Annotated in this window: 54 protein-coding genes and 2 pseudogenes (2 of these 56 only partly in view); 30 read left to right on the top strand and 26 right to left on the bottom strand. The window is 67.4% G+C overall.

Going from position 1 to position 55,907, the window contains the following annotated elements; all coding sequences use genetic code 11:
• Positions 1–379, top strand: partial view of a LuxR C-terminal-related transcriptional regulator gene (locus GON01_RS10935; RefSeq protein ID WP_157027391.1) — the 3' portion only. Its footprint begins 251 nt before the window's first position; 379 of the gene's 630 nt are visible here — the last part of the coding sequence; its start codon lies off the left edge, out of view; it ends in the stop codon at positions 377–379.
• On the opposite strand, the gene GON01_RS10930 is transcribed toward GON01_RS10935, so the two are convergent.
• The 3 genes from GON01_RS10930 to GON01_RS10920 all read right to left on the bottom strand — a co-directional run bounded on the left by GON01_RS10930 (position 360) and on the right by GON01_RS10920 (position 3,560).
• Positions 360–1,568 carry an HD-GYP domain-containing protein gene (locus GON01_RS10930; protein WP_309503528.1) on the bottom strand — a complete coding sequence of 403 codons (1,209 nt, stop codon included), beginning with the start codon at positions 1,566–1,568 and terminating at the stop codon, positions 360–362. The two genes, GON01_RS10935 and GON01_RS10930, sit on opposite strands and share 20 nt — an antisense overlap.
• A gap of 81 nt (positions 1,569–1,649) precedes the next feature.
• A complete protein-coding gene (locus GON01_RS10925; RefSeq protein ID WP_157027542.1) occupies positions 1,650–1,967 on the bottom strand; it encodes a PilZ domain-containing protein in 318 nt (105 codons plus the stop codon).
• 72 nt (positions 1,968–2,039) lie between these two features.
• Positions 2,040–3,560 (bottom strand): M20/M25/M40 family metallo-hydrolase, encoded by a 1,521-nt coding sequence (locus GON01_RS10920; protein WP_157027389.1) that lies wholly within the window; start codon positions 3,558–3,560, stop codon positions 2,040–2,042.
• A 458-nt stretch (positions 3,561–4,018) separates the two neighbouring features.
• Here GON01_RS10920 and GON01_RS10915 point away from each other — a divergent pair, with 458 nt between their 5' ends.
• Both GON01_RS10915 and GON01_RS10910 read left to right on the top strand, forming a co-directional pair.
• The gene (locus GON01_RS10915) at positions 4,019–5,020 is read left to right on the top strand and encodes a trypsin-like serine peptidase (RefSeq protein ID WP_198159840.1); all 1,002 of its coding nucleotides are present in this window, start codon (positions 4,019–4,021) and stop codon (positions 5,018–5,020) included.
• 22 nt (positions 5,021–5,042) lie between these two features.
• Entirely contained in the window at positions 5,043–5,294 is a 252-nt protein-coding gene (locus GON01_RS10910) for a hypothetical protein (protein WP_157027388.1), read from the top strand.
• Between the two features lie 20 nt (positions 5,295–5,314).
• On the opposite strand, the gene GON01_RS10905 is transcribed toward GON01_RS10910, so the two are convergent.
• Complete coding sequence (locus GON01_RS10905; protein ID WP_157027387.1) at positions 5,315–5,491, bottom strand: hypothetical protein; 177 nt, start codon at positions 5,489–5,491, stop codon at positions 5,315–5,317.
• A 61-nt stretch (positions 5,492–5,552) separates the two neighbouring features.
• Here GON01_RS10905 and pgi point away from each other — a divergent pair, with 61 nt between their 5' ends.
• From pgi to GON01_RS17000, 5 genes and pseudogenes are all read left to right on the top strand, one after another.
• The gene (pgi, locus tag GON01_RS10900; protein ID WP_157027386.1) at positions 5,553–7,034 is read left to right on the top strand and encodes a glucose-6-phosphate isomerase; all 1,482 of its coding nucleotides are present in this window, start codon (positions 5,553–5,555) and stop codon (positions 7,032–7,034) included.
• 2 nt (positions 7,035–7,036) lie between these two features.
• Positions 7,037–7,831 carry an aspartyl protease family protein gene (locus GON01_RS10895; protein WP_198159839.1) on the top strand — a complete coding sequence of 265 codons (795 nt, stop codon included), beginning with the start codon at positions 7,037–7,039 and terminating at the stop codon, positions 7,829–7,831.
• A 10-nt stretch (positions 7,832–7,841) separates the two neighbouring features.
• Positions 7,842–9,185, top strand: coding sequence for a glutathione-disulfide reductase (gene gorA / locus GON01_RS10890; protein WP_157027384.1), 1,344 nt, complete (start codon positions 7,842–7,844; stop codon positions 9,183–9,185).
• 35 nt (positions 9,186–9,220) lie between these two features.
• Positions 9,221–9,430 (top strand): type II toxin-antitoxin system ParD family antitoxin, encoded by a 210-nt coding sequence (locus GON01_RS10885; protein ID WP_198159838.1) that lies wholly within the window; start codon positions 9,221–9,223, stop codon positions 9,428–9,430.
• Between the two features lie 27 nt (positions 9,431–9,457).
• Positions 9,458–9,748 (top strand): annotated as a pseudogene (locus GON01_RS17000) (type II toxin-antitoxin system RelE/ParE family toxin).
• A 5-nt stretch (positions 9,749–9,753) separates the two neighbouring features.
• Here GON01_RS17000 and GON01_RS10870 read toward each other — a convergent pair.
• The gene (locus tag GON01_RS10870) at positions 9,754–10,722 is read right to left on the bottom strand and encodes a 2OG-Fe(II) oxygenase (RefSeq protein WP_157027381.1); all 969 of its coding nucleotides are present in this window, start codon (positions 10,720–10,722) and stop codon (positions 9,754–9,756) included.
• Positions 10,723–10,938: 216 nt separating this feature from the next.
• Here GON01_RS10870 and GON01_RS10865 point away from each other — a divergent pair, with 216 nt between their 5' ends.
• Together GON01_RS10865 and GON01_RS10860 are read left to right on the top strand one after the other, a co-directional pair.
• On the top strand, positions 10,939–11,205 hold the full coding sequence (locus GON01_RS10865; RefSeq protein WP_157027380.1) for a hypothetical protein: 267 nt from the start codon (positions 10,939–10,941) through the stop codon (positions 11,203–11,205).
• 76 nt (positions 11,206–11,281) lie between these two features.
• Positions 11,282–12,805, top strand: a complete 1,524-nt coding sequence (locus GON01_RS10860) for a L,D-transpeptidase family protein (RefSeq protein WP_232328780.1) — start codon at positions 11,282–11,284, stop codon at positions 12,803–12,805.
• Positions 12,806–12,841: 36 nt separating this feature from the next.
• On the opposite strand, the gene GON01_RS10855 is transcribed toward GON01_RS10860, so the two are convergent.
• From GON01_RS10855 to acs, 3 genes are all read right to left on the bottom strand, one after another.
• On the bottom strand, positions 12,842–13,498 hold the full coding sequence (locus tag GON01_RS10855) for a PEPxxWA-CTERM sorting domain-containing protein (protein ID WP_157027379.1): 657 nt from the start codon (positions 13,496–13,498) through the stop codon (positions 12,842–12,844).
• Positions 13,499–13,568: 70 nt separating this feature from the next.
• A complete protein-coding gene (locus GON01_RS10850; RefSeq protein WP_309503478.1) occupies positions 13,569–14,663 on the bottom strand; it encodes an AI-2E family transporter in 1,095 nt (364 codons plus the stop codon).
• A complete protein-coding gene (acs, locus tag GON01_RS10845) occupies positions 14,660–16,600 on the bottom strand; it encodes an acetate--CoA ligase (protein WP_157027378.1) in 1,941 nt (646 codons plus the stop codon). Before acs ends, GON01_RS10850 begins: the two co-directional genes overlap by 4 nt.
• A 122-nt stretch (positions 16,601–16,722) precedes the next feature.
• On the opposite strand from acs, the gene GON01_RS10840 reads away from it, so the two are divergent.
• The 10 genes from GON01_RS10840 (at position 16,723) to GON01_RS10795 (ending at position 27,358) form a co-directional block, all read left to right on the top strand.
• Complete coding sequence (locus GON01_RS10840; protein WP_157027377.1) at positions 16,723–17,739, top strand: NAD-dependent epimerase/dehydratase family protein; 1,017 nt, start codon at positions 16,723–16,725, stop codon at positions 17,737–17,739.
• 58 nt (positions 17,740–17,797) lie between these two features.
• On the top strand, positions 17,798–19,324 hold the full coding sequence (locus GON01_RS10835; protein ID WP_157027376.1) for an acyl-CoA carboxylase subunit beta: 1,527 nt from the start codon (positions 17,798–17,800) through the stop codon (positions 19,322–19,324).
• Positions 19,325–19,337: 13 nt separating this feature from the next.
• Positions 19,338–19,649, top strand: coding sequence for a hypothetical protein (locus GON01_RS10830; protein WP_157027375.1), 312 nt, complete (start codon positions 19,338–19,340; stop codon positions 19,647–19,649).
• A gap of 1 nt (position 19,650) precedes the next feature.
• Positions 19,651–20,073, top strand: coding sequence for a methylmalonyl-CoA epimerase (mce, locus tag GON01_RS10825; RefSeq protein ID WP_157027374.1), 423 nt, complete (start codon positions 19,651–19,653; stop codon positions 20,071–20,073).
• Between the two features lie 155 nt (positions 20,074–20,228).
• Positions 20,229–21,017, top strand: a complete 789-nt coding sequence (locus tag GON01_RS10820) for an enoyl-CoA hydratase-related protein (protein ID WP_157027373.1) — start codon at positions 20,229–20,231, stop codon at positions 21,015–21,017.
• 113 nt (positions 21,018–21,130) lie between these two features.
• Positions 21,131–23,473, top strand: a complete 2,343-nt coding sequence (scpA, locus tag GON01_RS10815) for a methylmalonyl-CoA mutase (RefSeq protein ID WP_157027372.1) — start codon at positions 21,131–21,133, stop codon at positions 23,471–23,473.
• Positions 23,470–23,907, top strand: coding sequence for a hypothetical protein (locus GON01_RS10810; RefSeq protein ID WP_157027371.1), 438 nt, complete (start codon positions 23,470–23,472; stop codon positions 23,905–23,907). Before scpA ends, GON01_RS10810 begins: the two co-directional genes overlap by 4 nt.
• An 8-nt stretch (positions 23,908–23,915) precedes the next feature.
• Complete coding sequence (gene bioB, locus GON01_RS10805) at positions 23,916–24,977, top strand: biotin synthase BioB (protein ID WP_157027538.1); 1,062 nt, start codon at positions 23,916–23,918, stop codon at positions 24,975–24,977.
• The gene (locus tag GON01_RS10800) at positions 24,974–25,261 is read left to right on the top strand and encodes a hypothetical protein (protein WP_198159837.1); all 288 of its coding nucleotides are present in this window, start codon (positions 24,974–24,976) and stop codon (positions 25,259–25,261) included. The genes bioB and GON01_RS10800 overlap by 4 nt, the downstream gene beginning before the upstream one ends.
• 15 nt (positions 25,262–25,276) lie before the next feature.
• Positions 25,277–27,358 carry an acetyl-CoA carboxylase biotin carboxylase subunit gene (locus GON01_RS10795; protein WP_157027369.1) on the top strand — a complete coding sequence of 694 codons (2,082 nt, stop codon included), beginning with the start codon at positions 25,277–25,279 and terminating at the stop codon, positions 27,356–27,358.
• On the opposite strand, the gene GON01_RS10790 is transcribed toward GON01_RS10795, so the two are convergent.
• Positions 27,359–28,891, bottom strand: coding sequence for a S41 family peptidase (locus tag GON01_RS10790; RefSeq protein ID WP_181600048.1), 1,533 nt, complete (start codon positions 28,889–28,891; stop codon positions 27,359–27,361).
• Between the two features lie 56 nt (positions 28,892–28,947).
• Positions 28,948–29,961: a UDP-glucose 4-epimerase GalE gene (galE, locus tag GON01_RS10785; protein WP_157027367.1), complete on the bottom strand. Its 1,014-nt coding sequence runs from the start codon at positions 29,959–29,961 to the stop codon at positions 28,948–28,950.
• Between the two features lie 74 nt (positions 29,962–30,035).
• Between galE and GON01_RS10780 the strand changes: the two genes are divergently transcribed.
• Positions 30,036–30,857, top strand: a complete 822-nt coding sequence (locus tag GON01_RS10780; RefSeq protein WP_157027366.1) for a metallophosphoesterase family protein — start codon at positions 30,036–30,038, stop codon at positions 30,855–30,857.
• 31 nt (positions 30,858–30,888) lie between these two features.
• Here the strand turns inward: GON01_RS10780 and GON01_RS10775 are convergent, their stop codons facing one another.
• From GON01_RS10775 to rplU, 3 genes and pseudogenes are all read right to left on the bottom strand, one after another.
• Positions 30,889–31,443, bottom strand: coding sequence for a GNAT family N-acetyltransferase (locus tag GON01_RS10775; protein WP_157027365.1), 555 nt, complete (start codon positions 31,441–31,443; stop codon positions 30,889–30,891).
• A gap of 166 nt (positions 31,444–31,609) precedes the next feature.
• Complete coding sequence (gene rpmA / locus GON01_RS10770; RefSeq protein WP_157027364.1) at positions 31,610–31,882, bottom strand: 50S ribosomal protein L27; 273 nt, start codon at positions 31,880–31,882, stop codon at positions 31,610–31,612.
• A 110-nt stretch (positions 31,883–31,992) separates the two neighbouring features.
• A pseudogene (gene rplU / locus GON01_RS10765) lies at positions 31,993–32,346 on the bottom strand (50S ribosomal protein L21); the annotation flags it as partial.
• A gap of 216 nt (positions 32,347–32,562) precedes the next feature.
• On the opposite strand from rplU, the gene GON01_RS10760 reads away from it, so the two are divergent.
• On the top strand, positions 32,563–35,217 hold the full coding sequence (locus GON01_RS10760) for a TonB-dependent receptor plug domain-containing protein (RefSeq protein ID WP_157027362.1): 2,655 nt from the start codon (positions 32,563–32,565) through the stop codon (positions 35,215–35,217).
• Here GON01_RS10760 and GON01_RS10755 read toward each other — a convergent pair.
• Together GON01_RS10755 and GON01_RS10750 are read right to left on the bottom strand one after the other, a co-directional pair.
• Positions 35,214–35,675, bottom strand: a complete 462-nt coding sequence (locus GON01_RS10755) for a hypothetical protein (protein ID WP_157027361.1) — start codon at positions 35,673–35,675, stop codon at positions 35,214–35,216. The genes GON01_RS10760 and GON01_RS10755 overlap by 4 nt on opposite strands.
• Positions 35,676–35,694: 19 nt before the next feature.
• Positions 35,695–36,759: a class I SAM-dependent methyltransferase gene (locus GON01_RS10750; RefSeq protein ID WP_157027360.1), complete on the bottom strand. Its 1,065-nt coding sequence runs from the start codon at positions 36,757–36,759 to the stop codon at positions 35,695–35,697.
• A 132-nt stretch (positions 36,760–36,891) separates the two neighbouring features.
• On the opposite strand from GON01_RS10750, the gene GON01_RS10745 reads away from it, so the two are divergent.
• Positions 36,892–38,712: a DUF885 domain-containing protein gene (locus tag GON01_RS10745; RefSeq protein ID WP_157027359.1), complete on the top strand. Its 1,821-nt coding sequence runs from the start codon at positions 36,892–36,894 to the stop codon at positions 38,710–38,712.
• A gap of 34 nt (positions 38,713–38,746) precedes the next feature.
• On the opposite strand, the gene GON01_RS10740 is transcribed toward GON01_RS10745, so the two are convergent.
• The 4 genes from GON01_RS10740 to GON01_RS10725 all read right to left on the bottom strand — a co-directional run bounded on the left by GON01_RS10740 (position 38,747) and on the right by GON01_RS10725 (position 44,056).
• On the bottom strand, positions 38,747–40,348 hold the full coding sequence (locus GON01_RS10740) for an amidohydrolase family protein (RefSeq protein ID WP_157027358.1): 1,602 nt from the start codon (positions 40,346–40,348) through the stop codon (positions 38,747–38,749).
• A 1-nt stretch (position 40,349) separates the two neighbouring features.
• Entirely contained in the window at positions 40,350–40,775 is a 426-nt protein-coding gene (locus GON01_RS10735; RefSeq protein ID WP_157027357.1) for a c-type cytochrome, read from the bottom strand.
• 13 nt (positions 40,776–40,788) lie between these two features.
• Positions 40,789–42,450 (bottom strand): thiamine pyrophosphate-binding protein, encoded by a 1,662-nt coding sequence (locus GON01_RS10730; protein ID WP_157027356.1) that lies wholly within the window; start codon positions 42,448–42,450, stop codon positions 40,789–40,791.
• Between the two features lie 175 nt (positions 42,451–42,625).
• Positions 42,626–44,056, bottom strand: coding sequence for an NAD-dependent succinate-semialdehyde dehydrogenase (locus GON01_RS10725; protein WP_157027355.1), 1,431 nt, complete (start codon positions 44,054–44,056; stop codon positions 42,626–42,628).
• Positions 44,057–44,105: 49 nt separating this feature from the next.
• Between GON01_RS10725 and GON01_RS10720 the strand changes: the two genes are divergently transcribed.
• A complete protein-coding gene (locus GON01_RS10720) occupies positions 44,106–45,029 on the top strand; it encodes an SMP-30/gluconolactonase/LRE family protein (protein ID WP_309503472.1) in 924 nt (307 codons plus the stop codon).
• A gap of 76 nt (positions 45,030–45,105) precedes the next feature.
• Positions 45,106–45,879, top strand: coding sequence for an energy transducer TonB (locus GON01_RS10715; protein ID WP_157027354.1), 774 nt, complete (start codon positions 45,106–45,108; stop codon positions 45,877–45,879).
• 144 nt (positions 45,880–46,023) lie between these two features.
• Here the strand turns inward: GON01_RS10715 and GON01_RS10710 are convergent, their stop codons facing one another.
• The 4 genes from GON01_RS10710 to GON01_RS10695 form a co-directional block, all read right to left on the bottom strand.
• The gene (locus GON01_RS10710; protein WP_181600047.1) at positions 46,024–46,359 is read right to left on the bottom strand and encodes a TfoX/Sxy family protein; all 336 of its coding nucleotides are present in this window, start codon (positions 46,357–46,359) and stop codon (positions 46,024–46,026) included.
• Position 46,360: 1 nt separating this feature from the next.
• Positions 46,361–47,134 (bottom strand): exodeoxyribonuclease III, encoded by a 774-nt coding sequence (gene xth / locus GON01_RS10705; RefSeq protein WP_181600046.1) that lies wholly within the window; start codon positions 47,132–47,134, stop codon positions 46,361–46,363.
• A gap of 153 nt (positions 47,135–47,287) precedes the next feature.
• Positions 47,288–48,466 carry an acyl-CoA dehydrogenase family protein gene (locus GON01_RS10700; RefSeq protein ID WP_232328779.1) on the bottom strand — a complete coding sequence of 393 codons (1,179 nt, stop codon included), beginning with the start codon at positions 48,464–48,466 and terminating at the stop codon, positions 47,288–47,290.
• A complete protein-coding gene (locus GON01_RS10695) occupies positions 48,459–49,913 on the bottom strand; it encodes an OB-fold domain-containing protein (protein WP_157027351.1) in 1,455 nt (484 codons plus the stop codon). Before GON01_RS10695 ends, GON01_RS10700 begins: the two co-directional genes overlap by 8 nt.
• A 65-nt stretch (positions 49,914–49,978) precedes the next feature.
• Here GON01_RS10695 and rnc point away from each other — a divergent pair, with 65 nt between their 5' ends.
• Entirely contained in the window at positions 49,979–50,641 is a 663-nt protein-coding gene (gene rnc, locus GON01_RS10690) for a ribonuclease III (RefSeq protein ID WP_181600045.1), read from the top strand.
• A complete protein-coding gene (gene era, locus GON01_RS10685) occupies positions 50,638–51,531 on the top strand; it encodes a GTPase Era (protein WP_157027350.1) in 894 nt (297 codons plus the stop codon). Before rnc ends, era begins: the two co-directional genes overlap by 4 nt.
• A gap of 112 nt (positions 51,532–51,643) precedes the next feature.
• Here the strand turns inward: era and GON01_RS10680 are convergent, their stop codons facing one another.
• From GON01_RS10680 to GON01_RS10670, 3 genes are read right to left on the bottom strand one after another with little or no spacing between them, the layout of a single operon-like run.
• Positions 51,644–52,387 carry an NAD-dependent deacylase gene (locus GON01_RS10680; protein ID WP_181600044.1) on the bottom strand — a complete coding sequence of 248 codons (744 nt, stop codon included), beginning with the start codon at positions 52,385–52,387 and terminating at the stop codon, positions 51,644–51,646.
• Positions 52,384–52,905, bottom strand: a complete 522-nt coding sequence (locus tag GON01_RS10675; RefSeq protein WP_157027349.1) for a hypothetical protein — start codon at positions 52,903–52,905, stop codon at positions 52,384–52,386. The genes GON01_RS10680 and GON01_RS10675 overlap by 4 nt, the downstream gene beginning before the upstream one ends.
• A 36-nt stretch (positions 52,906–52,941) precedes the next feature.
• Positions 52,942–53,337: a cupredoxin domain-containing protein gene (locus GON01_RS10670; protein WP_157027348.1), complete on the bottom strand. Its 396-nt coding sequence runs from the start codon at positions 53,335–53,337 to the stop codon at positions 52,942–52,944.
• Between the two features lie 83 nt (positions 53,338–53,420).
• Between GON01_RS10670 and dapB the strand changes: the two genes are divergently transcribed.
• The 3 genes in view from dapB to GON01_RS10655 are tightly spaced (at most 5 nt apart) and all read left to right on the top strand, a layout consistent with a single transcriptional unit that may run on beyond the window.
• Complete coding sequence (gene dapB, locus GON01_RS10665) at positions 53,421–54,170, top strand: 4-hydroxy-tetrahydrodipicolinate reductase (RefSeq protein ID WP_157027347.1); 750 nt, start codon at positions 53,421–53,423, stop codon at positions 54,168–54,170.
• The gene (locus GON01_RS10660) at positions 54,167–55,492 is read left to right on the top strand and encodes an APC family permease (RefSeq protein WP_198159836.1); all 1,326 of its coding nucleotides are present in this window, start codon (positions 54,167–54,169) and stop codon (positions 55,490–55,492) included. Before dapB ends, GON01_RS10660 begins: the two co-directional genes overlap by 4 nt.
• Before the next feature lie 5 nt (positions 55,493–55,497).
• Positions 55,498–55,907, top strand: the 5' end (the start) of a protein-coding gene (locus tag GON01_RS10655) for a pyridoxal phosphate-dependent aminotransferase (RefSeq protein ID WP_181600043.1). Its footprint extends 652 nt past the window's final position; the window shows 410 of its 1,062 coding nt (coding positions 1–410); it begins with the start codon at positions 55,498–55,500; its stop codon lies off the right edge, out of view.

Genomic DNA, 55,907 nt, shown 5'->3' with positions numbered 1-55,907 from the left:
GGAGGTCAGGATGGGACCGATCGGACAGATTTCCCGCCAGGTGCGCGACATCGCCGCCGCGCGCCGATGGTATGGTGAGGTGCTGGGGCTGCCGCACCTCTATTCGTTCGGCGACCTCGCCTTCTTCGACTGTGGCGGCGTGCGCCTGTTCCTGTCGCAGTCGGAGCAGGCGGGCGACGGGGAGTCGATCCTCTATTTCCGCGTCGACGATATCCGCCAAAGCCACGCCGTGCTCGCCGGCGCCGGGGCCGAGTTCCTGAACGCGCCGCACATGGTGCACCGGCACGAGGACGGGACCGAGGAGTGGATGGCCTTTTTCAAGGACAATGAAGGACGGCCGCTGGCGCTGATGGCTCAGGTCAGGAGCGGACCCGCCTGATCAGCTTCGTCCGCTGCGCCTCCCAATTCTCGACGCTCAGCGACTCCGAGCTTTCCATGCCGACGATTTCGTCCCCGTCCCACTCGAGCCGCCGCGCTTCCGGGTTGTTTTCGTCGGGCATAGAATAGAGCGGCGGCCGCGTCGGGTCCTCGGGGTTCTCGCCGATCACGACCGCGGCGCGGCCGGATTTCAGCCGCACCAGGGCGCCGACCGGGTAGATGCCGACGCTACGGACGAAGATTTCGAACATCTCCGGGTCGAAATGCCCCGTCCATTCGCGCATCCGCGCGACCGTCTCGGTCGGCGTCCAGGGCCGCTTATAGGCCCGCTCTGACGTGACCGCGTCATAGACGTCGCACAGCGCCGACATGCGCGCGAACAGGCTGAGCCGGTCGCCTTCCAGCCCGTCCGGATAGCCCTGGCCGTCGAAGCGCTCGTGATGGCGCAGGCACACCTCCAGCGCGTTGTGCGACACGCCGCTGCTTTTCGCCAGCAGCTCGTGCCCGCGCAGCGGGTGGGTTTTGATGACGTCGAATTCCTCCTCGCTGAGCTCGCCGGGCTTGTCGAGGATCTCGAGCGGCATCAGCGCCTTGCCGATATCGTGCAGCAGCCCGGCCATTCCCGCGTCGCGCACCGCAGCCTCGCTGAAGCGCAGCTCGCGCGCCAGGTTGATCATCAGCGCGCACACAGCGATCGAGTGAAGATAGGTATATTCGTGGCGGGTCTTCAGCTGCGCGATGCTGATGAAGGCGCGGGGATTCTCGTCGATCGAGCTGGTGATCTCGTCGACCATCGGCACCAGCTTTTCGGCCTTGATCGCCTTGCCGAGCCGGACATCCGCATACATGGCGCTGACGGCGCGCTTCGACTTGCCGAATACGCGAGCCGCGCGGCCGTAGCTGCTGCCGAAGTTTTGCGCGGGCGCGGCGACGACGGGCTGCGGGCGCCACACCGCCGCGGCGGGACGCGCCGGCGGCTGCCAGTCAGCTGCTTTGCGCGGGGCGGGCGGCTGGTCCGGCGCCACGCCCAGCGTGTCGTCGATCAGCACCGCGTCAACGGCGCTCTCGCGGACCCGGATCAGGTCCTTCTCTTTCTCGATGACGAAGCGAGTGCGCCAGAAGGGATGATCCAGCCACGATCCGTCAAAGCCCTGGATGTACATCCCGAGCTGGACTTGTTCAGGCGCGATGCGTCTCAGTCCGATGACGTGCCTCCCCTATTCGACCCGGAATGTCGCAATAGCGGGTTAGCAACCCGTAAACGCCACCGGTCAGCGCGCTTCCTTCATCAGCGTGGCGAGCAGCTCCAGATAGGAAGCGAGGTCGATCATGCGCGCGAACTGGCAGCCGATGCGGCCGCCCAGCGACCAGCGCACTTCCGCCTTCACTTCGCCGACGACCGGCAGCCGGATCGACAGCGTCTGGCCGATCGCGACCTCCGTCTCCGCGCGGGCCATGAAGCCGTTCGCGGAGATGTTGACGACCTGCGCCGGAAAGCTGCCGAGCCCGGCGACGGTCGCGCGGGTGCGGTAGAAGACTTCGTCACGCTCGCTCTGGCGTCTTTCGGGCTGAACTCGGGCGGCCAACATGGACAAGGCTTGTATCGGCCAAGCGTTAACCGGCCGCCCAGAAACAGGCTTAACGAAACCCTGCCTTCCTTCCTAAGCCTTTGAAGATGCGAGGGAGTAGAGAAAATCGACATAGCTCATCGTCGCCGCGTCGAATCCGGCGATCTTCGGATTCGTCGGCTCGATCAGGTAATATTCGTCGGGTGCATGGGCGCCGCTGCCATGCCCCAGGCCGAAATGCCCGGCGGGCAGGCCGATCGGCGCGCTGGTGAAGACATAGCCGGGCCAGGAGCCCGCGAGCCGCGGATTGAGCGTCGGCGTGATCCCGAGCTTCTGGTAGGTCGCGAGCTCGGTGCGGATCAGCATGCTGTCCTCGGCCGTCTCGGTCGGGTCGTAGCCGCCGGAGACGTTGACCTGGATATCGCCAAAGCCGCGCTTCGCCAGATGCGCCTTCAGCTTGGCCACGCAATCGTCGCGGGTCTGGTTCGGCGCCAGGCGGAAGTCCATCTTGGCGACGCCCTTGTGCGGCAGGATCGTCTTGCCGCCGGGGCCGGTATAGCCGGCGACCAGCCCCTCGATATTCGCGGTCGGAGCCGCCGCGAGCCGCTCGTTCGCGGCCAGCCATTCGAGGTCGCCGATCCAGTGCTTGACGCCCAGCGCCTTCATCATGTCCGCTTCGCTCGACGCGCGGGCATCGGCCGCGATCAGCGCCTTCTCGCGGGCGCTCAAGGGACGGACATGCTCGTCCCAGCCGTCGATCATGACCGTGTTGCCGTCGGGCGAGACCAATGTCTTCATCGCCTCGACCAGCCGCCAGACCGGGCTGTCGATCATCGCCTTCAGCGAGGAGTGCACGTCCTTGGCCGGGCCGCGACCCCAGGCGGCGCCGCTCGCGATCAACTCGCATTCGATCACGCCCTTCGCGCCCAGGTTGACGGTGACTTCGCCGTCCGGACCCTGGCTGTTGAACGGCATGAAGACGCAGGGCGTTGCCTTCAGCCGCGCCGCGATATCGGGCCGGCGCACGATCTCGTGGAAATGGGGCGAGCCGATCTCCTCCTCGCCTTCCGCGACCAGCACCAGGTTGACCGGCAGCTTGCGCCCGGCAGCGCGGATCGCGTGCAGCGCGGCGAGGAACGTCGCTTCCGGTCCCTTCTGGTTGGTGGCGCCCCGGCCGACGATCGCGCGGCCCATGCCGGGCTTGTCGACGATCCGTGCCTCCAGCGGCGGCGAGCTCCACTCGGCGGGGTCGAACTGCTTGACGTCGTACATGAAATAGAGGCCGATCGTCCTCGGCGCCCCGGCGTCCAGCGTCGCGAACACGCCCGGATGGCCGGAGGTCTGGACGATCTCGGCGGTATGAAAGCCCGCGTCCTTGGCCAGCGCCGCCATATATTCGGCGCCTTTCTGCATGTCACGATTCTCGGCGGCGATCGAGGGCAGGGCGATCCAGTCCTGCAGCCGCTTGATCGCCGCGTCATGGCCCTTCTCGATCGCGGCGCGGATCGCCTTGGCATCGCCCGATTGCGCCAAGGCCGACGCCGGCGACAGCAACGCCGCCCCGGCGGCCGCACCCTGCAACAGCGCCCGCCGATCGAAATGAGCCTCGTTCATCCTGCCCTCCCATTGTGTCCTCGGCCAAGGCTAGAGCGCGATTCGCGCGACGTCCATCGCGCCGGCGGCTGCCGAAAGGCGCGAAAGGTTAGGAAGGTTCGGCGCGCGGAAAAAATCCTGTCGATCAATGCAGCCGGATTGATCGATTGAGTCGATGAGAGGGCGTAGGCAAGAAACATAACGGGAACATGGCTAGCATGGCGGGCGCGATGTAGGACAGGATTTTCGCGCCAGCCTTTTCGGGTGCGAGGCGAAACGCGATCTGGCGCGTCCATTGTGTTGATCCAGATTATTCCGTGGCGAATTGCTCTGAATCCGAGCCGCGACTTGTGGTATCAGAGGCGTCCCGGGTCTGCGTGAAGCCGGCATAATCCGTTTGTTCAACGACGGGTATGCGCCACGCGTATCATCCGGTCGCTGCGCGCGGTCCGCATACCCTTACTGGGAAGGACAACGCCATGAACAGGACCCTCAAAGGCCAGGGATTTGACCCCCTGCAGCCAGCCGAAGCCTCCGACCCCGGCCCGATCTCGATCGACCTGCCCGATCCGTCCGCCGGGACCGCCCCGCTTCCCGCCGAAACCGAATATGAGATCGTCGGCGGCATCAACCAGAACATCAAGGAGCCCGATACGGAGGCGTCCAACGCGGCGTCCGAGTCGATGCTCGTCGACACCGCGTGGGAGATGGGCGATCCCGGCAGCGCGATGGGCGCAGCCGAGGAATTCGCGCCGGTCGACGCGATCTTCGGAAGCTATCCGGACCTGATGGACAACGCCCTGGCCGAGGTGGTGATCGGCCCGGACAACCGCGTCCGCGTTCAGAATACCGCGATCTATCCGTGGCGGGCGATCTGCGGGCTGCGCATCCTGGCAGCCAACGGCGCCCGCTATATCGGCACCGGCTGGCTGATCGGGCCGAGGACCGTCATCACCGCCGGCCACTGCGTGTTCCTGCACGACGCTGGCGGCTGGGCGCGGTCGATCGAGGTGATCCCCGGGCTCAACGACGCGACCCGGCCGTTCGGCAGCCATACCGGCACCGCGCTCCGGAGCGTCACCGGCTGGACGCAGAGCAAGAATCGCGACCACGACTACGGCGCGATCATCCTGCCGCCCGATCACCGGCCGGGAGCGCAGACCGGCACCTTCGGCTTCGCCGTTCGCGACGACGCGTTCCTGCGCAACGCGGCGCTGAACCTCAGCGGATATCCCGGCGACAAGGGCGGATCGCAGCAATGGTTCCACGCGCAAAAGGCCAAGTCGCTCTCGTCGCGGGTGATCACCTATGAAATCGACACGGCCGGCGGCCAGAGCGGATCGCCGGTCTGGGTGCTGCAGAACGGCCAGCGCTATGCCGTCGGCATCCACACCAACGGCGCCAGCTCCGGCAATTCGGCGACGCGGATCGTGACGCCCGTGTTCAACAACATGCAGAACTGGAAGAACCAGGGCGCCTGAACATCATCCCGGACCAGGCGAGATGACGAGGATCGTTTTCCGCGATCGAAGCGGGAAGCCCGTCGCCGGGGCGGTGGTGGCGATCACCACCGCCCCGGCGGAAATGGCCGATATCGGCTATGTGACGGACAATGAAGGCGCGATCGCGCTCAGCATTCCCGCTCCCGGCAGCTACGGCTTCGTGCTGACCGGCGCCAATGGCGGCCGCATGATCGCCAGCAAGCGGCTGGCGGCGGAAGGCGAGGTCGACGTGACCGCGCATGCCATGGGGTAGGGACGGGCGGCTGCCGCGGCTCAATTGTCGCCGTGGCCGCGTTCCTTCTCGACATGCTCCGGGATCGTGCCGTGGCGCGCATTGCCGGCTGCCGGCAGCGGATGCCCACGCTGTTTCGCGTCGGCAGGACGCTTTGCGGGCCGCAGCTCCGTCTCGTCGCGGCCGACGATGATGTCGGGATCATTCTCCTTGGCCATGCCGCACCTCCTTGCATGAGCGGTTCGCGCCTCTAGAAGCGCGGCGCGAGGAGATTTGTTCATGACCTGGCCCGTCGAACCCGAGCGGCAGACGCTGTCGCAGCTATTCGCGTCGGACCCGCAGCGCGTCGACCGGCTGACGCTGGAGGCGGCCGGTATCTATTTCGACTGGTCGAAGACCCACCTGACCGGCGATCTGGTGAACCAATTCGTGCAGCTGGCGGAGGCGCGCGGATTGCCGGCCGCGCGCGATGCGCTGTTCGGCGGCAAGACCGTCAACACCAGCGAAGGCCGCGCCGCGGAGCACACCGCCGAGCGCGGCGAAGGCGCGCCGGAGAGCGTCGCCCGGGCGCGGGCGCTGCACAACCGCATGCGCGCGCTGATCGACGCGATCGAGGCCGGCGCGCTGGGCGACGTCCGGCACGTGCTGCACATCGGCATCGGCGGCTCTGCACTGGGGCCGGACCTGCTGATCGACGCGCTCGGCCGCGATGCCGGGCGCTATGACGTGGCCGTCGTCTCGAACGTCGACGGCACGGCGCTGGAGGAAGCGACCCGTCGCTTCGACCCGAACGCGACCCTGCTGGTGATCGCATCGAAGACCTTCACCACCAGCGAGACGATGTTGAACGCTGCCAGCGCGCTCGCCTGGATGGCGGAAGCCGGGGTCGAGGACCCTTATGGCCGCGTCGTCGCGCTGACCGCGTCGCCCGACAAGGCGATGGAATGGGGCGTCGACGAAACGCGCATCCTGCCCTTCGCCGAGAGCGTCGGCGGCCGTTATTCCCTCTGGTCCTCTATCGGCTTTCCGGTCGCGCTCGCGCTCGGCTGGGACGCGTTCGAAAGCCTGCTCGAAGGCGCGGCGGAGATGGACCGCCATTTCCGCTTCGCCGAGACGGCGCGCAATGCCCCGCTGCTCGCCGCCTTCGCCGATCTCTATTACACGCAGCTGCGCGGCTGCGAGACGCGGGCGGTGTTCGCCTATGACGAGCGGCTGCGGCTGCTGCCCTCCTATCTCCAGCAGCTGGAGATGGAGTCGAACGGCAAGCGGGTGGCGCCGTCGGGCGAGGCCATCGCCTGGCCGACCGCGCCGATCACCTGGGGCGGCGTCGGCACCGACGCGCAGCACGCCGTGTTCCAGCTGCTCCACCAGGGCACGCGGCTGGTGCCCGTCGAGTTCGTCGCCGCGGTCGAAGCCGGCGACCATCAGGACGAGGCGCACCACCAGGCGCTGCTGACCAATTGCTTCGCGCAAGGGGCGGCGCTGATGGCAGGCAAGGCCAGCGACGATCCGCAGCGCGCCTATCCGGGCGACCGGCCCTCCTCGACCATCCTGCTCGACAGCGTCGATCCCGCGAGCCTGGGCGCGCTGATCGCGTTCTACGAGCACCGCACGTTCGCGAATGCCGTGCTGCTGGGCATCAACCCGTTCGATCAATTCGGGGTGGAACTGGGCAAGCAGATCGCCAAGTCGATCGAGCAGGAAGGCACCGAAGGCTTCGATCCCTCGACACGGGCGCTGATCGCGCGGGCATTCGCATGATCGTGTCGCTTGCGCTTGCCGCGGCGCTGACGGTGCGCGGCGACCGGCTTTTCATTCCGGCGCGGATCAACGGCGTCGAGACCGAGGCCGTGCTCGATTCGGCCGCGGAAGTGACGGTCCTCGACGATGAATTCGCGGCGCGGGCCGGGGTTGGCGAAGGCGAGACGGTAACCGCGCGCGGCTCCGGCGCCGGCAAGGCGAAGGCGCAACTCGTCGAAGGTGTCCGCGTCGAGACGCTTGGCGTGACGCTGCCGGACGTGACGGCAGCGGTGATGGACCTGGACGATGTCGGCGCGCGCCTGTTCGGCCACAGGCTGGACGCCATCGTCGGCCGCGAGCTGTTCGACGCGCGCCGGCTCGCGATCGACATCGAACGCGGGACGATCCGCACGCTGCCGGCAAGCGCGAAACCGAAGGGCGTGCGGCTGACGCTGCGCACCTTCCACGGCAACGAGACGGTGCCGGTCTCGATCGAAGGCAAGGCGCCGATCCGCGCGGAATTCGACCTCGGCAACGGCTCAGACATGCTGATCGGCAAAGCCTATGCTGCGCGCGCCGGCCTGCTCGACCGCGAGCATGCGCATCAGGAAGGCGGCGGGATCGGCGGCGCGGTGAAGCGGCGGGTGGTGACGCTGAAGCAGGTGCGCATCGCCGGCGTCACGTTCCGCAACGTGCGCGCCGCGATCGACGAGCAGCCGAACGCGGCCGACGCCAATGTGGGCGTCAAGCTGCTCCGCCGCTTTCGCATCGTGACCGATTTCCCGCACAAGGCGGTGTGGCTGGAACCCCGGCGGTAAAGGACGAGACATGGCAGATTTCGACTATGACCTGTTCGTGATCGGCGGCGGATCGGGCGGCGTGCGGGCGGCGCGCGTGGCCGCCGCGCACGGCGCCCGGGTCGCGCTGGCGGAAGAGCACAAGGTCGGCGGCACCTGCGTGATCCGCGGCTGCGTGCCGAAGAAATTGCTCGTTTATGGCGCGCATTTCGCGGAGGACCTGGCCGATGCGCGCCGCTTCGGCTGGGACGTGCCGCAATGCGCGTTCGACTGGCCGACGCTGCGCGACAACGTGCTCGCCGAAGTGGAGCGGCTGAACCAGGCCTATACGACGACACTGAACAGCAACAATGTCGAGATCGTGCTGGAGCGCGCGACCGTGGCCGGGCCGCATGCGGTCAGGCTCGCCGGCGGCCGCGAGGTCAGCGCTCGCATCATCCTGATCGCGACCGGCGCCTGGCCGGTCGTGCCGGACGTTCCCGGCGCCGAGCACGGCATCACCTCCAACGAGGTGTTTCACCTGGAAAACCTGCCGCGGCGGGTGCTGATCGCGGGCGGCGGCTATATCGCGAACGAGTTCGCCGGGATTTTCCACCAGCTCGGCTCCGACGTCACCCTGGTCAACCGCACCGACGTGATCCTGCGCGGCTATGACGAGAGCGTGCGCGACCGGCTGCTGCAGATCTCGATGACCAAGGGAATCAGGTTCCAGTTCAACTCCCGCTTCGAACGGATCGAGAAGAGCGGGGATGGGCTGCGCGTCAGCTTCGACAGCTGCGAGCCGCTCGAGGTGGACCTGGTGCTGTTCGCCATCGGCCGCGCGCCGCACACCAAGGGGCTGGGCCTGGAGGAAGCGGGCGTGTCGCTGGACGCCAAGGGCGCGGTGGTCGTCGACGACGACAGCCGATCGAGCGTCGACAGCATCTATGCGGTCGGCGACGTCACCAACCGCGTGCAGCTGACGCCGGTCGCGATCCGCGAGGGCCAGGCCTTTGCCGACACGGTGTTCGGCAACAAGCCGTGGCGGGTCGACTATCACTGCATCCCCTCGGCCGTGTTCAGCCATCCGCCGCTCGCCGGCGTCGGCCTGACCGAGAGCCAGGCGCGGCAGAAATACGGCGCGGTGCGCGTCTATTCGTCGGATTTCCGGCCGATGAAGAACGTCCTCGCCAACCGCGGCGAGCGCGCGCTCTACAAGATGGTGTGCGAGGCGGAGACGGACCGCATCCTCGGGCTGCACATGATCGGCCCCGACGCGCCCGAGATCCTCCAGGCCGCGGCGGTCGCGGTCAAGGCCGGCCTCGACAAGAAGGCGTTCGACGACACCGTCGCCCTCCATCCCAGCATGGCCGAGGAATTGGTGCTGCTGCGATAGCGTGCCATATTGCGCGAAATTGTAGGAGCTCTGCCATGGCCCAGATCAACGTCTCGCTGCCCGACGGTCTGAAGAAATGGGTCGACGACCAGGTCGCCACCGGCCGCTACAGCAGCGCCAGCGATTATATCCGGGAGATACTACGAGCCGACGAAGACCGTGCGGCTCGACTCGCCTGGGCAGGCGGAAATCGACAAAGGCAGAGCGTCCGGAGTGGGGCAGGACTACAAGGAGTTCTTTGCTGAACTTCGGGCTGCCCGATCTGTCGCCGCATGACTCAGCTGACCATTCTACCAGACGCGCGAGAGGATCTCCGCGCGATCGACCATTACAGCATTGAGGAGTTCGGTCCATCGGTTGCCGATGACTATGTGAATCGCATCGAGCGCGCGCTCGACCGGTTGTTCGACTGTCCGTAGTCCGGTCCCCTCTATCCCGGCATTCGCCCGCCGGTGCGTTACCTGAGCGTGGGGAGTCATCACCTGTTCTATGATTTCGACGGGCAGACCATCACGATACTGCGAGTCCTGCATCAGGCGATGGTGCCAGACGATTGGCTCTAACCAATCTAGGCGATCCAGCGCGTTTCCCTGATCCATTTCGTGCAGAGATATTTCACGCCGCCGCCGACCGGCATGCCGGCGTGCTTGGACAGCGGATCGACGGTGCGGTCGGGCAGTGCGCTGGTGAAGAGCAGCGCGTCGCCCTTGCGGCCTTTCACGCTGAGGCCGATCTCCGGGAAGGCCGTCTCCCCGCCCTTATAGTCGTGGTTCAGATAGACGAGCACGGTCTTGAACCGCTGGTTGTGGCCGGAGCGGACGAAGTCGAAATGCGGCTTATATTCCTGCCCGGGCCTGTAGCGCAGGATCAGCGTCGCCTCGCCCTGTTCATAGGTCGTGCCGCTGGCGGCCGCCAGCCGGCGGTTGAGCGCGTGGACGGCAGGGTCCTCGATCATCCAGTGGATCGTCGCCCCGTCGGACGTGCGGATCGGGTCGCGCACCTCCCGGCCCATCGCGTCGTTAACCACCGACGGCATATAGTCCGGCTCGGCGAGCTGGCGCAGATAGTCGCACTCGGCGGCGGTGAAGAGCCGCTCGATCCGCCGTACGTCCGGCCGTTCGCTGAGCGTCTCGGCGGGGGGCAGGCGGGCGGGATCGCCCGCGTCGGTCAGCGCCATCTTCTCGATCAGCGCGAGCGCCAGCTTGCGCCTGGCATCGCCTCGCGCCTCTGACCGGAGCCGGGCCAGCGCCCCTTGCCAGTCGCGCGGCCCGGCGACGCCGTTCGCCAGAAGGTTGGTCGTGATCTCGCCCGATTGCTTGTGGCCGAGCGCCGCCGCGCGCCGGTAGAGCTCGCGAGCGGCCGGAGGATCCTGCGGGACCAGGCCGCCGCGCCATTTCATTTCCGCCAGCATCGCCATTGCCTGCGGGTGATTCTGCGCCGCCATTTGGGTGACGATCAGCACTGCCTCGGCATTGCGGCCGGCGACGGAGAGCTGCACCGCCTGCTGCAGCATCGGGTGGAGGGGTGTCTTCGCCATCGTTCGTCGGGAAACTCGTGTCGGCTGGCTTCCTTGGCAGGCTTTGGTTCCGATCTCCAGCCTCAAGCGCACCCCGGCGTCGCGCGATCGATCCGCGGACTGGCGCCGGCGATGCACGGCCCGCCGTTACTCCCAAGGAACGAGATCGCGGCCGTGACGTTCGCCCAATGCGGACCGCCGCCGTCGTTGCGGCGCCGCTGTTCCGGGAGACAAAGAATGAGGGTCATAAGCATAGCTCTGCTGCTCGCCGCTGCCGGCGGCGGCCTGACTGCCTGCGCCAATCACGACGAGGTCGCGGTGGCGCCGGCGCCGCCGGTCGGGCCGGGCGCAATTCTGGGCACCACCGCCGCGGATCGCGACGGAGACGGCATCGTCGATGGCTATTACACCAGGGACGGCATGTACGTGGCGTTCCAGGCGCCGCCATGCCCGCCGCCGCCGGCTCCGCCGCCGCCCGCGCCTTCGGGAGAACGCGGCATCTAAACCGTTGAGCGAGCGTTGTTCCCTTCGCGAAGGGGCGACGCTCGCTTGCCCTGCGAAAAGGCGGAGTACCGATACGTTGCAGAACAGGGTTTGCGGCGCATTCCTGGCCGCACTGATGCTGGGCGCCACGCCCGTCGCCGTGTCGGCCCAGCCGGCGCCCGACGCGGTCGCGCTTGCGATCAAGGCCGATGCTGGCGGCAAGCTGAAGGCGGTGTACGCCGCGCGCGGCTTCTGGCCGCTTTGGGTCAGGGACGGCGCGCTCTCGCCGGCCGCCGACACGCTGATCGGCTATCTGGAAACCGCCGATCTCGATGGGCTGGAGCCGCGCGACTATGACGTGCGGGAAGTCCGCGCCGCGGTCGAGCGCGCGCGCGGCGGGACCGCCGACGATCTGGCGAAGGCGGAGCTGGCGCTGTCGCAGGCCTTCGCGCGATATGTGCGCGACGTGCGCCGGGCGCCGAACGCCAAGATCCGCTATCTCGACGAAGAGCTCGTCCCGAAAAAACTGAGCGAGGCGGAGGCGCTGCGCGGCGCCAACCTGGCCAAGGATATCGGCGCCTATGTGGCGCAGATGGGCTGGATGGACCCAACCTATGCAAGCCTGCGCGGCGCGCTGGCCGATCGACGCGCGCGCTGGGACCGGCTGCCCCCGGTCGATATCCCCGCAGGGGCGCTGATCAAGCAGGGCGCGAGAGGCGAGCGCGTGCGCCTGCTCCGCGACCGTCTCGGCCTGCCGCCCGGCGACCGGTTCGACAAGCCGCTCGGCGCCGAGGTCGCCGCGTTCCAGGCGGCGCATGGGCTGAAGCCGGACGGCGTCGCGGGAGCCGCCACCGTGGCGGCGCTGAACCGCAGCCCCGCCGCCTATGACCGCATCCTGGCGCTCAACCTCGACCGGGCGCGGGTGCTTCCCGGGCCCGAGGTGCGGCACATCACCGTCAATACCGCGGCCCAGCAACTCGTCTATTATGACGACGGGATGGAAGCGGGCCGGATGAAGGTGGTCGTCGGCAAGCCGAGCGAGCAGACGCCGCTGCTGGCGGGCATGGTGCGCTATGCCATCCTGAACCCCTATTGGAATGTCCCGCCCGACCTGGTGCAGCGCAAGGCGGAATCCGGCGCGCTGACCGGTGCGTCGATGCACCGGCTGGGCTTTGAGGCGCTGTCCGACTGGAGCGCGCGGCCGCAGCTTCTCGATCCGTCCGCGATCGACTGGAAGGCCGTCGCCTCGGGCGCGGAGCAGCTGCGCGTGCGCCAGCTGCCCGGCCCCTCTAACGCGATGGGGAAGGTCAAGTTCATGTTCCCCAACGATCTGGGCATCTATCTGCACGACACGCCGGAGCGGGTGCTGTTCACGAAAAACCCGCGCTATTTCAGCTCCGGCTGCGTCCGGCTGGAAGACGCCGAGCGCCTTGGCGCCTGGTTGTTCGGCAAGCCGCTGATAGCCGAGAGCGACGCGCCCGAGCAGAACGTGCCGCTTCCGCATCCAGTGCCGGTCTATCTGACCTATTTGACCGCGCAGGCGAGCGACGGCCGCGTCCTTTACCTGGACGACGCCTATGGCCGCGACGGCCTCGATACGCGGCAGGTCGCGAGCCGGTGACGGCGCCGCCGTGCGGACCGGCGGCGCCGTGGGCGGTCAGGCGAAGCTGAGGGTCCGGCGGCGGCGCAGCGCCGCGCCGGCGAGGCCGAAGCCGCCCAGCATCAGTGCCCAGGTCGCCGGTTCCGGAACCGCGGCATTGCCGGTCAGGGTGAAGGCCAGGTCCGCGGTCAGGCGCGAACGGCTGCCGAAGAAGTCCTGGTAAGCGACGCCGTCGCCATTGCTTCCGGTCGCCCAGCCCCATTGCGGCGGAAAGGCGACGTCGGGAACGATCGACAGCCAATATTGCGTCCCCGCCGCGGCCGCGAAGTTGACCGCGACGCTGTAGGTGCAGATCGTCGAAACGCAGCTTTCGCCGCCATTACCGGGAATGGAAGCAGTCGCCAGCGAGCTGCCGGGCTGGCCGGCATTGTCGGCGTAGAAATTGAGCGTAAAGGACGTGATGTTTCCGACCGTCGGCGGGTTGAAATAGCCGCCCGTGAAGCTGACGCCGGTCACCGTGCTGGCGCCGCCGAGCGTGAAATTGTCATAGACGGTGGCGAAGTTGCCGTTGCCGCCGCCGGTATCGTTCTGGCTCGCGATCAGAGCGCCCGAGCCGTCATATGGCTGATCGTACAGCGTCGCCGCGCTGGTGGCAGCCGACAGCGTCATCGCCGAAGACAAAGTGACCGCTTTCAGTAAAGCACCCTTGGTCATGGCAGTCCCCCTTCAGAGCGAGCGGCCCCACCGCTCGCGACAAAAGACTACGCCTGTAGCAATCGCGGCTCTAGTGAATTCGGCCGGGCGAGTCCCGATACGGGACAGGGGGATCGGCTTCCGGCGCGGCGACCAGCTCGCGCCACAGCAGGATCAGCGCGGCCATCACCGCCGGGCCGATGAACAAGCCCAGCAGGCCGAATGCCTCGACGCCGCCCAGGATGCCGATCAGCACCCACAGGAAGGGCAGGCGAGTCGCGCCGCCGATCAGCACCGGCCGGACGAAATGATCGGCGATGAAAACCACGACGACGCCGATCACCACTATGGCGATCGCGGCGCCGACCGCGCCCTGACCCAGCAGCACCAGCGCGACGCCGCCGATCACCAGCACCACGGCAAAGGGGATCATCGCCGCAACGGCGGTCAGCGCGCCCATCAGGACGGGATGGGGCACCCCGGCAGCGATATAGGCGACCGCCATCAGCGCGCCTTCGCCGATACCGACCAGCACCAGCCCGTCGATCGTGCCGCGGACGGAGCGGATCATCTGCTCGCCGATGCGCTCGCCCGCCGGCCCGAACAGCCGGTCGCCGGCGCGCCTGGCCTGCGCGGCGATGCCGTCCTGATGGCGCAGCATGAAGAAGAAGGCGAGCAGCGTGAAGGCGAACACCACGGCCTTGCGCACAAGGTGGGTGCCGATGATGCGGGAGCGGGCGATCACGTCGGGATCGGTCAAGTGGCCGAGCTGGCGCCGGGCGGCCTCGGCGCTGCCGAGATTGCTTGCCCACCAGTCGTCGAGCGCCTTGTGCGGGAAGGGAAGGCCGGCGGCCCAGCCGGGCTCTGGGATGCCATAGGCGCGGGCGGAGGCGAGCCACAGCGCCAGGTCGTGCGCCTCGCGTGCCGCGCGGACGATGCCGAGCGCGAGCGGGACCAGCACCGCCAGGCCGATCGCAGCGGTGAACAGCAGGGGCAGCCACACCGCCTTGCCCGCCGGCCAGCGCGCCTCCGCCCGCGCATAGACGGGCGCGACCGCGATCGCGAGCACGATCGCCCAGAGCAGGGCCGGCACGAACGGCAGCGCTACCCATAGCCCGATCAGCGCCAGCGCGACCACCAGGGCGATGCGGAGCACCCGCTGGGCCGTGCCGGCGCCGTCGATCACGACACCCGGTTGGCGACCAGGTCGTCGACCACGGCGGGGTCGGCCAGGGTCGAGATGTCGCCCAGGTTCGACACGTCGCCCTCGGCGATCTTGCGGAGGATGCGGCGCATGATCTTGCCGCTGCGCGTCTTGGGCAGGCCGGGCGCGAACTGGATCGCGTCAGGCGTGGCGATCGGGCCGATTTCGGTCCGCACCCATTTGCCGAGCGCGCCGCGCAGATCGTCGCCCGGCTCCTCGCCGGCGTTCAGCGTCACATAGGCATAGATGCCCTGGCCCTTGATCTCATGCGGCATGCCGACCACCGCCGCTTCCGCGACCTTGGGGTGCAGGACCAGCGCGCTTTCGATCTCCGCCGTGCCCATCCGGTGCCCGGACACGTTCAGCACGTCGTCGACGCGGCCGGTGATCCAGTAATAGCCGTCCTCGTCCCGCCGCGCTCCGTCGCCGGTGAAATATTTGCCTGGATAGGTCGAGAAATAGGTCTGGAAGAAGCGGCCGTGATCGCCCCAGACGGTGCGCATCTGCCCCGGCCAGCTTTTCGCGATGACGAGATTGCCCTCGGCCGCGCCCTGCAGCACATTGCCGTCGCCATCGACGATCTGCGGGTCGATGCCCGGCATCGGCTTGGTCGCGGAGCCGGGCTTCAGGTCGGTGGCGCCGGGCAGCGGCGCGATCATCGTGCCGCCGGTCTCCGTCTGCCACCAGGTGTCGATGATCGGGCAGCGGCCCTCTCCGACCACCTCGTGATACCAGCGCCACGCCTCGGGGTTGATCGGCTCGCCGACCGTGCCGAGCAGCTTCAACGAACCGCGGCTGGTGCGCTTCACCCAATCGTCGCCCTCGCGCATCAGCGCGCGCAGCGCGGTCGGTGCGGTATAGACGATCTCGACCCCGTGCTTGTCGACCACTTCCCAGATGCGGCTGGGCGTCGGCCAGTTCGGCACGCCTTCGTACATCATCGTCGTCGCGCCGTTCGCGAGGGGACCGTAGAGGATATAGCTGTGGCCGGTGACCCAGCCGATATCGGCCGCGCACCAGTAGATCGAGCCCGGCTGATAGTCGAACGTCAGCTCATGGGTCAGCGCGACCCAAACCAGATAGCCGCCGGTCGTGTGCAGCACGCCTTTGGGCTTGCCGGTCGAGCCGGAGGTGTAGAGGATGAACAGCGGATCCTCGGCGCCCATCGGCTCGCACGGGCAGTCGCCGTCCGCGTCGCGGGCGAGGTCGTGATACCAGGCGTCTCGCCCCGCTGTCATCGCGACGTCGCCGCCGGTCGCGCGGACGACCACGACTTTCTCCAGGCTCGGCGTGTGGACGGCGGCGGCGTCGACATTGGCCTTCAGCGGCACGCGCTTGCCGCCGCGGCGGCCTTCGTCGGCCGTGACGACGATCTTCGAATCGCAATCCTGGATGCGCCCGGCCAGCGCCTCGGGCGAGAAGCCGCCGAACACGACCGAATGGATCGCGCCGATCCGCGCGCAGGCAAGGATCGCGAACGCCGCTTCCGGGATCATCGGCAGGTAGATGGTGACGCGGTCGCCTTTCTGGACTCCCTGGCCCTTCAGCACATTGGCGAAGCGGCAGACCTCCGCGTGCAGCTCGCGATAGGTGAAGCGGCGCGCTTCCTCCGCGGGATCGTCCGGCTCCCACAGGATCGCGACCTGGTCCGGCCGTGTCTTCAAATGCCGGTCGATGCAGTTGGCGGCTGCGTTCAGCTTGCCGTCGGGGAACCAGCTGATCCGGAAATCTTCCTCGCGAAACGACCAGTCTCCGGCGATTTCCGGGCGCTTGATCCAGTCCAGCCGCCGCGCCTGCTCCAGCCAGAAGCTGCCTGGATCGGCGAGCGCGCGGCCGTAGAGCTGCGCGTACTTCTCGGCGTTCACCCGGGCCCGCTTTGCCCATTCCTGCGGCACCGGATACAGGTTCTTGTCGCTCATGCAGCACTCCCCTTGCCCAATCCTTAGTCCCAGCGAAGGCCGATGCAAGCCGGTGACGCCTTGACGCCGCCGCAAGCAGCCAGTAAGTTGCAAATCGAAACCTAAACGCCGGGGAGGCGGACATGGCGCGGGTGCTGGTGACGGGCGGCAGCGGCTATATCGCGGGCTTCGCGATCCGGCAGCTGGTCGAGGCGGGCTGGGAGGTGAACACCACGATCCGCTCGCTAGCGCGCGAGGCTGAGGTCCGCGAGTGGCTCGGCGTCGACAATGCCCGGCTCCGTTTCTTCGCCGCCGACCTGACCAGCGATCCCGGCTGGGCGGACGCGATGGAAGGCTGCAGCCATGTCGCCCATATCGCGTCGCCGATCCCGCCCGGCGCGCCGCGCCACGAGGACGAGCTGATCGTGCCGGCGCGGGAAGGGGCGCTCCGCGCGCTGCGCTTTGCCAAAGGGGCGGGGGTGAACCGCTTCGTGATGACCTCGTCGGTCGCCGCGATCGCCTACGGCCATTCGAAAGACCGGACCGAGTTCAGCGAGGCCGACTGGTCGAACCTCGATGATCCGCGCACCTATGCCTACCCCAAATCCAAGACCATTGCCGAGCGCGCGGCGCGGCAATGGGTGGCGGCGAAAGGGGGCGGGATCGAGTTCGTGACCGTCAATCCGGCGGCGGTGCTGGGCCCCGTGCTCGGCCGCGACTTCTCGCCCTCGATCGAGGCGGTGAAGAAGCTGCTCGAAGGCGCGATGCCGGGCGTGCCTGACCTGGGCTTCGGCATCGTCGACGTGCGCGACGTCGCCGACCTCCATGTCCGCTGCCTGACCGCCGACCATGTCGCGGGCGAGCGCTTCATCGCCTCGGGCCCGTTCCTGAAGCTGATCGATATCGCGCATATCCTGCGCGAGCGGCTCGGGCCGGAGGCACGGAAGGTCCCGACGCGGCGCATGCCCGATTTCCTGGTCCGCATCGTCGGACGGTTCATCCCCGAGCTCGGCCAGGTCGCGAGCGAGCTGGGGCGGGTGAAGATCAGCTCGTCGGTCCACGCGAAGGACCGGCTCGGCTGGGAACCGCGGCCGGTGGAGGAGACGATCGTCGAGACGGCGCGCAGCCTGATCGAGCGGGGCATTGTGAAGGTCTCCTAGGATTGGCGGCACACATCCCATTTGCCTTCCGCGCCAAAGCTTGGAATGACGCGGCGCCATGCAGACGATCCTCGAGGAACTGGAACGGCGCCGCGCCGCCGCGAAGACTGGCGGCGGGCAGAAGCGCATCGATGCGCAGCACGCCAAGGGCAAGCTCACCGCGCGCGAGCGGATCGAGGTGCTGCTCGACCAGGGCTCGTTCGAGGAGCTCGACATGTATGTCGAGCACAATTGCGTCGATTTTGGCATGGAGGAGCAGCGCATCCCCGGCGACGGCGTCGTCACCGGATCGGGCACGATCAACGGCCGGCTGGTCTTCGTGTTCAGCCAGGACTTCACCGTCTTCGGCGGCTCGCTGTCGGAACGGCACGCGCAGAAAATCTGCAAGATCATGGACATGGCGCTGAAGGTCGGCGCGCCGGTGATCGGCCTGAACGATTCGGGCGGCGCCCGCATCCAGGAAGGTGTCGCGAGCCTCGGCGGCTATGCCGAGGTGTTCCAGCGCAACGTGCTGGCGTCGGGCGTGGTGCCGCAGCTCAGCCTGATCATGGGCCCGTGCGCGGGCGGCGCGGTCTATTCGCCGGCGATGACGGACTTCATCTTCATGGTGAAGGACTCGTCCTACATGTTCGTGACCGGCCCGGACGTGGTGAAGACCGTCACCAACGAGGTCGTCACGCAGGAAGAGCTGGGCGGCGCGATCACCCACACCACCAAGTCGGGCGTGGCCGACGTCGCGTTCGAGAGCGACATCGACGCGCTGCTCGCCGCGCGCGACTTCATCGATTTCCTGCCGCTCTCCAACCGCGAGGAAGTGCCTGAGCGGCCGACCACCGATCCCTGGGACCGCACCGACGACAGCCTCGACACGCTGATCCCGGCCAGCGCCAACCAGCCCTATGACATGCACGAGCTGATCCGGAAGGTGGTCGACGAAGGCGATTTCTTCGAGCTGCAGCCGGCGCATGCGGGCAACATCATCATCGGCTTTGGACGGATCGAGGGGCGCACCGTCGGCATCGTCGCCAACCAGCCGATGGTGCTGGCCGGCGTCCTCGACATCAACTCATCGAAAAAGGCTGGCCGCTTCGTCCGCTTCTGCGACGCATTCGACATCCCGATCGTGACGTTCGTGGACGTACCCGGCTTCCTCCCCGGCGTCGCGCAGGAGCATAACGGCATCATCAAGCACGGCGCGAAATTGCTGTTCGCCTATGCCGAGGCGACCGTGCCCAAGATCACCGTGATCACGCGAAAAGCCTATGGCGGCGCCTACGACGTCATGGCGAGCAAGCATTTGCGCGGCGACCTCAATTACGCCTGGCCCACCGCCGAAATCGCCGTGATGGGCGCGAAAGGCGCGGTCGAGATCATCTTCCGTGGCAAGACGCCGGACGAAATCGCCGAACGCACCCGCGAGTACGAAGCGCGCTTCGCCAACCCCTTCGTGGCGGCCAGCAAGGGCTTCATCGACGAAGTGATCATGCCGCATTCGACGCGGCGGCGGATTGCGCTCGGGCTACGGAAGCTCAGGAACAAGCAGCTTGAGAATCCTTGGAAGAAGCATGACAACATCCCTCTCTAGGGGGAGGGGCAATATGAGGTTGCTAAAGACCTGGGTTTATCTTCTGCTCGTGTTTGCTCTGTGGGCGATCATTTGGGCAGAAGCAAAAATCCTCGCCGAAGCAAATGGCATCAGGCTCGGTGCCTTGCCAGCTTTCCTGATAGCGCTGCCGTTCCTCACGTGGATGATGGCAATATGGAAGAAGCGGAAGGCTCCGACGGGTGATCAAGTGATTGCCAAGTTGGAAGCGATCGCGTCCGACACGCGGCTGTCCGACAGCGTGCGTCAAGAGGCAGCCGGCCGGCTAAAAGAGCTGCGTGCTGCAAGTTCGCCCGCGGAGATTTGAAATGGAACTCGGCCGTCTGAATCATGTCGGGGTCGCCACCCCGTCGATTGAAAACTCCATCGCCTTCTATCGCGACGTGATGGGGGCGGAGGTGATCCGGGAGCCCTTCGACCTGCCGGCGCAAGGTGTGAAAGTGTGCTTCGTGGACACGCCGAACAGCCAGATCGAGCTGATCGAGCCTTTGGGCGAAAATTCGCCGATCCACGGCTTCCTCGCCAAGAACCCGGCGGGCGGGCAGCATCATGTCTGCTACGAAGTGCCGGACATCCACGAAGCCAAGGCCTGGTTCGAGGGCAAGGGCTGCAAGGTGCTCGGCGAGCCCAGGATCGGGGCGCACGGCACGCCGATCTTCTTCGTGCACCCGAAGGACATGGGCGGCGTGCTGACCGAGATCATGGAAACGCCGAAGGGCGGGGAGCACTGACCACCTCTCCCAAAAGGAGAGGTCGAGTCAGCGCGCGAGCGCTGACCGGGTGAGGGGGTAGCGCATTTCCGGATAAGTCCGGTCCCCTCACCCCGCTCGCGGCTTTGCCGCGAGTCGCCCTCTCCCTATGGGAGAGGGGTTGATAGGGAGGGACAATGTCGACTTTTGAGACTATCCGCACCCACCGCGACGGTGACCTGCTCGTCGTCACGCTGAACCGCCCCGAGCGGCTGAACGCCGCGCCGCCGGCGATGTTCGACGAAATCCGCGCGGCGATCGGTGCGCTGGAGGGTGTCCGCGCGGTACTGATCGCGGGCGAGGGGAGGGCGTTCTGCTCCGGCGCGGACCTGATGGGCGGGGCGCTCGCTCCGGGCGTTGACCCGGGCGAGGCGACGTACAAGGCGCTGACCGAGCATTACAGCCCGGCCATGCTCGCGCTGGCCGAGCTCGGCGTGCCGGTGGTGAGCTCCGTGCGCGGCGCGGCGGCGGGGATCGGCTGCTCCCTTGCTCTGGCGGCGGACTTCGTGGTCGCGAGCGAGACGGCCTATTTCCTCCAGGCGTTCGTCAATATCGGCCTGGTGCCGGACGGCGGCGCGAGCTGGATGCTGCCGCGCCTGATCGGCCGCGCCCGCGCGGCGGAAATGATGATGCTGGGCGAACGCGTGCCGGCGGAGAAAGCGCTGGACTGGGGCATGGTGCACAAGGTCGTGGCCGACGACGCGCTCGACGCCGAGGCGCTGGCGCTGGCGAAGCGCCTCGCCGCCGGGCCGACGCGGGCGCTCGGCGGGATACGGCGCAACCTGCACGCGGCGCTGGACGGTTCCTACGCGGAAGCGCTGCAGCGCGAAGCCGAGGTGCAGCGGGAGATGCGCGGGACCGCGGATTCGATGGAAGGCGGCATGGCGTTCCTCCAGAAGCGGAAGGCGGAGTTTCGGGGGCGGTGAGTTCCCCTCCCGCTTGCGGGAGGGGCTAGGGGAGGGCATGGGCCTTCTATGCTGACCGACAGGCCCTCCCCCGACCCCTCCCGCAAGCGGGAGGGGAGTGCTAGAGCGCCGCGATGACGAACAAACCCACAGTGACGGACTGGTCCGCCCTTGCCGCGAAGGAAGTGAAAGGCCGCGACCTTACCTGGCACACGCCGGAGGGGATCGACGTCAAGCCGCTCTACACGGCCGAAGACGCCCCCGACCCCGGCCTGCCCGGCTTCGCGCCGTTCACCCGCGGCGTGCGCGCGTCGATGTATGCCGGCCGCCCCTGGACGATCCGCCAGTATGCCGGCTTCTCCACCGCCGAGGAATCGAACGCCTTCTACCGCCGCAACCTCGCCGCCGGGCAGAAGGGGCTGTCGGTCGCCTTCGATCTCGCCACCCATCGCGGCTATGACAGCGATCATCCGCGCGTCACCGGCGATGTCGGCAAGGCGGGCGTCGCGATCGACACCGTCGAGGACATGAAGATCCTGTTCGACGGCATCCCGCTCGATCAGATGAGCGTGTCGATGACGATGAACGGCGCGGTCATCCCCGTGCTCGCCTTCTTCATCGTCGCGGCGGAAGAGCAGGGCGTCTCTCAGGACAAGCTGGACGGCACGATCCAGAACGACATCCTGAAAGAATTCATGGTGCGGAACACCTATATCTATCCGCCCGAACCGAGCATGCGGATCGTGTCCGACATCATCGGCTACACCTCGGCGCACATGCCGAAGTTCAACTCGATCTCGATCTCCGGCTATCACATTCAGGAGGCCGGCTCGACGATCGTGCAGGAGCTGGCGTTCACGCTTGCGGACGGCATGGCCTATGTCCGCGCGGCGCAGGAAAGCGGGCTCGATATCGACGCTTTTGCAGGCCGTTTGAGCTTCTTCTTCAATATCGGCATGAACTTCTTCATGGAGGTGGCGAAGCTGCGCGCCGCCCGCCTGCTCTGGCATCGCGCGATGACGATGCTGGGCGCGAAGCAGGAGCGATCGAAGATGCTTCGCACGCACTGTCAGACGTCGGGCGTGAGCTTGCAGGAGCAGGACCCTTACAACAATGTGATCCGCACCACGATCGAGGCGATGGCGGCGGTGCTGGGGGGCACGCAGAGCCTCCACACCAACGCGCTCGACGAAGCGATCGCGCTGCCCACCGACTTTTCGGCCCGGATCGCGCGCAACACGCAATTGGTGATTCAGGAGGAGACCGGCATCACGAAGGTCGTCGATCCGCTGGGCGGTAGCTACTACATCGAGGCGCTGACCAACGAGCTCGCCGAAAAGGCCTGGGAGATCATCGAGCGGGTCGAGGCAGAGGGCGGCATGGCCAAGGCAGTCGCCGCCGGCTGGCCCAAGGCGATGATCGAGGAAGCCGCCGCCGCCAAACAGGTGCGGGTCGATCGCGGCGAGGACGTGATCGTCGGCGTCAACAAGTACCGGCCTGCCGAAGCGTCCGAGATCGAGATTCTGGAGGTCGACAACCACCGCGTGAGGGACGCGCAGATCGCGCGGATCGAGCGCGTGAAGGCGGCGCGGGACGAGGCGATGTGTCAGGCGGCGCTTCAGGCGCTGCGGAAGGGTGCAGCAAATCCTCCCCTGCGGAACGCAGGGGAGGGGGTGTTCGGGCTTGCGGCCGCCCCCGGCGGCCGAAGATCGTGTCAGGGGGACACGATCTCGCCCGAACACTCGCCGCAGGCGAGTGGTGGAAGGGCCGACGCCAACGGCGTCGGTTTCACCGCCGCCGCCCCTCCACCGCCTTCGGCGGTCCCCCTCCCCGAGCAAGCTCGGGGAGGAATGGAGACCAACCTGCTCGCCCTCGCCGTCACTGCCGCCCGCGCCCGCGCCACGCTCGGCGAGATCAGCAAGGCAATGGAAGACGGCTTCGGCCGCTACGAAACCGTCCCCACGCCGGTGAAGGGCGTGTACGGCGCCGCCTACAAGGACGAAGACCGCTGGACCCAGGTCGTCGACGGCATCGCTGCCTTCGAGCGCCGCCGCGGCCGCAAGCCGCGCCTGCTGGTCGCCAAGATGGGCCAGGACGGGCATGATCGCGGCGCCAATGTCGTCGCATCCGCCTTCTCGGACATGGGGTTCGAGGTCGTCAGCGGGCCGCTGTTCCAGACGCCCGAGGAAACTTTGGTGCTGGCGCTGGAAAAGGACGTCGACGTGGTCGGCGCCTCCAGCCTCGCCGCCGGGCACAAGACGCTGATCCCGGAGCTGGTGCGGCTGCTGAAGGACGCCGGCCGCCCGGACATCCGCGTCATCGCCGGCGGCGTGATCCCGGCGCAGGACTATGACTACCTGCGCGAGGCCGGCGTCGCCGGCATCTACGGTCCCGGCACCAACATCGTAGACAGCGCGGCGGATGTACTGCGCCTGCTCGGCCACAACATGCCCCCGGTCGAGGAGGCTGCGGAGTGATCCTCTCTCTCTTGCTTGCTGGTGCGCAGCTCTCGGACGCCTTTGAACTTGCGCTGGACCGTTTCGACTCGGTTTGCGTCGCAGGAGTCGTGCAACGCCTGCCCTTCGATCATGGAGCCGACGACGGCCTGTTGTGGATAGAAGAGCCGGCTGTGGCTGTTTTTCCCGATGGTTCGTCGCGCCAGGTGGACCGGTGCGGGTTTCAAACCTCCGTGTCTGCTGCCCCTTTTGAATCCTATTCGAAGCGAGTTGCCGCCCGATTCCAGATGTCCGAATCGGTGCCGGTTAAAGGCGGCCGCGGCCGGTCGGCAGCCTGGTCGAAGCGATTGCCGGACGGTCGCTATCTAAACATCAGCCTCCGCTCGCCTGACGACCCGAAGCTCGTGAGCACGCTGACTCTTTCCCTGACGCGTATCGAAAAGGTTGCCGAGTGAGTGAAGTGTTGAATCGTGCTCCGGCGAAGGCCGGAGCCTCGGGGGGCGGTGACGCGGGGCTCCGGCCTTCGCCGGAGCACTGGGGGCGGACGGATTGGTCCCGTGAGGAGATCCGCGCCCTCTTCGCGCTCCCCTTCACCGAGCTCCTGTTCCGCGCCGCAACCGTCCACCGCGCGCACCACGCGCCGGACCAGATCCAGCTCTGCACCCTGCTCAGCATCAAGACCGGCGGCTGCCCGGAGGATTGCGGCTATTGCTCCCAGTCCGCCCACGCCGATAGCGGCGTCAAAGCCACCAGGCTGATGGACGTCCGCTCCGTCCTGCAAATGGCGGCGCAGGCGAAGGACGCGGGCTCGCAGCGCTTCTGCATGGGGGCGGCCTGGCGCAACCCCAAGGACAAGGACATGCCCGCCATCGTCGAGATGGTGAAAGGCGTCCGCGACATGGGGCTGGAGACCTGCATGACGCTGGGCATGCTGACGCCATCCCAGGCGCAGACGCTCGCCGATGCGGGCCTCGATTATTACAATCACAACATCGACACCTCGCCGGAGCGTTACGGCGAGGTCATCACCACGCGCAGCTTCGAGGATCGGCTCGACACGCTGGAGCATGTGCGCTCGGCCGGCATCAACGTCTGCTGCGGCGGCATCGTCGGCATGGGCGAGACGCGCGAGGACCGTGTCGGCTTCATCCACGCCCTCGCGACCCTGCCGCGCCACCCGGAAAGCGTGCCGGTCAACGCGCTGGTGCCGGTCAAGGGCACGGTGCTGGGTGACATGCTGGCCGACACGCCGCTCGCCAGGATCGACGACATCGAGTTCGTCCGCACCGTCGCCGTCGCCCGCATCACCATGCCGATGAGCATGGTCCGCCTGAGCGCGGGCCGCGAGAGCATGTCGGAAGCAACCCAAGCCCTCTGCTTCCTCGCCGGCGCGAACAGCATCTTCACCGGCGACAAGCTGCTGACGGCGCCGAATGCGGGGGACGACAAGGATGCTGTCCTACTCGCCAAACTCGGCCTGACGCCGCTGGAAGGGGAAGAACCGATGCGGGTGGCGGCGGAGTGAAGCCGATTTTAATCATGTTCGCAGCGGCCGGCTTGGCAGGCTGTAGTGAAAATCCGGATTGGAAAGGTTGGGTTTATCCTAACAAATCGGACCTGACCCGAGACATACCGATTGGTGCGTTTGCCACACTTGAAGAATGCCGAAACTCGGCTCGCCCATTGCTCGCCAACTTCAATCTCTACATAGGCGAGGAGAAAATCGAAGGCGACTATGAGTGTGGCTACCGGTGTAAAAAGGAGTCTGGCACCGGCGGATTGAATGTTTGCGAGCGTACCGAACGCTGAGGAAGCAACAACTAAATGTTCAAAAAAATCCTGATCGCCAATCGCGGCGAGATTGCGTGCCGGGTGATCCGGTCGTGCAAGAAAATGGGCATCGCCACGGTCGCCGTTTACTCCGACGCCGATGCGCGGGCGCCGCATGTGATGATGGCGGACGAGGCGGTGCGGCTGGGGCCGCCACCGGCTTCCGAGAGCTATCTGCGCGCCGACCTGATCCTGCTCGCCTGCAAGGAAACGGGCGCGGAGGCGGTGCATCCGGGCTATGGCTTCCTGTCGGAACGGACCAGCTTCGCGCAGCTGCTGGCGGACAACGGCATCGCCTTTATCGGGCCGCCGCCGAACGCGATCGCGGCGATGGGCGACAAGATCGAGTCGAAGAAGCTCGCCAGCCAGGCGGGCGTGAACGTCGTGCCCGGCTATCTGGGCGAAATCGCCGACACCGACGAAGCGGTGCGGATCGCGTCCGACATCGGCTATCCGGTGATGATGAAGGCGTCGGCTGGCGGCGGCGGCAAGGGCATGCGGCTCGCCTGGTCCGAGCAGGACGTCCGCGAAGGCTTCGAGGCGACCAAGCGCGAGGGCCTCGCCAGCTTCGGTGACGACCGCGTGTTCATCGAGAAATTCATCGAAAGCCCGCGCCACATCGAGATCCAGGTGCTGGGCGACAGCCAAGGCAACATCGTCTATCTGGGCGAGCGCGAATGCTCCATCCAGCGCCGCCACCAGAAGGTCGTCGAGGAAGCGCCGTCGCCGTTCGTCACCCCCGAAATGCGCAAAGCGATGGGCGAACAGGCCGTCGCGCTGGCTCGGGCGGTCGGCTATTACAGCGCCGGCACCGTCGAGCTGATCGTCTCCGGCGCGGACACATCCGGCAAGAGCTTCTACTTCCTCGAAATGAACACCCGGCTGCAGGTCGAGCATCCGGTGACGGAAGCGATCACCGGGCTGGACCTGGTCGAGCAGATGATCCGCGTCGCGGCCGGCGAACCGCTCGGCTTCACCCAGGACGATGTGAAGCTGAACGGCTGGGCGATCGAGAACCGGGTCTATGCGGAGGACCCGTATCGCGGGTTTCTGCCGAGCACCGGGCGGCTGGTGCGGTATCGGCCGCCGGTACCCAGTGCTCCTGCGAAAGCAGGAGCCCAGATGGACGGGCCCGGAGCGGGTGACTCTGGGCTCCTGCTTTCGCAGGAGCACGATGCTCCTTACACCCGCGTCGACGACGGCGTGCGCGAGGGCGGAGAGGTGTCGATTTTCTACGACCCGATGATCGCCAAGCTGATCACCTGGGCACCGACACGCGAGGAGGCGGTCGACGCGCAGATCGCGGCGCTCGATGCGTTCGAGATCGATGGGCCGGGGCACAATATCGACTTCCTCTCTGCGCTGATGCAGCACCCGCGCTTCCGCGAAGGCCGGCTGACAACGGGCTTCATCGCCGAGGAATATCCGGAAGGATTTCACGGCGCGCCCGCGTCCGATCGGCTGATCGAGGGGCTTGCAGCGATCGCGGCGATGATCGGGCTCGAGGCCGATGCGCGGGCCGGCGATATCGACGGGCAGCTGAACGGCGGGCCGGAGCTTTCGCCCGAGCGCGTGGTGCGGATCGCCGGGCGTGAGTTGCACGTGGCGTTCGACGGCTATGAGGAAGGGCTGCTCGCGACCATCAACGGGGAAGGCGAGCCGATCGATCTGCAGGGCGCGTGGGAGCCGGGCCAGGCGCTGTTCGAGGGGCAGCTCGACGGCGAGCCGATCACGGTGCGGATCGAGCGCAAGGGCCGCAAGTGGAAGCTGACCACGCGCGGCGCCGCGCATCTGGTCGACGTCTGGCCGGCGCACGTGGCCGCGCTCGCCACGCACATGATCGACAAGGTGCCGCCCGACCTGTCGCGCTTCCTGCTCTGCCCGATGCCGGGCCTGCTCGTGTCGCTGAATGTCGGCGCGGGCGACACGGTCGAGGCCGGCCAGCCGCTTGCCGTGGTCGAGGCGATGAAGATGGAGAACATCCTGCGCGCCGAGAAGGCGGGCACGGTCAAGCGCGTGGACGCGAAGCCGGGCGACAGTCTCGCGGTGGATGCGGTGATCCTGGAGCTTGAGTAGCTACTCGGCCGCTCGCTTCGCGACGAAGGGGTAGGGGCGGCCGTTCACGTCGAGCCAGCCAACCAGGCCGCCCGCCGTGGATTGCGCACGCAGCGTGAAGACCGAGTCACGGACCTTGCCGGTCGCGGTCACGTCGCTGCCGTTCAGCGTCACGCTCTGGAACGGCGTCTCGGCCAGCTTCAGCTCCGGCACGGCGAAGCTGCCGCCGTCCCGCCCGAAGCGGACGCGCAGCGTCGCCGGCCGATAGACATAGGTGAAGGGCGCGGCCCAGCTGCCTTGCGCCGATCCCTGCGGGCGGGACAGCAAGGCTATGGCTGCCAGCGCGGGATCGCGCCCGGTCTGAAGGTCGGCGACCGTGCGCGGCGCGGCGACGTGCGGCGCGGTTGCGTCGCGCTTGTCGAGCGGTCCGGTGTCTTGCCAGTAGAGGCTGGAGACGCGCAGCGTCAGGCCCGATTCCGGGAGCGTAATGCGCTTCGAATCGCCATAGCTGGACGGCGCTCCGCCGGTCGGCTCGCCGACGAGCAAGGCCGGCGTCCAGCGCTCCATCGCGTTGACCAGGTTCTGCGCGGCCGAAAAGGTCTTCGCATCGATCAGCACGAACAGGTGCCCGGGCTTCCACAGTGCCGGCCGCGCGATGGCGCCGCGGACGACCGGGTCGATCAGGAAATTATTGCCGCCGGGATTGCCGCGCAGGTCGATGACAAGCCGGGCATCCGGTGTCTGATCGACCGCCGCATAGATTTTGTCGGCAAAGGCGGCGAGGCTCTGATCGGGGGCGTTCCCGATCTCCGAAATCCGCGCGACGACGATGCCGCCGTCCAATGGTAGCAGCCCGAAGATGGGCGTGTCGGGCTCCTTGGCCCAGGCGAGATCGGCGCCATCGGGAAGAGCGGAGAGGCGCTCCTCCACCTCGCGTCCGCTCGGGAACCGGAAGCGCCAGCGCGCCTCGTTCGCCGCCGTGAGGCCGCGCACGCGCAGCAGGTCCGGCAGCATGATGAAGCTGGGCAAATAGGCGCGCTTCATCCCCGCATTGTCGCCGTTGACCAGCGGCAGCATCGCCGCCTCGATCGCGGCGACCGGCTTGCCGTCGATCGAGACGAGCGCCGCCCCGACGAGCCGGCGGTATTCGGGCGCGGCTGCGGTCACCAGGTAGCCGTCGCTGGCCGCCGTCAGCCGGATCGGGAGCGTCGCGAAGACGGGCAGTTTCGGCGCCTCCGTCTTCGCATGCCCGAGGAACACGCCCGCGTCTTCGGGCAGCGGCAGCGTCAGGCGCGTATGGCCTTCGCCGGTGGCGGCGATCAGCTCGATCATCCGCGCCATCACTTGCCGGTCGTCGAGCGACGGGATGTCGGCAGCGAGTCGGTCGGCCATGCGGTCGAACTCGGCCCGGGACAGCTTGTGCCAGGGGCTGGGATGCGTTGCCGCATAGGCTTCGCGCAGCGCCGTCAGGTCGCGCTGCCACGCCTCGGCCGGCAACGCCCACGCAGGGGAGGCGGCCAGCACCGCCGCCGCCATGATGAGGAATCCCCGCATCCCGATCCTCCCGTGTATTGCTTGGATACTACACGTGGGAATCGAATAGCAAGGCGCTAGGCGAGCGCCGGCTGCTCCGCGCGTTCGGCCAGCTTGCGCTCCCAGGCGAGCGCGTCGGCGATGATCGTGTCGAGATTGTCCCGCTTCGGCCGCCATGGGAGCGTCGCGAGGATCGCGCTGTTATCGGCGACGAGGACCGGGGGGTCGCCGGCGCGCCGCGGCTCGATCCGCCGCTCGATCGTCATGTTGGTGACGCGGTCCACGGCGTCGAGCACTTCAAGCACCGTCGATCCGGTGCCGTAACCGACGTTCATCGTGTAATTGGTGCCCGGATTCGCGATCAGCGCCTCCAGCGTGGCGACATGAGCGGCGGCGAGGTCGCTGACATGGATATAGTCGCGCATGCCGGTGCCGTCGCGCGTGTCATAGTCGGTGCCGAACACCGCGACATGATCGCGCTTGCCGGTCGCCGCCTCGACCGCCACCTTGATCAGGTGCGTGGCGCCTTCGGTCGACTGGCCCGAGCGGCCCTGCGGATCGGCCCCCGCGACGTTGAAATAGCGCAGCACGCCATAGCTGAGCGGATGCGCGGCGGCGACGTCGGCCAGCATCTGCTCGGTCATCAGCTTGGACTTGCCGTAAGGATTGATCGGCTGGAGCGGGAAATCCTCGCGGATCGGCCAGCGCTCGACGATGCCGTACAGCGTCGCGGTCGAGGAGAAGATGAAGTGCGGCACGCCGCACACCACCGCACTCTCGATCAGCGAACGCGAGGCGGCAGTGTTGTTCTTGTAGTATTTCAGCGGGTTTTCGACCGATTCTGGTACGATGATCGAACCTGCGAAATGCATGATCGCGCCGACCTGGTGCTGTCGCAGCGTCTCGCGGACGAGGTCGTCGTCGTCGACCGATCCCTGCACGAACGCGGCGCGCGGGTCGACGGCCCAGCGGAAGCCGGTGGTCAGATTGTCGATCACGACGACCGGATATCCGCTGTCGAGCAGCGCCAGCACGGCATGGCTGCCGATATAGCCGGCGCCGCCGGTCACGAGCACGGTTGGCTTGGTCATGAGTCCCCTTAGGCTTTGGTGTTGACCCTATAAAGTCCGCGCCACATTCCGGGTTCCGCGCGTTAGGAGAGTGCATGCCCCGTCTGTTTCACATCAGCGACGTTCATTTCGGGTGCGAGGACGTGCAGGCGCTCGCATGGGTGAAGCAACGGATCGAGGCAGAGAAGCCCGACGTCGTCGCGTTGACCGGCGACCTGACAATGCGGGCGCGGCACCGGGAGTTCCGGGCGGCATGCGCCTGGATCCAGTCGTTGGCCGCGCCGGTGACGGTCGAGGTCGGCAACCACGACCTCCCATATTTCAACCTGATCGAGCGGTTTGTCGCGCCCTATCACCGCATTCGCGGCATCGAGCGGCTGGTCGAGCGCGAAATTGAGCTGCCGGGCGTCGCGCTGGTGCCGCTGAAGACCACGGCGCGGGCGCAATGGCGGCTGAATTGGTCGCTCGGCTATGTCGGGCCGCGCGCTCTCGCGAAGACGCTGGCTGCGATCGACGAACTGCCGGAGGAGCAGACCGTGCTCGTCACCGCGCATCATCCGCTGGTGGAGGCGAACACCCGCGGCAAGGCGCTGACGAAAGGCGGAGAGCGCGCGTTGGCGGCATTGGCCGGGGCAGGGGTGGCAGCGGTGCTGAGCGGGCACGTCCATGACCCGTTCGACCTGGTCAAGGAAACGGCGAACGGCCCGATCCGGATGATCGGTGCCGGCACGCTGTCACTGCGCATTCGATCGACGCCGCCCAGCTTCAACGAGCTGACGATCGAGGACGGGGCGGTGCGGGTGACGGTCCGCACGTTCGGCGAAGCCATTCCCACGCCCGAGATGCAGGTCAGCGCGGTGCCGCAGAACGCCGATCAGCGGCCCGGCGAGCCGGTCGCGCCGGTGGCGGCCAACTGACCCTCTCCCCCGAAGGGGAGAGGGTTCAGACTTACGCCGCCTCCAGGCAGCGCATGGTCGGCTCCTCGCACGGCGCCTCGACCGCGTCCGAATAGAGCAGGCAATCGACCTCGCCGCCGCGTGCGACCGAATGGCGCCGGACGCTGCGGCCCGTCGGCCGCAGGCCGAGCTTGCGCAGCACCCGGCCGGAGGCGGGATTGTCGACGAAATGGCCGGAATGGATGTGCCGGAGCCGAAGCGACTCCCGTGCCGCGCGGAGCAGCGCGCTCGCCGCCTCGGTGGCGTAGCCCAGCCCCCAATAGGGGCGCGCGAACCAATAGCCGAGCTCATGCCCGTCCTCGTCCGGGCTCAGCGCGACCGCGCCGACCAGCCGCGGCTTGCCGGACGTCCGGGCGAACACCAGGCAATTCGGCGCGTGCGGGTCCTGCGGGAGGCTCAGATAGGCTTCGGCATCGGCGAGCGTGTAGGGCCAGGGAATGCGCGCAGTGTTGCGGGCGATCGCCTGATCGCCGACCGCGCGCGTCAGTTCCGGCGCGTCCTCGATCCAGCCCGGCCTCAGCAACAGCCTGTCAGTACGCACGAACATCTCCGCTCTCCTTTCGCACCGCCTTGCCGAAACGACGTTACGGCAAGGCGACATCCGCATGAGGGAGATGTAGAAAAGGGAGACTGGGGGCTACCCGTCTCCCTCATCGCCTGCCGCGGCAGGCTTTCGGGTCGCCCCCAGGGCGACCCGTATTCACGGTCGCCCGTTATTCGGCCGCTTCGGCCATAATCATGTCGACCGAGCAGTATTTGCGGCCGAGCTTGCCCTCGTGGAATCGCACGCGGCCCTCTGCGGTCGCAAAGAGGGTGTGATCCTTGCCAAGGCCGACGTTGCGGCCCGGGTAAACCTTGGTCCCGCGCTGGCGCACGATGATGTTGCCGGCGAGCACCTGCTCGCCGCCGAACTTCTTCACGCCGAGGCGGCGGCCCGCGGAGTCGCGGCCGTTGCGAGAGGAGCCGCCTGCTTTCTTATGTGCCATCTCGAATACTCCTTACGCGCGCTTCAGGCCTGGTCGCCCGCGGCCGGCTTCGCGGCCTTCTTGGCCGGCGCCTTCTTGGCCGGCTTCGCCTCGGCGGCAGCGGCCGGAGCCGCTTCCGCGGCGGGCTGAGCCTCGGCCTTCGGCGCCTTCGCCTTGGCTTCCTTCTGCTCGCCGATGGCCACGATCTTCAGGATCGTGTGCTGCTGGCGATGGCCGTTCTTGCGGCGATAATTATGGCGGCGGCGCTTCTTGAAGATGATGACCTTCTCGCCCTTCGCCTGCGCGACGATCTCGGCCGCGACGGTCAGGCCGTTCGTCGGCTTCAGCTCGCCGCCTTCGCCCGCGAGCAGCACGTCGCCCAGGGTCACTTTCGACCCGGCCTCACCGTCGAGCTTCTCGACGACGATCTTGTCTCCCGCGGCAACGCGATACTGCTTGCCGCCCGTGCGCACGACTGCGAACATGGCCCTCATCAATCCATCAAAGCTGATCGCCGCGCGAGAACAATCCCCGCACGGGAAGGGCGCAGCTAAGTGAGCCGGCGGCGCTTGTCAACCAAAAGCAGGAGTGTTGCCGCGCTACAACAATAGTGCGGAATAGCGACACGATCACGCGTCCCCGCTTCCAAGCCGTGCCGGAACAGGACAGTCTGTTTTCGGGAACAGTGGAGTGGGGGATTTATGAGATCTATCGTCACCAAGGCATTGCTGGCGGCCAGCCTGTCGCCGCTCGCGATGGCGGCACAGCCTGCGGTCGCGCAGGGCGTCATCACTGCAGCGGACGATCGCGCGTCCGGCGACGCCGACGCGACCATCATCGTCACCGGCACCCGGCGTGCCGACCGCACCGTTGCCGACAGCCCGGTGCCGGTCGACGTCATCACCGCGGACAGCCTGCAGACCTCGGGCTACACCGAGACCAACCGGCTGCTGAACGAGCAGGTGCCGAGCTTCAATTTTCCGCAGCCCTCGATCACCGACGGCACCGACGTGGTACGCCCGGCGACGCTGCGCGGGCTCGATCCCGACCAGACGCTGGTGCTGATCAACGGCAAGCGCCGCCACACCTCGGCGCTGCTGAACATCAACGGCTCGGTCGGCCGTGGCACGGCTGCGGTGGACATCAACCTGATCCCGTCGATCGCGATCGGCCGGGTCGAAGTGCTGCGCGACGGCGCCGCCGCGCAGTATGGGTCGGACGCGATCGCCGGCGTGATCAACTTCCAGCTCCGCGACGCGCCCGAGGGCGGGCGGATCACCGCCACCTATGGCGAATACAACACCAATGTGCGCGGCATCCGCGACGTGACCCGCGTCTTGACCGGCGCGAACGGCGCGCCCCTGCTCAACCCGGACGGCACGCTGCAGGTCGAGCGCGCGAGCGAGGACCGGCACCGCGTCGACGGCCGCACCCTGACGATCGCCGGTACGGTCGGGCTGCCGATCGGCGATGGCGGACACCTCAATCTTTCCGCCGAGTATCAGGGCCGCGATCCGACCAACCGGACCGGGCCGGACGTGCGGCGCCAGTACAGCCTGATCAACGGCGCCCTCGATCCGCGCGAGCTGACCTTCGACCGCTACAGCCACCGCTATGGCGACGCGAAGACCGACGACCTGAAATTCTTCATGAATTTCGGCGCGCCGATCGCCGACGAGGCGGAACTCTACGGCTATCTGACCTATGGCTATCGCGACGGCGAGAGTGCGGGCTTCTACCGGCTCGCCAGCGACGCGCGGAACGTGCCGGCCATCTATCCGGACGGATTCCTGCCGCTGATCAACAGCGACCTGAACGACTTCGAAGGCGTGCTGGGCGTCAAGGGCGAGGTCGGCGGCTGGCGCTACGACCTGTCGGGCAGCTACGGCCGCAATGCATTCGACTTCTTCATCACCAACACGCTGAACCGCTCGTTCGGGCCGGCGTCGCAGCGCGCCTTCGATTCGGGCGGCCTGCGCTACACCCAGGCGATGGGGAACTTGGATGTCAGCCGGGATCTTGAGGTCGGGTTCTTCAAGAACCTGACGCTCGCGGGCGGTCTCGAATACCGGCGGGAGACGTTCCGCATCCGCCCAGGCGAGCCGGCCAGCTACGCCAACGGCCCGGCGGGCGGCGCGCCCGGCGCGCAGGTCTTTCCGGGCTTCAACCCGATCATCGGCGGCCAGCGCGTCGATCAGGAGCGGGCGCGGCACAATTTCTCCGCCTATGCGGAACTTGACGCCGACGTGAACGACCGGGTCAATCTCCAGCTCGCCGGCCGTTACGAGGATTATTCCGACTTCGGGTCGAGCCTGAACGGCAAGCTGGCGGCACGCTTTGAAGTGGTGGACGGGCTGGCGCTGCGCGGCGCGATCTCGACCGGCTTCCGCGCGCCCTCGCTGCAGCAGCAATTCTATGCGGCGCAGGCGACCAACAACGTCAACGGCGTGCTGCTCGACACGGTGACGCTGCCGGTCGACAACCCGGTGGCGGTCGCGCTTGGCGCGACGCCGCTGGATGCGGAAAAGTCGCTCTCCTATTCGGCGGGCATCGTGTTCACCGCCGTGCCGCGGCTGAACGTGACGATCGACGCCTATCAGATCGACATCGACGACCGCATCGTCGTCACCGAGAACCTGGCGGCCACTCGAGACGCTGCCGGCAATCCCAGCGGCGCCGATCCGGGCCGTTCGATCGCGCAGATCCTGAACAATGCCGGCTTCAATACGGTCAGCGCCGCGCGCTTCTTCGTGAACGGCCTCGACTCGCGGACCAAGGGCATCGACGCGGTCGCCACCTATCGCTTCGACCTGGGCGCCTGGGGCCGGGTGAGCGCGACGGCGGGCTTCAACTACAACAAGACCACGATCCGGCGCGTGCTCGCCGCGCCCGGGCCGCTCGCCAACATTCCCGGCCTCGTGCTTTTCGGGCGCCAGGAGCAGGGCCGGCTGGTCCGCGGCCAGCCCCGCACCAAGATCAATCTCGGGTTCGACTATGACCTCGACCGTTTCGGTCTGACCTTCCGCGCAAATCGCTACGGCAAGGTCGAAGCCACTGGCGGCGAGATTGGCGGCACCGGCAGCGGCGTCTTCAACGACAATTTCCTGAAGGCGCAATGGGTGGCCGATGCCGAGGCGCGCTTCACCTTTGCCGAGCGGTTCGAGATCGCGGTCGGCGCGAACAACATCTTCGACAGCTATCCGACGCCGGTGCCGGTCGGCCTGGCCGGCGTCAGCGCGGCGAACGGGTCGAACGTGTTTTTCCCGACCACCAACTATGTGGCGCCGTTCTCGAATTATTCGCCGAACGGCTTCAACGGCCGCTTCATCTACGCACGTGCGGCGGTGAAGTTCTAACCCTGCCAGCGCTCGATCGCGCGCTCATAGCTTGTGCGCGCGCGGTCGAGCTGCTGCTCCGCCTTCCTGCGTTCGGCGGACTGGCGCTTGGCGAGGGCGTCGCGCTCGCCGCGGTGCTTCGCCTCCAGCGCCTCCGCCGCTTGTTCGGCCTTGTCGAGCGCCGCGCGGCTGGGCCGCGGCTTGGGCTTCGCCGCGCGCTTCGAAGCCTTGCTGCCGCGGGGAAGCGCCGACAGTTGCTCCTCGGCCGTGCCGCGCAGTTTGCGGATCACCTGGCCCGGACGGGCGAGCGGCTCCGCCGTCAGCTCGGGGTTGGTGACCTGCTCGGCGACGCCGCGGGCGAACAGGTTCGCGTCGCTGCCCCACGCGGCCAGCGCCGCCTTCTGGCTGGGCGCGGCGACATAGGCGTCATGGAACCCGATCGGGGTGCGAAAGACCTTCAGCTTCTGCGCGCGGGGCATGGCCTCCTGAACGCGCGAGCTACAGCCTGGCTTCCAGCACCATGTTGAACGGCCCTTCGGTCGCGCGGCGGACGCGGGTGAAGCCGGCGCCGGCGATCACGTCGCGCAGCTTTGCTTCGCCCGCCTGTGCGCCCAGGCCCTCGCCCACTTCCTGCGCCAGCGACGTCGGCAGGCAGATCATCGTCGAGGCGTTGTAGAAGAGGCGGCTGACCGGGCTTTTGATATTCTCCTCCGGGCGGTCGCTGGCGATCGGCTCGACCAGCATCCAGGCGCCGTCGGGCTTCAGCATCGCGCGCATGTGCGCCGCGCATCCGCGCGGATCGCCCATGTCGTGCAGGCAGTCGAACATCGTGATCAGGTCGAAGTCGCCGCTCGGGATTTCCTTGGCGGGTGCGGTCTCGAAGCGGACCCGGCCGGAAAGGCCGTGCGCGGCCGCGTGGGCGTTCGCCTGTTCGATCGACGGGGCGTGGAAGTCGTAACCGGTGAAGCGGCTGTTCGGATAGGCCGTCGCCATCAGCAGCGTCGAGAAGCCGACGCCGCACCCCACGTCGGCGACGTCCGCGCCGGCCTCCAGCCGCTCGACCATCCCGTCGAGCGCCGGCAGCCACGCCTGGATGAGGCTGTTGACATAGCCGGGGCGGAAGAAGGCGCCGACCGCGCAGAACAGGCAGGCCGAGCTGTCGCCCCAGGCGACGCCTTCGCCGGTGCGGAACGCCTGCTCGACCTTGGGCTGGCCCGCGATCATCTCCGCCGCGCACTCGAACGCGCCGGGCATGTAGAAGGGGCTGTCGGGGATGGCGAAGATCATCGCCTGTTCCGGGCTGAGACTGAAGCGGCCGGTCTCCGCCTCGTAGGTCAAATAGCCATTCGTCGCCTGGGCAAGCGCCCATTCGCGGACGTAACGCTCGGCCAGGCCCAGCCGGTCGGCCAGCTCGGCCGGCGTCGCCGCGCCGTCCCGGTGCAGCGAGTCGAACAATCCCAGCCGGCAGCCGATCCGCACCGTCGGCACGCTGAACGCGCCGCCCAGATCGCCCAGCATCTTGAGCACCAATTGATGAAGCTTGTCGCCGTCGACATCGGCCATGATCCAATCCTTCCGAAAAAAGCCGGTTGTGGTGATTGGCGACCGTCGACGCGCATCAGACGCCCATCGGCACCGCTTTGCAAGGCGGTTTCAAAGCCGTTAGCGAGGCGCATCGATTTCAGGAGCATGTTCATGGACTTTGCCCGTCGCGACCTGCTTGCCGCCGGCGCCGCCGTTTCCGCTTATGCGCTGCTGCCGGGCCGCGCGCTCGCCGCCGATTCCTCCGCGGATGCGGGTGCGTCCAGGATCCTAGACGGCATCACCGAGCAGATGCTGCGCGACTTTCCCGAGCAGGCGACGTCGCTGGGCATCGACAAAGGCGCGCGGGCGGCGCTGAAGTCGCGGCTGACCGACACGTCGGAGGCCGGCAAGCAGCGGCTGGTTGCCCATCTGCGCGCGGGGCTGGACCAGCTTAAGCCAGTCGATCTCGACGCGCTGAGCCCGACCATGCGCACCAATGTCGAGGTTGTGCAGACGGCGTTCGGCCTTGCGCTCGACGGCTATGCGTTCCCGTACGGCATTGCCGCGGTCGGCGGCTGGTTGAACACGCCTTATGTCGTCGCCCAGAATGTCGGGTCATATATCAATACGCCGAAGCTGCTCGACAGCGATCACCTGATCGAGAGCGCGGCCGATGCCGACGCCTATCTGGCGCGGATGGCAGCCTATGCTGGCCAGCTGGACGGGGAGACCGAACGGCTGAAGGCGGCGCGCGGCATGGGCGTGATCGCGCCTGACTTCCTCCTCGACAAGGCGCTGAAGGCGCTGGACGTGTCGCGCGCGGGCAAGGTCGAGGAATGGGGCATCGTCACCTCGCTCGCGAAGCGCACGGCGGCCATGAAGGGCGGCTATGCGACTCGCGCGGCGAGCATCGCGCGGGCGAAGATCGCTCCCGCGCTGGAGCGGCAGGTCGCTGAAATGCAGCTCCATCGCGCCAGGGCGACCAGCGATGCCGGCGTCTGGAAGCTGCCGCGGGGCGACGAATATTATGCCTGGGCCCTGCGCGCGGGCACGACCACGCCGCTCTCTCCGCAGGAAATCCATCAGATGGGTCTCGACCAGGTCCGCGATCTGCAGGCGCAGATGGACGTGATCCTGAAGGGGCTGGGCTACAGCCAGGGCACCGTCGGCGCGCGGATGACGGCACTGGGCAAGGACCCGCGCTTCACCTACCCGAACAATGACGAGGGCAGGGCGCAGATCATCAAGCTGCTGGAGGACCGGATCGCGCACATCCGGTCACTGATGCCGCAGGCGTTCAACACGCTGGTCAGGGGCAATGTCGAGGTGAAGCGGCTGCCGCTGGCGGAGGAGCCGGGCGCCGCCGGCGCCTATGGCGGGCCCGGCAGCATTGACGGCAAGATCCCGAGCCGGCTGTGGATCAACCTTGGCACGACCGAACGCTGGACCAGTTATTCGTTGCCCGATCTTGCCTATCACGAGGCGATTCCGGGCCATGGCTGGCAGGGCGAATATACGTTCAAACTGCCGCTGATCCGCTCGATCCTCGCGTTCAACGCCTATTCCGAAGGCTGGGCACTCTATGCCGAGCAGCTGGCGGACGAACTCGGCGTGTACAAGGACAATCCGGTCGAACGCCTCGGCTATCTGCAGAGCCTGTCGTTCCGCGCCTGCCGGCTGGTGGTCGACAGCGGCCTGCACGCGAAACGCTGGACTCGCCAACAGGCGATCGACTGGTTCGCGACGACCAACGGTTCATCGATCGAGGAAGTCTCGGCCGAAGTGGACCGCTATTGCAGCTGGCCGGGCCAGGCCTGCGGCTACAAGGTCGGCCACAGCTACATCAACCGTCTCCGCGACAAGGCCAAGGCGGCGCTGGGGCCGCGCTTCGATCTCAGGAGCTTCGATGACGCGCTGGTGCTGGGCGGCAATGTGCCGATGACGGTGCTGGAAGGCGTGGTCGACCGCTATATCGCGGCGCGGAGGGCGTGATATCTCAACCCCTCCCTTGAAGGGGAGGGGGTTTTCAGGGCTCCACTGTCACGCCATTCTCGGCTTTCGACCTCGCGACCATCGCGCGGACTTCGGCGAGCAGGGCGGGGGCGTCGTAGATGATGCCGTCCTTGATCGTCCAGCGCACGCCGCCGGCGCGTTCCTGCACGCCCGTGGTCGGGTTCAGCCGCAGCCGCCCGGTGCCGTAGAGCACCTTGAAGTTGGCGAGCGGGTTTTCGGGCACGATCACCAGGTCGGCGAGCATGCCCGGGCGGACGATCCCGAATTGGGGAGTCGTGCCTTTGGGCTCGTTCAGCGTGCGCGCGCCGTTGATCGTCGCCGCCTGGATCACCTCCAGCGGCGTCAGGCCGGCTTCCTGCATCAGCTCCAGCTCCTGGATATAGCCAAAGCCGTAGAGCTGGTAGATGAAGCCGGAATCGGAGCCGGTGGTCACGCGGCCGCCGATCTTCTGGTAGTCGTCGATGAGCTCTTCGAATTTGGAATAGAAGCGGCGCCAGCGGACTTCGTCGGCGGTCGTCCAGTCGTAGAAATAGGAGCCGTGATTGTCTCGGCTGGCCTGATAGTAATTCCACAGCGTCGGCAGCGTGTATTCGCGGTGCCAGTCCGCATTGCGCGCGCGCATCAGGTCGCGCGAGGCGAGGTAGATGGTGAAGGTCGGGTCGAAGGTGACGCCGTTCTTCTTCTGCTCCTCCAGATAGTCCCACCACTCCGGGCTTTCCGGCTCGACGCTCTGGTCGACGATCGCCGCGACCTGGCCGAAGCGGTCATATTCGTTCAGGTAATTATAGTTGCTCGGGAATGACTGGACACGCCCGTCCTTCAGCATGCTTTCGAAATGGCCGTAGAAATGGGTGACGGTGCCGAGGCCGAGGCGCCCGGCCTGAACCGCGTTCAGCTGGGCGACGCCGGTCTGCGACAGATGCGCGACCGTGCCGAGGCCGGCCTTCTTCGCCTCGTCGATCGCGGCGGCGTCGATTTCGGGCGTTTCGTCGCCGGTGTTGAAGAACTTGATGCCGTCGATGTTGTGCTGCGCCGCCCAGCGCACCCAGGCGCGCGCTTTCTCCGGCGTGTCGACGCGGCCCCAGCCGCTGCCGAGCGTCTGGTAGTTCCAGATGCGGGGCGCCGCGATCTCGTTGCGGGCGCTGCGGTCCTTCTCGCTCGCCGACACGGAAGCGGAAGCGAGCGGCACGCCGCGCACGGTGGTGACGCCGTGCGCCAGCCACAGTTTATAGGCATATTCCAGGTTCGGCGCCTTTTCGGAGTCGCCGCCATGGACGTGCATGTCGACGAAGCCGGGCAGGACGTACATGCCGGTCGCGTCCAACTCCTCGGTCGCGTCGTGCGGCTCGCGATTGGCCTTGAGCGGCAGGCCCGGCGTGCCGGCGATCTTGATATCGGCGATCCGGTTGCCTTCGATCACGATGTCGACCGGCCCCATCGGCGGGGAGCCGGTGCCGTTGATCAAAGTCACGCCGCGGATCACCAGCTTCGTGAACGGGCCCCGCCCTTCGGTTCGCGCCGGCGCCGGGTTGAGGTCGCGGCTCGCGGCACGAAGCGGCGACAGGGCGCCGAGAAGCGCGAGCGCGGCGGCCAGGCGAGTCACGCGGATGCTCATGCTATTTGGTCTCCAGATAGGCGATCAGGTCGGCGCGCCGTTGCGGGTCCTTCAGGCCAGCAAAGGCCATGCGTGTGCCCGGCACGGTCTTCGCCGGCGCGGCGAGGAAGCGATAGAGCTGCTCGCCGGTCCAGGTGATGCCGCTGTTCTTCATCGCCGTCGAATAGGTGAAGCCGGGCAGGGACCCGGCTTTCCGCCCGACGACCTGGTGCAGCGAGGGGCCGATCAGGTTCTTGCCGGGCTCGACCGTGTGGCAGAGGCGGCATTGCACGAACGCCGCCTCGCCGGCGGCGGCGTCGCCCGTCAGCGCGGCGAAGGCCTTGTCGGGCGCCGCCGGCACCGCCGCTTCGTTGGTACTGCCGTTGTCCGCGCCCTTCGAACAGGCAGCGAGGGCCAGCGCGCAAAGCAGCAGGAGCCGGGTTTTCATCGTTTCGCTCCCCTTACCGACTGCGAAGCTGGGAGATGGTGAGCGCCGGGCTGATCTGCTCGACGTCGGTCTTCAGGTGGAGCAATTTGACGCCGGGCTGCTCCAGCGCGCGCGCGAGGGCAGGGGCGAACTGGTCCGTGGTCTCGACCGTCTCGGCCCAGCCGCCGAACGCGCAGGCAAGAGCGGCGAAGTCGGGATTGTGCAGCCTGGTGCCCGAGACGCGGCCTGGATATTCGCGCTCCTGGTGCATGCGGATCGTGCCGTACCAGCCATTGTCGACGACGATCACCAGCATGTCGCAGCCATGCGCGACCGCGGTCGCCAGCTCCTGCCCGTTCATCAGGAAGTCGCCGTCCCCCGCGACCGCGACGACCTTCTGCTCCGGCCGCCGCAGCGCCGCCGCGACCGCCGCCGGCACGCCAAATCCCATCGCGCCCGCCGTCGGCGCAAGCTGGGTGCCATAGCCTTCGTAGCGCCAGTAGCGGTGCCACCAGCCCGAGAAATTGCCGGCGCCATTGCAGATGATCGTGTCCGCCGGCATCGCCTCCCGCATCGCCAGCACGCATTGGCCAAGATCGAGCCGCGCGCCTTCGCGGGGTTTAGGCGTGGACCAGTCAAGCCATTCCGCGTGCGCCGCAGGGCCACTTTGGTGCTTGGCCTGCTCAGGCCAGTCTTCAGCAGCTCCGCCAAGCGTGAAGGCGAAGTGGCGAGCGCCTGAGCAGACCGCGTGATCCGCGCGGAAGACGCTGTTCAACTCCTCCGGATCCGGGTGCACGTGGAGTAGGGTTTGGCCGGGGTGATCTGGCTCGATCAGCGTATAGCCGTCCGTGGTGGCTTCTCCCAAGCGCGGGCCGATGACAAGAAGAAGATCAGCGCCCTTTATTCGCTGGACCAGTTTCGGGTTCGGACCGTAGCCAAGATTGCCGGCGAAGCTCGCGCTGCTGCTCTTGATCGAGTCCTGCCGGCGGAATGCTGTAGCCACCGGCACGCCGGCTGCTTCCGCCCACTTGGCAAAGAGTTCTCCGGCTTCGTCGTCCCAATCCGCCCCCCCGATGATCGCTATCGGGCGTTTGCTTCGAGCGAGCAGCTCAGAAACCTTGAACGATGGAATCAGGCAGTCACTCGGCACGGCAGGTTCAACTCGCGGTCGATCCACCGCCTCGACCTGGTCGAGCAGCATGTCTTCCGGTAGCACGACAACGACCGGGCCCGGGCGTCCCGACATCGCCGTCGCATAGGCGCGGGCGGTATATTCCGGAATCCGTTCCGCCCGGTCGATGCGGAGGACCTTCTTCGCGAGCGGCCCGAACATCTGGCCGAAATCGACTTCCTGGAACGCTTCGCGATCGCGGTCGCCGCGGGCGACGTCGCCGACGAACAGGATCATCGGCAGCGAATCCTGCATCGCGACATGGACGCCGATCGACGCGTTGGTCGCGCCGGGGCCTCGCGTCACGAAGGCAATGCCTGGCCGCCCGGTCAGCTTTCCGTCCGCGCAGGCCATGAAGCCGACGCCGCCTTCCTGCCGGCACACGACGACTTCGATCCGCGGCACGTCGTGCAGCGCGTCGAGCACCGCCAGGAAGCTTTCGCCCGGCACGGTGAAGATGCGGTCGCAGCCCTGCGCCACCAGGTTGTCGACCAGAATGCGCCCGCCGGTTCGTTTCGTTGTCATGCCCCTCCCTTAAGCGGGGCAAGCGGGCCGTCCAACCCCTCTCCCATAGGGAGAGGGCGACTCAGGCCAAAGGCCTGAGCGGGGTGAGGGGATCGGGCCTATCCGGACGCGCACGATCCCCTCACCCGGTCACCGCTACCGCGCTGACTCGACCTCTCCCTATGGGAGAGGTGGGCTATGCCTGATGGATCGCCTTCACGACCATGTAACTGTCGAGGCCCTCCGGCCCGCCCTCGCTGCCGAAGCCCGAATCCTTCACGCCGCCGAACGGCGTGTCGGCGCCGGAGATCGCGAAAGTGTTGATGCCGACCATGCCCGCCTCGATCAGGTCGCCCAGCCGGTTCGCGCGGCGGCCATTCTCGGTGAAGGCGAAGGCGGCGAGGCCATAGGGGAGGCGGTTGGCCTGCTCGATCGCTTCCTCCTCGGTCGCGAACGGGCGAGCGACGGCGACGGGGCCGAACGGCTCCTCGTTCATCACCCGCGCTTCCAGCGGTACGTCGGCGAGCAAAGTCGGCTTGTAGAAGAAGCCATCGCCGAAGCGCTCGCCGCCGGCCGCCAGCTTCGCGCCCTTGGCGACCGCATCCTCGACCAGCACTTCGATCGCATCCGGGCGCCGCTTGTTGGCGAGCGGGCCCATTTTTGTGGCGGGTTCCAGGCCGTCGCCGACCTGCCATTTCTGGGTGCGCGCGGCGAACTCGCTGACGAAACGGTCGTACACGCCCTGCTGCACATAGAAGCGGGTGGGGGAGACGCAGACCTGGCCCGCGTTCCGGAACTTCTGCGGCACGACCATGTCGAGCGTGCGCTCCAGGTCGCAATCGTCGAAGATCAGCACCGGCGCGTGGCCGCCCAGCTCCATCGTCACCCGCTTCAGCCCGTCGGCCGCGAGCTTCATCAGGTGACGCCCGACCGGCACCGACCCGGTGAAGCTGACCTTGCGGATCACCGGCGAGGCGAGCAGGTGGCGGCTGACCGTGTCCGGCACGCCGAACACCAGCTGCGCCACTCCGGCGGGCAGGCCGGCATCGGCGAGCGCCTGCATGATCGCGGAGGTGCAGCCGGGCGTCTCTTCGGGCGGCTTGGCGATCACCGAGCAGCCGGCCGCCAGCGCCGCCGCCAGCTTCTTCGCCATCAGATAGACCGGGAAATTCCACGGCGTGAACGACGCGACCGGGCCGACCGGCTGCTTGATCACGATCGAGCGCTGGCCGGTCGGCCGCACCAGCACGCGGCCATAGGCGCGCTTCGCTTCCTCGGCATAATAGTCGAACAGCTGGGCGGAGCCGGCGACCTCGCCGCGCGCCTCGCCGATCGGCTTGCCCTGTTCCATCGTCATCAGCGTGGCGATCCGGTCTGCGCGCTCGCGGATCAGCGCGGCCGCCTTGTGCAGGATCGCCGCGCGCGCCTCGACGTCGGTCGCCCTCCACAGCTTGAACCCGCGATCCGCGGCGGCGAGCGCTTCGTCGAGGTCGGCCGCGGTCGCGAGCGGGACTTCGGCGACGGTCGCACCGGTCGCCGGGTTGAACACCGGCTGCCGGTCCTCGCCCGCGCGCCAGGCGCCGTTCACGAACAGCTTCAGGTCGGCGTCATATTGCGCTGTGGCCATTTCCGTCACACTCCATTGCGTGAGGTCCCCATAGCCCGGAGGATGGCGCGTGCAAAACTTCACCGAGATCGCGAACGGCCTTCGCTTTCCCGAAGGGCCGGTGGCGATGCCCGACGCCAGCGTGATCCTGGTCGAGATCGAGGCCGGGCGGATCACCCGCTGCTGGGGCGACAATCGCAGGGAGGTCGTGGCGACCCCCGGCGGCGGGCCGAACGGCCTCGCGCTCGGGCCGGACGGCATGCTCTACCTCTGCAACAATGGCGGGTTCGAATATCTGGAGACCCAGGGCCTGCTGGTCCCGCACGGCGCCGCGAAGGACTGGAACGGAGGGTCGATCCAGCGCATCGATCCCGACACCGGCAAGCTCGAGACGCTCTACACCCATGCCGGCGAGGTGCAGCTGCGCGGGCCCAACGACATCGTCTTCGATGACCAGGGCGGCTTCTGGTTCACCGATCACGGCAAGACGTTCGAGCGGTCGCGCGACGTCGTGGGCGTCTTCTACGCCAAAGCGGATGGCAGCCATATCGAGGAAGCCGTGTTCCCGATGGAGAACCCCAACGGCATCGGCCTCTCGCCCGACGGCAAGCGGCTCTATGTCGCGGAGACCTACACCGCGAAGCTGTGGGCGTTCGACATCGAGGCGCCGGGCAAGCTGGCGAAAGGCGAGAGCCTGACCGGCACCGGGGCGCAATTCCTCTATGGCGCGGGCGGCTATAGCTGGTTCGACAGCCTGGGCGTCGACAGCGCCGGCAATATCTGCGTGGCGACGATCGGCAATGGCGGCATCTCCGTGATTTCGCCGCACGGAGAGCTGGTCGAGTTCGTGCCGACCGGCGATCCGTTCACAACCAATATCTGCTGGGGCGGGCCGGAGCTGCGCACGGCCTACATCACTCTGTCCGGCACCGGTAGACTCGTCGCGATGGACTGGCCCAGGCCCGGGCTCGGCCTGCACAATCTGAACCGATAACAGCGGCTTATCAGCGCCCGTTCAGGTGCAGGGCGCTATCGGCAGCCCCGCGCGTTGATGGCGCGAGGGTCGAGCGATGTATGTTGAACAGCGCTGGAGCAAGGAGCGGGCGGCGTCCGTCGCGGGCGTGGCGCTCGTGCACGTGCTGCTCGCCTATGCGCTGATCGCGGGGCTGCGCGCCGAGCTGCCGCGGCGCGTGGTGGAAACGCTCAAGACCTTCGACGTGCTGCCGGTGCACGAACGGCCCAAGCCGCCCACGCCGATCCCGCACAGGATCAAGTCGCCGCGCCCCGAAGGCGAAGCGTCGCCGCCCAACCTGCGCGCCGAGCCGACCCAGATCGTGCTGCCGCCGCCGGTGGTGCAGCTGCCGCCGCCGACCCCGGTGATGGTCGCGCCGATCGCCGGCGTCGCCAACGCGCCCTCGGCGGGTTCGGCCGACATTCCCGGCCCGGGCTATGGCGCCGGCGGGTTCGGCAACGGCCGAGGCGCGGGCGGGCGGGGGAATGGCGACGGCGGCGGCGGCTGGGTCGCGCCGCGCCAGGTCAAGGGCCGCATCAAGGACTCCGATTACCCTGCCTCGGCCGGCGAGGCGGGCTTGGGCGGCACGGTCGGCGTCAGATACGAAGTCGGCGTGGACGGTCGCGTGACCGGCTGCGAAGTGACGCGATCGAGCGGCTCCGTGGACCTCGACAACACCGCCTGCCGCCTGATCGTCGAGCGCTTCCGGTTCAAGCCGTCGCGCGATCCGAGCGGCCAGGCGGTCCCGGCGACGATCGTGCAGAACCACACATGGATGATCCAACAGCTCCCGCCGGAGGAGGGGGAGGAGACTGAGGGCTGGCCACGGTAGCTGAATGTTTGGGGATCGCCTCGCCCGCTCCGTTTGGGCTGAGCCTGTCGGAACCCTCCTTTCTTGTTGTTCTCACGAGGCAGAAAGGAAAAAATTGGGCTTCGACAAGCTCAGCCCGAACGGCCTGTTTGACGGATACCCGTCCTAAATAGACTTGGCCTTCTTCGGCTTCGGTGCCGGCAGGGCCGCCGCGCTGACCCGGAACAGCTCCACCAGCCAGTCGCCATCGTCCCAGCGGTCGCCGTCGACCAGCAGGCAGGGCTTGGCCTGCGGATAGGGCGGCGCTTCCTCGATCGGGCCGGCGAAGGCGCGGCCTTCGGGCGTCGGCTTCACGAACAATTGGTCGTCGCAGATCATCGCGACCATCTTGCCGTCGAGATAGAGGCCATATTCGCCGAACATCTTCTTCGCCGAGACCTCGGCGCTAGCCGCGTTCAGCTGGTCGAGGATGAACTCGACGGTCTTCGGATCGCTCGCCACCTCAGCCCTCCAGCTCCACCCATACCGGCGCATGGTCGCTGGTCTTTTCCCAGCTTCGCACCTCCCGGTCCACCTCGGCACGACGAAGCCGCGGGGCGAGGGCAGGACTCAGCAGCAGATGGTCGATGCGCAAGCCGGCATCGCGAGCGAACGCGTTCCGGAAATAGTCCCAGAAAGTGTAGATCGTCTCGTCGGCGTGCAGCGTGCGCAGCGCGTCGGTCCAGCCCTGTGCCAGCAGCCGGGCATAGGCGGCGCGCGCCTCGGGCGCGAACAGCGCGTCATCAAGCCAGCGTTCGGGTTTGTACACGTCCCGGTCGGTCGGCATGACATTATAGTCGCCCGCCAGGATCACCGGCGCGCCGCACGCGATCAGATCAGCGGCGTGATCGATCAGCGCGTCGAACCAGGCGAGCTTGTAATCGAACTTCGGCCCCGGCTTCGGATTGCCGTTGGGCAAATACAGGCCGCCAACGATCAGCCCGTTGACCGCCGCCTCGATATAGCGGCTGTGGCTCGGGTCGGGGTCGTCCGGCAGGCCGCGCCGCGTCTCTACGGGCGTGCCGACGCGGCTCAGGATCGCGACGCCGTTCCAGGATTTCTGCCCGTGCCAGATCGCCTCGTAGCCGGCGGCATTGATCGCGGTTTCCGGGAACTTTTCCTGCGGAGCCTTCAGCTCCTGCAGGCAGACGATATCGGGGCGCGATCGCTCCAGCCAGCGCAGCAGGACCGGAAGCCGCCCATTGACGCCGTTCACATTGTAGGTGGCGATTTTCACCAAATCCTCCCCTCGGTAAAGCCGAGGGGAGGGGGACCGGCGCAGCCGGTGGAGGGGCCCGGAGCGAAGCGGAGGGTGATCGTCCTCGCTGCGCTGCGGCCCCTCCACCACGCTTCGCGTGGTCCCCCTCCCCAAGCGAGCTTGGGGAGGATTTCAGACATTCGCCCCAACCTCCCGCAGCATGTTCTTCGCGATCACCAGTTGCAGGATCTGCGTGGTGCCTTCGTAGATGCGGTAGATGCGCACGTCGCGGTAGAACCGCTCCGCCAGATATTCCTTCAAATAGCCCGCGCCGCCGTGGATCTGGACGACCCGGTCCGCGACCCGGCCGCACATTTCCGAGGCGAACATCTTCGCTGCGGCCGCTTCGACGATCACGTTCTCGCCGCGATCGGCGCGGGCGCAGGCGTCCTTCACCATGCAATCGGCTGCGTAGATTTCGGTCCGGGAGTCGGCCAGCATCGCCTGGATCAGCTGGAAGTTCGCGATCGGCTCGCCGAATGCCTTACGTTCGGTCGCGTATCTGAGGCCCGTGTCGAGGATGCGCTTGGCATAGCCGACGCTCGCGCCCGCGACGGACAAACGGCCGTTGTTGAGGCTGGTCATCGCCGCGCGGAAGCCGATCCCTTCCGTGGCCCCCAGCAGCGCCTCGCCGCCGACATGCACGTCCTCCAGGATCACGTCGGCGATCTGAGCGCCCGTCTGGCCCATCTTGCCGTCAGGCTTGCCGATCGTGACGCCCGGCGCGGTGCGGGGAACCAGGAAGGCGGAGACGTGTGCGTTCTTGGGCAGCGCCTCGGCATTCGTTCGGGCCATCACAAGGATCATGTCCGCAAACGGCGCATTGGTGATGTAGCGCTTGGTGCCGTTCAGGACATAGCCGTTGCCGGACTTCACCGCCCGCGTCTTCATCGCCGCGCTGTCGGAGCCGCTGTCCGGCTCGGTCAGCCCGAACGCCGCGACCATGCCGCCGGCGAGCTTGGGCAGCCACTCCCGCTTCTGCTCCTCGGTCCCGAAGTTCGAGATCGCAGAGTTCACCATGCCGACATTGATCGACAGGATCGAACGGAATGCGGGCGCCGCATAGGCGAGCGCCTGGACGAAGCCGATATACTGGCTGATGTTCATGCCCGCGCCGCCATAATCCTCGGGCATCGTCACCCCGAACAGGCCCATCTCGCGCATCTCGGCCAGGATGTCGTCCGGCACGCGGCCGAGCTCCTCGACGCGGTCCTCGGCCGGGATCAGCCGCTCGCGGACGAAGCGGTCGAGCTGCTCGATGAACGCCTCGTAGATCTCCGCGTCCATGCCGCGGCGGGGTTGGTCAAGCATTGCGTTCTCCTCTGACCGGCACGGCTTTCCAGAAGTATTTCGTGAAGTGGCGGCTTTCGTCCTTGGCCTTGATGCGGAACACCATCCGCATTTCCGCGCCGACCTCGACGTCCTCGGCCGTCACTTCGGCAAACTCGGCGACCATCCGCCCGCCGCCGTCAAAGTCGATCGTACCGTAATAGGTGGGCGGATCGGGCGAGTAGGTCAGCCTGTCGGCCGTGTAGGTCACGATTCGCGCCCGGCTCTCCGCAAGCGGGTGATCCTCTTGCCGACCGGTCGAGCGATCGTTCGGGTTGACGCCGATCTCGGACTTCGGAAACTGGACCGTGCCCGTCTTGACGTCGCGCCCGCCGACCAGGCCCAGCACGGCCTTGCGGTTGCGATAGAGCGTCGTACCGGGCTGCTTCTGGTCCATCTCCGCACGCATGCCGCGCTCCATGTCGAGCACGCCGCGATGGAACAGGAAGCGCATGTAATTGCTGTCCTGCTGCCGGTCGGCGAGATGACCGCGAACGCCCTTGCGCGACACGAGGCGGGGGAGGGTGTCGGTTGCTTCCAGAAGCAGCACGTCCGTACCCTGGCCGAAACCGGCGACCAGGATGCGTTCGCCGGGCCGCGCGCGTTCCAGCGCCGCGCAGAGCAGCAGCAAAGGATGCGCCGCGCCGCTGTCGCCGACCGTCGCGCCGAGCGGGTCGAGGACCGCATCGGCGCCGATCCCGGCCTTCTTGGCGAGCCCTTCCGCCACGCCCTTTGCGGTCACGGGGATCGCCGCATGGCGGATCGCATCGCCGTTCAGGCCCGCGCCGCCCAGCGCCGCAGCGATCGCCCCGCCGAGCAGCTTGGTATAGCCTTCATCCCTGATCCAGCGCGCTTCCCAGCCATAGTCGTAGGGTTGATCCGACTGGCGGAAGTGATCGACGAAATCGACCGTGCCGCTGTACGTGTGGAGCACCCGCGCGATGGGCTCGCCCTGTCCGACGAGCACGGCCGCGGCAGCATCGCCATAGGTCAGCTCAGCTTCCGATGCGGCGCGCGCCTTACGGAGATCGGCCGCTGCGACCAGCCGGGTGCGGCCACTGTCCAGCGCCTGGATCAGTGCCGAGGTGCCGGCGCGCAGGCTCCCGGTCGCATCCGACGCGGCGATATCGTCGGACAGGTTCAGGGCTTCCTTGACCGCGCCCGCGTTCAGCCGGTCGGCGAAAGGCAAAGTGGTCGAAGCGAGCGTCAGTCCTTCCACACCGGCCCGGTCGAACCCGGTGAGGCAGTCGCGCGCCGCTTCCACCGCCATGGTGATCGAATCCTCGTCCCAATTTGCGATGGCGCGTTCGCCCCTGGCGAGGCCGGCCAAGCCCGGCGCGAACCATGTGTTGGCCGCATGGACCGCCGCGCGCTGCAGCCGCCGCCGCGGGATATAGGCGCCGAAGGCCAGGATGCCGGTTTCGTTCATGCCCCTCCTGAAGGATCGGGCTAGCCGCGCTTGACGCTCGCGTAAAGGCGCCCCAGAGCCGGGCCGTGACCGATTTTCCCGACTGGATCGAACGGACGCTAGGGCATCGGCCCGGCGACCTCAGCCTCTACGAACGCGCCGCCACCCACAGCAGCCGCGAGGTTGACAATTACGAGCGGCTCGAGTTCCTCGGCGACCGGGTGCTGGGGCTGGTGATGGCGCGCTGGCTGTTCGAGCGATTCCCCGGCGAGCCGGAAGGCAAATTGTCCTGGCGGCTGAATGCGCTCGTCGCCGGCTCGGTTTGCGCGGAGATCGCGCGCGAGATAGAGCTCAGCTCCCATGTCCGCCTCGGCAAGCAGGCGCGCGACGACGGCGCCGCCCACAGCGACAATGTGCTGGGCGACGTGATCGAGGCGCTGATCGGCGCGCTTTACCTTGATCACGGGTTCGATGCGGCGGACGCTTTCGTCCGCGCGCGCTGGGAGGGCCGACTCGATCACCAGCTGCGCGCGCCGCAGCATCCCAAGTCCGCGCTGCAGGAATGGGCGGCCGCCCACCGCCGCAAGCCGCCCGTCTATGCCGTGACCGCGCGCGAGGGCCCGCAGCACAATCCCCGCTTCACCGTCACCGTGTCGATCAAGGGCGCAGGCGAGGCGAGCGCGGAGGGCACGTCGAAACAGGAAGCGGAGACGGCGGCGGCGAAGGTGTTGTTGGAGCAGTTGAAATGACCGAACGTTGCGGGCTGGTCGCGATCGTGGGCGCGCCCAATGCGGGCAAGTCCACGCTCGTCAACGCGCTGGTCGGCCAGAAGGTCGCGATCGTCAGCCCCAAGGCGCAGACCACGCGCACGCGGCTGATGGGTGTCGCGATCGAGGGCGAGGCGCAGATCATGCTGGTCGACACGCCCGGTATTTTCGAGCCGCGGCGGCGTCTCGACCGCGCGATGGTGCAGGCGGCCTGGGGCGGCGCAACCGACGCCGACCTGATCGCGCTGATCGTGGATGCGAAGGCGGGGCTCGGCCCCAAGGTGATGAGCATCGTCGAGGGGCTGAAGAGCCGCCCGGAACCCAAGCTGCTGGTGCTCAACAAGGTCGATGTCGCGGCCAAGGACAAGCTTCTCGTCCACGCCCAGCGGCTCGCCGAAGCCCTGCCGTTCGTGGCCGTGTTCATGGTGAGTGCCGCGACCGGCGACGGCATCGCCGACCTGAAGCGCGCTTTGGCCGAGCGCGTGCCGCAAGGGCCGTGGCATTTCCCCGAAGACCAGGTCAGCGACATCACCGACCGAATGCTCGCCGCCGAAGTGACGCGCGAGCAGCTCTACCTTCAGCTCCACGCTGAGCTTCCCTATGCCAGCGCGGTCGAGACCGAGCAGTACAAGGAGCGGCCGGACGGCTCCGTCGAGATTCACCAGCAGATCCTGGTCGCGCGCCCGACCCAGCGCGCGATCGTGCTCGGCAAAGGCGGCGCCCAGATCAAGGCGATCGGCGAACGCGCGCGCAAGGAAATCGCGGAGCAGCTCGGGCGGAAGGTGCACCTCTATTTGCACGTAAAGGTGAAACCGGATTGGGACGAGGATCGCGGGCTGTATCGCGACATCGGACTGGAATGGGTGGAGTAGCCTAAGCTCCTCCCCGGAACGGGGAGGGGGACCATGCGAAGCATGGTGGAGGGGCCGGAGCGAAGCGGAGGGTCTGTGGTCCTCGCTTCGCTGCGGCCCCTCCACCACTCGCCTACGGCAAGCGGTCCCCCTCCCCGAGCAAGCTCGGGGAGGACTTCAACATCTCCTCAACCCACGCCGGCACCAGTTCGCCCGCCGGCCCCATCCGGCTTTCGGAGAACATGGAGCTGCCGACCGACGGCTCCAGGTTCAGCTCCAGCGCCCGGGCGCCGTGGTGGCGGGCGATCTGCACGAAGCCGGCGGCGGGATAGACCGCGCCCGACGTGCCGATCGAGACGAACAGGTCCGCGCGCGACAGGGCCGCGTCGATCCGATCCATCTCGTACGGCATCTCGCCGAAGAACACGATGTCGGGCCGGAGCTTTGCCGCGCCGCAGGCTGGACATTTCGGCCCGTGCCCCATCGGGCCGTTCCACGGTATTCGCGCTCCGCATCCCGCGCAGAGCGCCGATGTCAGCTCGCCGTGCATGTGCAGCAGCCGCTTCGCCCCGGCGCGTTCGTGCAGGTCGTCGACATTCTGCGTCACGATCAGCAACTCGCCTGGCCATTCGGCGTCCAGCCGCGCCAATGCCCGGTGCGCGGCGTTCGGCCCGACCTCCGCCAGCTTCGCCCGCCGCGCGTCGTAAAAGGCGTGGACCAACGCCGGATTGCGCGCCAGCGCTTGCGGCGTGCACACCTCTTCGACGCGGTGTCCCTCCCACAGCCCGTCCGGCCCGCGGAAGGTCGCGAGCCCGCTTTCCGCGGAAACCCCCGCGCCCGTCAGGATGACCAAATTGCCCGGTGCCGACTGTCTCACGCCTCAGAGTTGAGCTTGTAGTTGCCGACATACATGCCGCCCGGTGGAACGAAGCTCGCCACTTCGCAGCGGATCGGATTCGGCACGTTGCACTGGTAGATTCCCTTGCCTACCGGATAGTCGGTACCCGAGGCGACCGGGATCACCTTCGCCAGCCGGTCATGGCCGACGGTCCTGAGGCCTACCAGGTGAGCCTTTTTCGCATTGACGACTGCGGCAGGGCCGCCCAGGTCCTTTTCGAGTTCGCTTTCGACGGTTGGCCGGCCGTTTCCGAGCTTGGGGTCGCCGATCCGTGAGCCGGAGAAGTAGGTGTATCCCCCGAATTCGAAGTTCGAGAAGTCAGGCTTTTCCAACGCAAACAGCAGCCACCAGCCTTCTCGCAGCCGCCCCGCTTCATAGCCGAGCCGTTGCTCCAGTTCCTGCGGCGCAATGCTTCTCAGATACAAGGCTTTGGTGAAATTGCCTTTGAAGCGGTCAGTGACACCAATCGACGAACGATCAGGTTTTAGGTTCGGCATTGTACCCCCCTGTCTGCATCCGTGCGGAGCCGCCCCTCATTGAACCGCGATCTCGCCCGTCATCCCGAAGCTTGAGTGCAGGAAGTGCGAGCAGTGGAGCTTGTAGGTGCCGGCCGCCGGCGCGACCAGGCGGATATCGACCGTTTCGCCGCCCTTCAGCTCGACCGAGCCTTTCCGGATCTTGGCCTGGTCCGACGGCGCGATCTGCGCGGCGGCGAAGAACTGCGACGCGTCGAAATTATGGCCGCCGCTCGCGTCGTTGATCAGGTGCAGCCGATAGGCCTCGCCGTGCCGCATCTCCAGCCTGTCGGGCGTGAAATGGAAGTTGGTCAGGTGCACGTCGATCTGGTGTGCGGTGCCCCAATCGGGCGGCTGGGCGCGCGCGGACGAGGCGAGGGCGAGCAGCGTCAGGGCAAGCAACAGATAGCGCATCGGGCGACTCCGTTCCGGCGGCGTCATCATAGACCCGATTGCGCGCCTTGTTCATCCCCGGATTTTGCCCGAAGAGGACGCCCATGAAGATCGGAATCCTGGGCGTCACCGGGCGGATGGGGCGCGCGATCGGCAATGCCGCCGCGGAGGCCGGCGTGGCGGTCGCGGGCGGAATCGATCGCGAGGGGCGAGTGCATGGTGACCATGGCGATGCTGCGGCCTTGGCGGCCGCCAGCGACGTGCTGGTCGACTTCTCCGCCGTGGAAGCGTTCGCGACCCATCTGGGGATCGCGATCAGGGCGGGAAAGCCGATCCTGATCGGCACGACGGGCCTGACGCCCGGGCATCACGTCGCGATCGACGAGGCGGCGCGCACGATCCCGGTGCTGCAGTCGGCGAACACGTCGCTGGGCATCAACCTGCTGCGCGGGCTGGTGGAGCAGGCGGCGGTGCGGCTGGGACCGGACTGGGATATCGAGGTGCTGGAGATGCACCACCGGCACAAGGTCGACGCGCCGTCCGGGACGGCCCTTCTGCTCGGCCAGTCGGCGGCGAAGGGCAGGGGGACGACGATCCAGGCGCTGAGCCGGTTCGACCGGATCGGCTTCGATCCCCACGCCCGCGAGGAAGGGACGATCGGCTATGCCTCGCTGCGCGGCGGGTCGGTCGCCGGCGACCATATGGTCATCTTCGCGACGGAGGGCGAGCGGATCGAGCTCGGCCATCGCGCCGAAAGCCGGACGATCTTCGCGCGGGGGGCAGTGAAGGCGGCTTTATGGCTCGCGGACAAGCTGGCCGGCCGCTACACGATGCAGGACGTGCTCGGCCTGTGAACGAAGCGTCCGCCCAGCCGGCCCTGGTCCGGCGCCTCGGCCCGTTCGACGTGACGATGCTGGTGATGGGCGGCATCATCGGCTCCGGGATTTTCGTGAACCCCGCCGAAGTGGCGCGGCATGTATCGACGCCGTTCCTGATCGTCGGCGTCTGGCTGATCGGCGGACTGATCGCGATCGCCGGCGCCTTCGTCTATGCGGAGCTGGCCGCGCGCAGGCCCGAGGTCGGCGGTCAATATGCCTATATCCGCGATGCCTGGGGGCCGATCCCGGCCTTCCTTTACGGTTGGGCGCTGTTGCTGGTGATCCAGTCGGGCGGCATGGCCGCCGTCGCGATCACTTTCGCCCGCTATGTGCTGGACCTGGCGGCGATCGGCCTGCCCGAATGGTCGCTGGCGGTCGGCGCGCTGGCGCTGCTGACCGCGATCAACTGCCTGGGCGTGCGCGCGGGCGGGACCGTTCAGAGCCTGCTGATGGTGTTGAAGATCGGCGCGATCCTGATGCTGGTCGCCTGTGGCCTCCTGCTCGCCCCCGCCGCCCCGGTCGCGCCTGCTGCGCCCGCCGAGCCAGTGCCGGTCGGCACGCTCGCGGCGATCGGCGCCGCGCTGACGCCGGTGATGTTCTCCTATGGCGGCTGGCAGACGTCCAGCTTCGTTTCCGGCGAGATGCGCGATCCCCGGCGCGATCTGGTGCGCGGACTGCTGTTCGGCGTGCTCGGCGTGGTGATGCTCTACGCGCTGGTCGCGCTCGCCTGTGTCGTCGTGCTCGGCCCTGACGGTCTGGCGCAGTCGCCGACGCCCGCCAGTGACGTGATGCGCGCGGCGTTGGGCGAAAAGGGCGCGTCGCTGATCGCGCTGGGTATCGCGATTTCGGCGCTCGGTTTCCTCAGCCAGGGGATGCTGACGACGCCGCGTGTCTATTTCGCGATGGCGGAGGACCGGCTGTTCTTTCGCGGCATCGCCGCGGTCAGCCCGCGTACCCACGCGCCGGTTGCCGCGATCCTGCTGCAGGGTGTCGCCGCCTGCCTGATCGCGGTCAGCGGCACCTATGGGCAGATACTGAGCTATGTCGTCTCGGTCGACTTCATCTTCTTCGGCCTGACCGGGGCGGCCCTGTTCGTCTTCCGGCGTCGCGATCCGGCCGGCGGCTCGTTCCGCGCGCCGGGCCATCCCTGGACGACTTTGTTCTTCGTGCTCGCCTGCGCCGCGACGGTGGCGGGCACGATCTGGAACAATCCGGTCAACAGCGCGATCGGCTTCGCGATCCTGCTCGCGGGCGTGCCGGTTTGCCTGTTCTGGCTGCGACGGAGGGCACGCGCGTGAGAGTGATGGCGTCGGACTATATGTATTGGGCGAAGACCCAGGTGCCGGTCCGCTATGCGCTGGGATCGAGCGAAGTGCCCCCGTGCCACCTCGATCGTTTTCCGCTGACGATCGCCAACCTCGAGCTGGATGGCGCCAGCCGCTACCGCTACCCGCCGCTGCGCGAGGCGATCGCGCGCCACGCCGGCGTCACCGCTGACCGGGTGGTGATGGCGGACGGCACGTCGATGGCGAACATGCTCGCCTTGTCCGCGCTGCTGTCGCCCGGCGACGAGGTGGTCGCAGAGCATCCGGTGTACGAACCGATGGTTGCAACCGCCGCCCATCTGGGGGCGACGATCCGCTCCTTCGAGCGCCGCGCGCCCGATTTCGCGGTCGATCCGGCGGCGGTCGAGCAGGCAGTGACGGATCGCAC

This window comes from Sphingomonas horti (assembly GCF_009753715.1).
In the GTDB taxonomy this organism is placed as follows: Bacteria; Pseudomonadota; Alphaproteobacteria; order Sphingomonadales; family Sphingomonadaceae; genus Sphingomonas_B; species Sphingomonas_B horti.
This window is presented reverse-complemented; position numbering and strand designations above follow the sequence as displayed.

Excerpts from the sequence above, each read along its gene's own strand:
- galE (WP_157027367.1), bottom strand. The coding sequence starts at position 29,961 with ATGACCAAGCCAACCGTGCTCGTGACCGGCGGCGCCGGCTATATCGGC.
- GON01_RS10915 (WP_198159840.1), top strand. The coding sequence starts at position 4,019 with ATGAACAGGACCCTCAAAGGCCAGGGATTTGACCCCCTGCAGCCAGCC.
- GON01_RS10775 (WP_157027365.1), bottom strand. The coding sequence starts at position 31,443 with ATGTTCGTGCGTACTGACAGGCTGTTGCTGAGGCCGGGCTGGATCGAG.
- GON01_RS10725 (WP_157027355.1), bottom strand. The coding sequence starts at position 44,056 with ATGGCCACAGCGCAATATGACGCCGACCTGAAGCTGTTCGTGAACGGC.
- GON01_RS10675 (WP_157027349.1), bottom strand. The coding sequence starts at position 52,905 with ATGCCGAACCTAAAACCTGATCGTTCGTCGATTGGTGTCACTGACCGC.
- GON01_RS10750 (WP_157027360.1), bottom strand. The coding sequence starts at position 36,759 with ATGGCCGATGTCGACGGCGACAAGCTTCATCAATTGGTGCTCAAGATG.
- GON01_RS10820 (WP_157027373.1), top strand. The coding sequence starts at position 20,229 with ATGTCGACTTTTGAGACTATCCGCACCCACCGCGACGGTGACCTGCTC.
- gorA (WP_157027384.1), top strand. The coding sequence starts at position 7,842 with ATGGCAGATTTCGACTATGACCTGTTCGTGATCGGCGGCGGATCGGGC.
- GON01_RS10715 (WP_157027354.1), top strand. The coding sequence starts at position 45,106 with ATGTATGTTGAACAGCGCTGGAGCAAGGAGCGGGCGGCGTCCGTCGCG.
- GON01_RS10865 (WP_157027380.1), top strand. The coding sequence starts at position 10,939 with ATGAGGGTCATAAGCATAGCTCTGCTGCTCGCCGCTGCCGGCGGCGGC.
- GON01_RS10745 (WP_157027359.1), top strand. The coding sequence starts at position 36,892 with ATGGACTTTGCCCGTCGCGACCTGCTTGCCGCCGGCGCCGCCGTTTCC.
- GON01_RS10740 (WP_157027358.1), bottom strand. The coding sequence starts at position 40,348 with ATGAGCATCCGCGTGACTCGCCTGGCCGCCGCGCTCGCGCTTCTCGGC.
- GON01_RS10885 (WP_198159838.1), top strand. The coding sequence starts at position 9,221 with ATGGCCCAGATCAACGTCTCGCTGCCCGACGGTCTGAAGAAATGGGTC.
- GON01_RS10780 (WP_157027366.1), top strand. The coding sequence starts at position 30,036 with ATGCCCCGTCTGTTTCACATCAGCGACGTTCATTTCGGGTGCGAGGAC.
- GON01_RS10920 (WP_157027389.1), bottom strand. The coding sequence starts at position 3,560 with ATGAACGAGGCTCATTTCGATCGGCGGGCGCTGTTGCAGGGTGCGGCC.
- scpA (WP_157027372.1), top strand. The coding sequence starts at position 21,131 with ATGACGAACAAACCCACAGTGACGGACTGGTCCGCCCTTGCCGCGAAG.
- GON01_RS10760 (WP_157027362.1), top strand. The coding sequence starts at position 32,563 with ATGAGATCTATCGTCACCAAGGCATTGCTGGCGGCCAGCCTGTCGCCG.
- rpmA (WP_157027364.1), bottom strand. The coding sequence starts at position 31,882 with ATGGCACATAAGAAAGCAGGCGGCTCCTCTCGCAACGGCCGCGACTCC.
- acs (WP_157027378.1), bottom strand. The coding sequence starts at position 16,600 with ATGAGCGACAAGAACCTGTATCCGGTGCCGCAGGAATGGGCAAAGCGG.
- GON01_RS10910 (WP_157027388.1), top strand. The coding sequence starts at position 5,043 with ATGACGAGGATCGTTTTCCGCGATCGAAGCGGGAAGCCCGTCGCCGGG.
- GON01_RS10905 (WP_157027387.1), bottom strand. The coding sequence starts at position 5,491 with ATGGCCAAGGAGAATGATCCCGACATCATCGTCGGCCGCGACGAGACG.
- GON01_RS10855 (WP_157027379.1), bottom strand. The coding sequence starts at position 13,498 with ATGACCAAGGGTGCTTTACTGAAAGCGGTCACTTTGTCTTCGGCGATG.
- GON01_RS10730 (WP_157027356.1), bottom strand. The coding sequence starts at position 42,450 with ATGACAACGAAACGAACCGGCGGGCGCATTCTGGTCGACAACCTGGTG.
- GON01_RS10835 (WP_157027376.1), top strand. The coding sequence starts at position 17,798 with ATGCAGACGATCCTCGAGGAACTGGAACGGCGCCGCGCCGCCGCGAAG.
- dapB (WP_157027347.1), top strand. The coding sequence starts at position 53,421 with ATGAAGATCGGAATCCTGGGCGTCACCGGGCGGATGGGGCGCGCGATC.
- GON01_RS10735 (WP_157027357.1), bottom strand. The coding sequence starts at position 40,775 with ATGAAAACCCGGCTCCTGCTGCTTTGCGCGCTGGCCCTCGCTGCCTGT.
- GON01_RS10700 (WP_232328779.1), bottom strand. The coding sequence starts at position 48,466 with ATGCTTGACCAACCCCGCCGCGGCATGGACGCGGAGATCTACGAGGCG.
- GON01_RS10695 (WP_157027351.1), bottom strand. The coding sequence starts at position 49,913 with ATGAACGAAACCGGCATCCTGGCCTTCGGCGCCTATATCCCGCGGCGG.
- GON01_RS10795 (WP_157027369.1), top strand. The coding sequence starts at position 25,277 with ATGTTCAAAAAAATCCTGATCGCCAATCGCGGCGAGATTGCGTGCCGG.
- GON01_RS10870 (WP_157027381.1), bottom strand. The coding sequence starts at position 10,722 with ATGGCGAAGACACCCCTCCACCCGATGCTGCAGCAGGCGGTGCAGCTC.
- GON01_RS10670 (WP_157027348.1), bottom strand. The coding sequence starts at position 53,337 with ATGCGCTATCTGTTGCTTGCCCTGACGCTGCTCGCCCTCGCCTCGTCC.
- GON01_RS10840 (WP_157027377.1), top strand. The coding sequence starts at position 16,723 with ATGGCGCGGGTGCTGGTGACGGGCGGCAGCGGCTATATCGCGGGCTTC.
- pgi (WP_157027386.1), top strand. The coding sequence starts at position 5,553 with ATGACCTGGCCCGTCGAACCCGAGCGGCAGACGCTGTCGCAGCTATTC.
- GON01_RS10830 (WP_157027375.1), top strand. The coding sequence starts at position 19,338 with ATGAGGTTGCTAAAGACCTGGGTTTATCTTCTGCTCGTGTTTGCTCTG.
- GON01_RS10755 (WP_157027361.1), bottom strand. The coding sequence starts at position 35,675 with ATGCCCCGCGCGCAGAAGCTGAAGGTCTTTCGCACCCCGATCGGGTTC.
- era (WP_157027350.1), top strand. The coding sequence starts at position 50,638 with ATGACCGAACGTTGCGGGCTGGTCGCGATCGTGGGCGCGCCCAATGCG.
- GON01_RS10925 (WP_157027542.1), bottom strand. The coding sequence starts at position 1,967 with ATGTTGGCCGCCCGAGTTCAGCCCGAAAGACGCCAGAGCGAGCGTGAC.
- mce (WP_157027374.1), top strand. The coding sequence starts at position 19,651 with ATGGAACTCGGCCGTCTGAATCATGTCGGGGTCGCCACCCCGTCGATT.
- GON01_RS10790 (WP_181600048.1), bottom strand. The coding sequence starts at position 28,891 with ATGCGGGGATTCCTCATCATGGCGGCGGCGGTGCTGGCCGCCTCCCCT.